Source organism: Pseudomonas sp. PSE1(2024), assembly GCF_050990555.1.
Classification (GTDB): Bacteria; Pseudomonadota; Gammaproteobacteria; order Pseudomonadales; family Pseudomonadaceae; genus Aquipseudomonas; species Aquipseudomonas aphyarum.
Genome location: NZ_CP158967.1, coordinates 4,089,260 through 4,145,630, shown reverse-complemented (window position 1 = coordinate 4,145,630; position 56,371 = coordinate 4,089,260). Strand labels below are relative to the sequence as shown.

Genomic DNA, 56,371 nt, shown 5'->3' with positions numbered 1-56,371 from the left:
CCCGAGCATGTAATGCACTTCGCGGATCAGCGTGCGACCGCCGCTGCCCTTGGGAAACAGCCCGCGCAATTCCATGCTGGCGTACACCAGCACCAACAGCACCAGCATCAGCCAGTGCAACAGGATCGACACGGTGCTGTAACGGGATTCGGAATTTGTCCACGGCATACGGCGTTCCTCACGGTTCAGGGCTCAAGCGTGCCGTTCTGCGACGGCATGCCTTAACTGTAATCCCCTTTGGCGCGTTTGCCCGAGGCTAAAAAAGCTTTCACTGAGCTGAGTCAGCGATTTAGCTGAAAACACTCATGAAAAAACGCCAGTGTCGGGCAGACACTGGCGTTTTTGTTTGCCGCGATGGATGCAATCAGCTGCTTTGCGGCATCTCGCCGTTGGCCAGGCGCTTGTTGATGTCGGCGATCACTTCCGGCAGGTCGCTGATGGTGTCGATCATGTAGTGCGGGCGTGAGCCTTCGAACAGCGCGTGAATGCGCTTGCGTTCGCTGGCCAGCGCGTCGCTGCCCAGTGCGCGATAGCCTTCGTAATCCAGGCCCAGCGCGTTGCCGGAGCAGATCAGCGCCACGGTCCACATGCCGGCACGACGACCTTCGAGAATCCCTGGCACGGTGTCGTCGATTTTCACGCAGGCGGCGACATCGTCGATGCCCAGCGCAATCACGTTGGCCAAGGCCTGGGCCGGCCATGGGCGGCCGTTGGGCACTTCGTCGGTGGCGACGACGTGGTCGGCGATGTAGCCGTTGGTGGCGGCCAGTGCCACGACCTTGTCCATCACTTGCTTCGGATAACCCGAGCAGGAACCGATCTTGATGCCTTGCTGACGCAGGTTGGCGATGGTCTCCAGCGCGCCGGGAATCAGCGCCGAGTGCTCGGCGATTTTCTCGATCTGCAGCGGCATGAAACGGTTGTAGATCGCGGTCACGTCATCGTCGGTCGGGGTGCGGCCGAACGCCTTGCGATAGCGCTCGGCAACCTGCGGCTGATCGCACAGGGTGCGGATGTGATCCCACTTGCCCATGCCCATCGGGCCACGGGCTTCTTCGATGGAAACCTGGACGTCGAACTCGGCGAAGGCTTCAACGAAGATCTGGGTCGGTGCGAAAGAACCGAAGTCGACCACGGTGCCGGCCCAGTCGAGGATGGCGGCTTGCAGCTGGATTGGGTTGTTGTAGTTCATCGCAAAGATTCCTGTGATAACACGCAATTCGAAAGTTTGGTGATCTTGTGGGAGCGAGCTTGCTCGCGAAGGCGTCGTGCCAGTTGGCATCTAGGTTGAATGTGTGACCGCATTCGCGAGCAAGCTCGCTCCCACAGTGGGTGGCTTAAATATCGAGCACTTCCATCTCGCGCAGCACTTCACCCACCGCCGCGACGGCTTCGCGCATTTGCGCCGGGGTGACGTGGCCGATGCAGCCGACGCGGAAGGTTTCGACCTGGGTCAGCTTGCCGGGGTAGAGGATGTAACCCTTGGCCTTGACCCGTTCGTAGAAGTCCTTGAACTGGTAGCGCGGATCTTTCGGTGCGTGGAAGGTCGCGATGATCGGCGCCTGAATCGCGGCGGGCAGGAAACTGCGCAAACCGAGCTTGCCCATCTCTTCCATCAACGCCTGGCAGTTGGCGGCGTAACGCGCATGCCGCGCCGGCAGGCCGCCTTCTTCGTTGTATTGCAGCAGGGCTTCGTGCAGCGCGGCGACCACGTGGGTCGGCGGGGTGAAGCGCCATTGGCCGGTCTTCTGCATGTAGCTGTGCTGGTCGAACAGGTCCATCGCCAGCGAATGCGAATTGCCGGCGGCTGCGGCCAAAGATTCCTTGCGGGCAAACACGAAGCCCATGCCCGGCACGCCTTCCAGGCATTTGCCAGAGGCGGCAATCAGCGCGTCGAACGGGACTTTTTGCGCATCCACCGGCAAGGCGCCGAAGGAACTCATGGCATCGATGATCAGGCGTTTGCCATGTTGCTCGACGACCTGGGCGATCTCCGGCAGCGGGTTGAGGATGCCGGTGCTGGTTTCGCAGTGGATCAGCGCGACGTGGGTAATGTCGCTGTCGGCACGCAGCAGGCGGTCGACGTCGGCGGCGGTGGTCGGTTCGTCTTCAGCGGTTTCAAAGGTGCTGAACGAGCGGCCCAGCACTTCGCAGATTTTCGCCAGACGCTTGCCGTAGGCGCCGTTGATCAGCACCAGCACCTTGCCGTCACGAGGGACGAGGGTGCCGATCGCGGCTTCGACGGCGAACGTGCCGCTGCCCTGCAAAGGTACGCAGTGATGGCTGTCGGCGCCGTTGAGGATCGCCAGCAGTTGTTCGCACAGGCTGGCGGTCAGTTGGTTGAAGCGGTCATCCCATGAACCCCAGTCGACCATCATCGCCTGGCGGGTGCGGGCCGAGGTGGTCAACGGGCCGGGAGTGAGCAGGATGGGTGCGGCAGTACTCATTCGTGTGTCCTCGCGATAGCGCTGTGGGATGAAGCTACGGGGCATACGTTGCAATTCGGCGGATCATCAATCAAATTGTTTGTTGTTATGCCAGCCATCAGTGAGGGTTATCCATGAACCTGTTCCAGCTCCGCGCCTTCGACGCCGTGGCCCGGGAAGGCAGCTTCACCCGTGCCGCCGCGCGGTTGTTCATCAGCCAGCCGGCGGTCACCGGGCACATCAAGGCGCTGGAGGAGCATTACCAGATCACCCTGTTGCGACGGACGGCGCGCCGGGTCGAGCTGACGGAAGAGGGCATCAAACTGGCGGCGATCACCCGGGCGATGTTCGGTATGGCGGAAGAGGCGCAGGCGTTGCTCGAAGCCAATCGGCAGTTGCTGACCGGACGACTTGAGGTGGCGGCGGATGGCCCGCACATGGTCATGCCGATGCTTGCCAGCCTGCGGGCGCGGTATCCGGGGATCACGGTGAATCTGCGATTGGGCAATGCTCAGGAAACGTTGGCGGCGTTGTTGTCCGAGCACGCTGATGTGGCGGTGCTGACCGAAGTCGAACCGCGAAAGGGCCTGCATCTGCAAGCGCTGAGCGAATCGCGGATCTGCGCGCTGGTGCCGGAGGGGCATCCGTGGGCGACACGTTCCGGCGAGGTCAGGCTCAAGGAGCTGGATCAGGTGATCATGGTGTTGCGCGAGCCGAGTTCGATTACCCGGCGCACGTTTGATCAGGCCTGTGCGCAAGCCTCGGTCAGTCCACGGGTGTTGCTGGAACTGGACAGTCGCGAGGCGGTGACGGAAGCGGTGGCGGCTGAACTGGGGGTTGGGGTGGTGTCGTCGGTGGAGGTCAGCCACGATCCTCGTGTCGTCGCGATTCCCATTGCGGGAGAGGGGCTGGTCAATCGGCACATGATCGGCTGCGTGGAGCGGCGGCGGGAGTTGCGGTTGATTCATGCGTTTTTCGGTTTGGCTCCCAACTGATAACCGCCAGATCGTTCCCACGCTCTGCGTGGGAATGCAGCCCGGGACGCTCCGCGTCCCATTCGAGAGCTGGAACGCGGAGCGTCCCTTGAGGCATTCCCACGCGGAGCGTGGGAACGATCTACGAGAGGCTTTCGCGCACCATCTCGAGAAACGTCGCCACCACCCGCCGCGAACTCTGCTCGCGCAAGCACACCAGTGTCTCGGTCAACCGCCGGGTGCAATCGGTGATCGGCAGCGCGCAGACCCGTGAGTCCGCACCAAACTCCGCCGCCGACACCACACCCACGCCAATCCCCACCACCACCGCCTCCCGCGCCGCTTCCCGGCCTTCGACCTGGATCGCCGGGCGGATGCGGAAACCCGCGCGGGCCATTTCTTCTTCCAGGGTCTGGCGGGTCACCGAGCCGTGTTCGCGCAGCACCAGCGGCGTGTCGTCCAGATCCTCCAGGCAGATCGATTCACGCTCGGCCCACGGATGATGGCGCGAGACGAACGCCACCATCGGATCGTTACGCAGTGGCACGCACAACAAACGTTCATCGCTCACATCACGCCCGAGCAGCGCCAGATCAGCCTGATAGTTGAACAGTCGAAACAGCGATTCATCGGTGTTACCGGTCTCGATCTTCACGCTGATCCCCGGATAGCGCTCACAAAACCGGGCGATCTGCGGCAGCACATGCACCGGGGCATCCACCGCCAGAATCAGGCTGCCGGTCTGCAAGGCCTGGGATTCCTGCAACAACTCCTGGGCTTCGGCCTCGACCACAAACAGACGCTGGGTGATTGCCAGCAAGCGTTCGCCGAGATCCGTCAGGCGCACTGAGCGCTTGTTGCGGTGGAACAGCAACACACCGAAGCGTTCTTCAAGCTTGCGCACCTGGTCGGAAATCGCCGGTTGCGTCAGATAAAGCCGCTCGGCGGCCTTGGTGAAGCTTCCGTGCACGGCCACGGCGTGAAAGGCTTTGAGCTGGGCGTGGGAAACCGACATGGCTGATTCCTCGTTTACAGGTGCAGTTCAGTAACAAGCTGAGCTTATGTGTGAAATACGATAAATCGATTTTATTTATTAAACAGTAATTGCTTTGATCGGCTCACGCCAACGCTGACTGCCCGGTCGGGCAGCGACGCTGACCATGAGCCTGTGCGTGCAACACCAGGACTCATCTGACCGGTATCGCCGAAGGGACGGGGTGATATCGCAGTGCTCAACAATAAAAAAACACAGGCGTTTACTCATCGATTCTGCCGGCACACTCACACCCTGAGGTCAGAACCACAATGAACAAGCACATCGGCACCATTGCGCGTTGGCGCATGCAGATCTTCGCTGTCACCTGGCTCGCTTACGCCGCGTTCTATTTCACCCGCAAAGCCTTTTCGGTGGCCAAACTGGGCATCGCCGAAGACCCAAGCTTCACCCTCGACAAAATGGCCATGGCCAACCTCGACGCGATTTACCTGGCGGCCTACGCCATCGGCCAGTTCACCTGGGGCATGCTCGCCGACCGCTTCGGCCCACGTGTCGTGGTGCTTGGCGGTTTACTGATTTCCGCCGCCGCAGCGTTGGTGATGGGCAGTTTTGCAACCTTGCCGATCTTCGCTACCTGCATGCTGATTCAGGGGCTGGCGCAGTCCACGGGATGGTCGGGGCTGTGCAAGAACCTCGGCAGTTTCTTCCCCTCCGAACAGCGCGGGCGAGTGCTCGGGTTGTGGAGTTCCTGTTATGCATTCGGCGGTCTGGTGGCGTCGCCGTTCGCCGGCTGGTGGGCTTACACGCTGATCGGTTCGTGGCACGCGGCGTTCATTTCCAGCGCGGCGGTGGTCGCGGTGGTGGCGGTTTTGTTCTTCATCTTCCAGCGCGACAAGCCGGAAGACGTTGGCCTGCCCGCCGTGGAGCCGGAGCCGGTCATCAGCGCCGAAGAGGCCGAAGCCAACAGCAAACTCAGCGTCTGGGAGCCACTCAAGGAAATCCTTCGCAACCGTACGGTGTTGGTGTTGGGTCTCGCGTATTTCCTGCTGAAACCGGCGCGTTACGCGATTCTGCTGTGGGGCCCGGTGATCGTGTTCGAACAGATGCCCTCGGTCGGCAAGGTCGGCGCGGCGATCATTCCCACCGCGTTTGAACTGGCCGGGCTGCTGGGCCCGATCATGATTGGCCTGGCCTCGGACAAACTGTTCGGCGCCCGACGCATGCCAGCCTGTGTGTTGAGCCTGCTGGCGCTGACCGTGACCCTTGCGCTGTTCATGGGCGCCCTGCACACCGGCAGCGTGATGCTGGTGGTCGCACTGTTGTTCGTGATGGGCCTGACCCTGTACGGCCCGGACTCGATGATCAGCGGCGCGGCTGCGATCGATTTCGGCAAGGCCAAGGCTGGCGCCACGGCGGCGGGATTCGTCAATGGCTGCGGCTCGGTCGGTGCGGTGCTCGGTGGTTTGCTGCCGGGTTACTTCGACTCGGTGACGGTGTTCATCGTGTTCGCCGGTTGTGCGCTGTTCTCGGCGCTGGTGCTGATTCCGCACTGGAACAGCCGCCCGGTCGGCGTCATGGAGCCACGTGCCTACGTGCCCAATCGTGCCCTGACCATCAAACCCCTGCGTAACTGAATAAACCCTGCCTCGCGGCCTGCTGCGGCACTCGCGGCAGGCTGTGCCGTGGCCGACTGACTGGAGAAACTTCATGAGACCGTTTTGGCTGGAGCAGGCTTTGCAGCTCGACACGTCCGAACCTTGCCCGCCGCTGCAAGGCGATGTGCGCACCGACGTGTGCATCGTCGGCGGCGGTTACACCGGGTTGTGGACGGCGATCATGCTCAAGCAGCAGAACCCCGAAATCGATGTGTTGCTGATCGAAGCCGACATCTGCGGCGCCGGCGCCAGTGGGCGCAATGGCGGCTGTGCGCTGTCGTGGTCGGCGAAGTATTTCACCCTCGAGCGGCTGTTCGGCGTCGAAGAGGCGGTGCGACTGGTCAAGGAATCGGAGCGCAGCATCCACGCCATCGGCGAGTTCTGCGAGCAGTACGGCGTGGATGCCGATTACCGACTCGATGGCACGCTTTACACCGCCACCAACCGCGCGCAATGCGGCTCGACCGATGCGGTGATTGCGGCGCTCGAGCGCAATGGCATCAACTCGTTTACCCAACGGCCGGTCGCCGATGTACAGCGCATGGCCGGTTCGGAAAAACATCTGGAAGGCTGGTTCTCGCCGGCCGCCGCCAGTGTGCAGCCGGGCAAACTGGTGCGCGGGTTGCGCCGGGTGGCGTTGCAACTGGGCGTGCGGATTCATGAAGGCACGGCGATGACCGGGTTGGAAGAGGGCCGTCCGGTGCGCCTTCACACGGCGAACGGCTGCGTGACCGCCGACCGCGTGGTGCTGGCGATGAACGCGTGGATGGCCCGTGCTTTCCCGCAGTTCGAGCGCAGCGTGGCGATCGTTTCCAGCGACATGCTGATCACCGAACCGCGTCCGGATCTGTTGCAGGAAATCGGTTTGACCAGCGGCGTCACCGTGCTCGACTCGCGCATTTTCGTGCACTACTACCACAACACCCCGGACGGCCGGATCATGCTCGGCAAGGGCGGCAATACCTTCGCTTACGGCGGGCGGATGCTGCCGGTGTTCGACCAGCCCTCGCCCTATACCGGATTGCTCAAGCGCAGCCTCGACGACTTCTTCCCGGCGTTCGCCGATGTGAAGGTCGACGCAACCTGGAACGGTCCGTCGGATCGCTCGGTCACCGGCCTGCCGTTCTTCGGCCAAATGAGTGCCGGCGGTAACGTTTTCTACGGCTTCGGTTATTCCGGCAGTGGCGTCGGGCCGTGCCACATGGGCGGGCAGATTCTCGCTTCGCTGGTGCAGGGCCTCGACAACCTGTGGACGCGTTCGCCACTGGTCAACGGGCCGCTGGGTTACTTTCCGCCGGAGCCGATCCGCTATCTCGGCTCGCTGATGGTGCGCAACGCCATTCGCCGCAAGGAGCGCGCCGAGGATCACGGTCGGCGGCCCCGGCACCTCGATGTGCGTCTGGCGAAATTCGCGGCAGCGGCGGGCAAGGCCGACAAAGGTTGATCGTCAGCGCGGTGGGGCGGAACGGTTGAGCAGCCAGTCGAGCAAGAGGTCGTCGTCGGGCTCGGTTTCTTTTGGCTGTGCCGGTCGGGGACGGCAGGCGTCGAGGCAGAGGATCGGCCGGTCGGGATCGCTGTCGAGAAAACTCACCCAGACCTCGCTGCCGGCGCAGGGCAGATTTTCCCGAGGCAGGCCGCCGCCGACGTGGGGCATGACCACCGGCAACCACAGCCCTTCACTTGCGTCGGCACGAGTCTGATCGGGCCATAACCGGACGGCGATCCGCCCCTGATCGTCCACCTGCGCCGGTTGCCCCGGCGCGCCGAGCACTTGCGCCGGCTGATACCCTGGGATGCCCGGACGCGGTTGTTTCGGCGGCGGGCGAAACGGGGTCGACCAGGGCAACGCCGTGAAGTCGTTGTGATAGCGGCGAATCGTCGGCACTGGATCGAGAATCGAAGGTTGCTGGCCTTGATGACGCAGGTCGGTGATCAGCCACTGCTCGTTGAACGCGTTTACCGGGTGCTCCATGACTTGCAACAGACGCCCGCTGAGCAGTCGCGGACAATCGCTGCGGCCCTGAATCGAGCGCGACCGGCAGCGTTGGCGTTCCAGCAGGCGACGACTGCGCTGGGCCGCGTGACGTTGCGCAGTCGGCAAAAAAACCGGTGGGGCGACGGCACTGCCCAGCGTGTGATTGGCGGCCTGCTGGCCCGTAATCGATTGCCCTCGCTCACGCACGCCGGCAGGAATCTGAGGCAGCACCGCCTCATGGCGCTGGAACAGGCTGCTGAGGCCGGTTGCCGGCGCATCGATCTGCGTGTTGAAAGCAATCGCCGTCGGTTGCTGCGGCAGGCTCAGGCTGTCATCGGCGAACACCACCACATGGCCGTCCGGCGTATGTTCGAAGTGATAGTGGATGCCTTCCTCTTCGCAAAGCCGTTGCAAAAAGGCCAGGTCGGTTTCTTCGTACTGAATGCAGAACGGGCGCGGCGGGTAGTGGCCGACGGTCATATCGATCCGGTAGCTGTGTGGAAGCAGGTGATGTTCACTGAGCAGTTGCTCAAGGATGGCCGGCACGTTCAGTTGCGTGAAGACCCGGCGTACGGGATGTTGCTCCAGCGCTTGCAGGTGCGGCATCAGCACCAGTTGGTAGGCGATACGGTGCGTCGCGCGGTGTTCGCAACTGGCGCTTTGAATGATGCCGTGAATCCCGTGGTCGTCATCCAGGTGCAGAAACGCCGCTTGATGCAGCAGCGTGCCGGGTGACCAGGCGGGTGCCAGGCCCATGACTTCGATTTCGAACCGAAAGGGCTGATTCAGCGCTTCGTGGCCACTGAAGCGCAGGACCGGCAGGCTGATTCCGCCCTCGGCCAGGGTCAGCGAAAACGGACTTTCCTTGTCATTGAGCATTCGGGCGGGCTCTGTTCAGGCAATACGGGCCACAGAGGGTACGAAAACGCGACGTCGAATGGACGTGGCAAACCGGTTTTTCAGAATCGCCCTACAAGGCGCGTAGAAGATGTCGATGCGCATCGGAATTTTTGGTCGATTGCCGACTTTAGGCCGTATAAACTTGGCGCCATGCGTCGGCCAATAGATGTCTCGGCGCCACAGATCAAGAGAGTGAGTAATGGGCGCACAGTGGAAGGTTAAACACAAAGAAGCGGCAGCCAACGCCAAGGGCAAGATCTTCGGCAAACTGGTGAAGGAAATCACCATTGCTGCGCGTAACGGTGCCGATACCGCCACCAACGCACACCTGCGTCTGGTGGTCGAACAGGCCAAGAAAGCCTCAATGCCCAAGGAAACCCTGGACCGTGCCATCAAGAAGGGTGCTGGCCTGCTGGGCGAAACCGTTCAGTACCATCGCGTAACCTACGAAGGCTTCGCGCCGCATCAGGTGCCGCTGATCGTCGAGTGCGTCACTGACAACATCAACCGCACCGTGGCGGAAATCCGCGTGGCGTTCCGCAAGGGCCAACTGGGTGCATCCGGTTCCGTTGCCTGGGACTTCAACCATGTCGGCATGATCGAAGCGTCGCCGGACACCCCGGACGCCGATCCGGAAATGGCCGCGATCGAAGCCGGTGCCCAGGATTTCGAGCCGGGCGAAGAGGGCGCGACCCTGTTCCTGACCGACCCGACTGACCTGGACTCGGTGCAGAAAGCCCTGCCGGAGCAAGGCTTCACCGTGCTGTCGGCCAAACTGGGCTACCAGCCGAAGAACCCGGTCAGCGGCCTGAGCGACGAGCAGATGGCTGAAGTCGAGGCGTTCCTCGAAGGCCTGGACAACCATGACGACGTGCAGGACATGTTCGTCGGTCTGGCCGGCTGACACACCAGAAAATCGCAGCCCTCGGGCTGCGATTTTTTTTCAGGCGTGTTGCAACGTCTGGCTGATCTCACCAAACCCCGGCCGCGCCAGCACATCCGGCTGACAGCAGCGCTGCTCCAGGGTTTCCAGCACCTGACGCTGTTCATCGCTCAACCCCGAGTCGATGCGCGCCAGCAGTTCCCCCAGCAAAATCCCGAACGCACGCACTTCGAGGCGTTGCAGCGCGCGGGTTTCAGGCGTATCCGCCATGGCATGGAACGACGCCGCACCAAAATCCCCCAGCAGACAATCGCCCTGATCGTTCAACAGAATGTTGTGTCCGTAGAGATCGCCATGGGTGATGCCATGACGGTGCAGATGCCCGGCGACCGAGGCGATGCCCCGGGCAATGCGCAGGGCAACGTCGGCACTGAAGCGGCAATCGTCGGCATACACATCCCGTGAACAGGACGCCAGGCTCGGCAGCCCGGCCAGGTTGCGGTAACTCGGATCGATCAACTGCATCACCAGGCCTTGCTGGTCATTCGGATGCTGGTCGATGCGGCCTTCGACACGGATCAGGTTCGGATGCAGACCGGCGGTGATGCACGCGTTCATTTCATGCAGCGGCGAGCCGTCGCTGGTCATCTCGCCCTTGTACAACTTGACTGCCACGGGCGTGGCGGGCTGATTCGCGGGTTGCCACTGCGCCCGATAAATGACCCCGGAGGCGCCTTCGCCCAGCCGTTGCTCCAGCTGCAGCGCCGACCAGTCGATCAGGGGCGCTTTGTCGAGGGCGGCAGCATCGGCTTCGGTTTCCAGCGGATTGCCGGCGTAGGCCAGCCAGGTCAGGCTCGGCAGGGTCAGCAACCATTGTGGTAATTCGGTCAACTGGTTGGCGGCGATGCGGATCAGCTCCAGCCGATGGCACTGGCTCAGTGACGGCGGCAGGGCGCGCAGGCGATTGCCGGCAAGCATGAGTTTTTGCAGCAGCGGACGTTCGCCCAGTTCGGTGGGCAGGGTTTCGATGGCGTTGTCGGTCAGGATCAGCCAGCGCAGATTTGGCGGCAGCGCCGCGCCGGGCACCTGAGTGATGCGGTTGGCCTTGAAACCGATCATCGTCAGGGCCTGGCATTGGCCCAGGCACGCCGGCAATTGGGTGAACTGATTGTCGGAGCAGAACAGCACGCGCAGGCGCGTCAGACGATGCAGGTCATCCGGCAGGCTGCTCAGGGTGTTGCCGCTGAGGTTGAGCACTTCCAGCGTGTCGGCCAGGTTGAAAATCTCCGGCGGAAATTCGCTCAAGCCTTCGGCCAGATCCAGCCGGGTGATGCCCGACAGTTCGCCGGCGCGCAGTTGTGCAAGGGTGTGCATGAAAAGGATCGCTATCGAGAAGGCGCAGCGCGCCGGAAATGGGCCGCATGATAACGGCAAATCAGCCCGGTTCGTGCACTTCGCGCAATTGCCCGAGCCGGCTGCGGGTGCGGGCCAGATCGATCGCCTGGCCGCCGAGGCTTTCGTGCAACGGGAGTTGGCCGAGCAGGGTCAGGTGTTTGTCCTGATCGTAGAGCACGTCGATCAGGTTGATGAACCGCTGCTGGGCAGCGATCGAACATTCGCCCAGTTCCGGCAGTTCGTCGATGATCCAGTGGTCGAAGCGCCGGCACAGTTCCAGATAATCCATCACCGCCGTGGGCTGTTCGCAGAGGTCGCTGAAGGTGAAACCGACGCGCCGGTCCTCGCACAGCCGCGCCTGCAAATGCCGGCTGCCGACTTGCAAAGGCAACGGCGAGGCATCGAGGGGCGGCAGGTTCAAGGCCAGGCGCTGCGCCGGGCTGGCCGGCCAGACGTAATGGCCCTGGGTGAACACCTGATGCGCATGCCGGCGCGCCTGGCTGCGGTAATCGTGCGGGCCGCCGACTTCCATGACCTGCATGCGCGCATTGATCAGGTCGATCACCGGTTTGAAGCGCGCGTGGTACAGCGGGTTGGGCAGCAAGCCTTCGGGCGGGTAGTTGGAGGTCACCAGCAACAGGATCCCGCGCTTGAACAGCGCCTTGAACAGGCGGGTGATGAGCATCGCATCGCCGATGTCATGCACATGAAATTCATCGAAACACAGCACCCGACAGTCCGTCAGCAACGCGTCGAGGGTGACGGCGAGGGCATCGTCGCGGTCGCGGTGCTCGAATATGCCTTGATGCAACTGGGCGAAGAACCCGTGGAAATGCAGACGGCGCTTTTGCTGGATCGGCAGCGCCTGGAAAAATCCATCCAGCAGCCAGCTCTTTCCGCGCCCGACCGCTCCGTGCAGATACAGGCTGGGCGGAGTCTGCGCAGGGGTGCCGAACAACAGGCCGGCCTGATGGGCCATGCAATCGATGACCCGCTGCTGGCTGTGGCTGAGGGTGTAGCCCTGGCCGTGGGCCTTTTGCCGGAAATAGTCACGCACCGATTGCGCGCTGGCGGCGCACTGGCCCGCGTTTGTAACGGAGCGTTTGCCGAAGAAATGGCGCAAGGCTGACCAGCGCTGGGTCAGACGCGAACGGTCGGGCGGTCGGGCGGGCACAGCAATCACTCCGTCATCATCGGGCCGGCTCCCCCCGAGCGCGGCGGGGTAGTTTAACCAGACGGGTAGTTTTGCTTCCACTGCGCTTTATCGTTTTTCCGGAGAGCAATCTGCGGCGTGTACAGGATTTTTCAACACTTTAAATCGACGTGTTGCCAACCTTTCGAAACAAATCCCGGCGAGTGACTGGATCCAATCGACTGGCGCAATCGGCGTCCGTTGCTAACCTGAAACACTGTAACGACAGAGACGCTGTCGCCATCAAGGAACGGGCGGTGAATGCAGGGATGGTCTGGGCATTGCTGGGCGGGCTCGCGGTACCGGTCCACGCCGCCGACCTTCAGGTCGAGGTGCGGGTCGATGTGCAGCGCGGTTGCCAGTTGATCGGCCAGCAACGCGAGGCCGGTATCGAACAACTGGGCGTGCTCGACTTCGGCACCACGGCGCGGCTCGGCGACCGGGACGGGCCACTCGGTGCGGCGCTCACGAATTCGCGCCTGCCGCGTCTGGAATGCAACCCGGACACCCCGTACCAGTTGCGCGTCGATGGCGGCCTGCACGGTGGCCTCGGCGAGGTGCGCTACATGGCGGGGGAGGCCGGCAGCAAGCCGATTCCTTATCGCCTGTATCAGGACGCCGCGCGACGGGTGCCGCTGGTGGTGGATGTGCCGGTCAGCGGCCGGGTGCCGGACAGCGGCACAGTGGACTTGCCGTTATACGGGCGGATCGAGCGGATGGCCGAAGTGCCACGGGTCAGCCGGTATTCGGATCTGGTGAAGGTGACGGTCACCTGGTGATCGCGGAGTTTTTTCAGCCATTCGGTGGAGCCGGGTGGCGCAGGGAAGGGCGTTCAATGACGAGCGCAGTGGTCGAGTGATCCTGAAGGAGTAGGGGCTCAATGATGGGCAGACACGGGCGGATAATCGCCACAGCCACATTGCTGTTGTTCACCGAGGTCGCGTCGGCGGCGGTCAGTGGGCAGATCCTTGCGCGGCTGACGCTGATCGCCGGCTGCGAGGTGACCAACGCCACCAGTCCCGCCAGCCCGGTGGACGGGCTGGGCTCTCTCGATTTCGGCCAGCAGGGCCCGACCTGGAACGCACCGATCAAGGCCAGCCTCAGCGAAGCGGGCAGTGGCCAGCTGAATGTCGCCTGCAACCCTTCGGTCACCGGGTTCACCGTGACCATCGACGGCGGCACTCATGGCGATGGCACGACACGCCGGCTGAGCAACGGTCGCCAGACACTCCCTTATCAGCTGTTTCTCGATGCCTCCGGCAGCCAGAGCTACAGCATCGGTCAACAACACAATTTCGCTGTCACCAGCGGCGCACAGATACCCATCCCGGTATTTGGCTCGGTGGTGGCGAACACCCGTGCGGTACCGGCTGGTGTCTATACCGACACCCTGACGGTGACGCTCGACTGGTAACCCCGTAGAGGACGGACACCATGCGTACGATTGCATCAAGGATAGGTTTGTCGTTGCTCGGCCTGACGCTCGCTTCCAGCGTCAATGCCGCCACCACCGTCACCGGCCAGATCACCTCCAGCCTGATCCTGATCAGCAGTTGCCAGGTCAACGGTTCCGGCGGTTCTACCGGGTTGAACTTCGGTGCGTTGAACTTCGGCACCGCCAACAGCCTGTTCACTACGGCCACCGGGCAAGTGCTGGGCGGCGGGGGCGGGGCGCTGTCGATCCTGTGCTCGGCCGGCACCACGCCGACGGTCAAGGTCCGGGCCGGCGCCCATGACGGGCTCTCGCCGGGCGGTACTCGCGCGCTCTACGACGGCGTTGCCAACTACGTGCCGTATGACCTGTACACCGACGCCGGGCACTCGCAATTGCTGGCCATCGACGGGGTGATCAACCTCGCCGCCAGCACCGGTGTGGCGCAGACCGTGAACATCTACGGTCAGGCGGTGGGCAAGGCCGGGCTGCCGGCGGGCACCTACACTGACACGATTTCCGTTGAACTGACGTTCTAGTGCCATGGGCCGGCATGGCTGTGCGGTGCTGCTCCTGCTGTGTGCGGGCAGTTTGCCGCTGCCGTTGGCGGCGGTCACCAGTCAGAGTTTTCAGGTCAGTGCCACGGTGACGCCGGGTTGTCTGGTGGTGGGGGGCGTATCGAACTATGGCGGGCTGAATTTCGGTTCGCGGTCGGCGCTGGCCACCGGCACGGTCCAGGTCGCGTTGACCGGTGGCGTCACGCTGCAATGCACGCCGGGGGTGGCGCTGAACATGACGGTCGATGGCGGCCAGTACAACAGCGGCGGGCGACGCATGCAGATCAGCGGAGGCAGCGCGAAGGTGGCGTACACGCTGTTTCGCGATGCGGCATACAGCCAGAGTCTGGGCATCGGCCAGAGTGTGGCGGTGGCCTACAGCGATGCGAACAACATCAGTCTGCCGATCTACGGTCAGGTGCAATTGCCGGGCAATCAGCCCGGGGGGACATACAGCGATGTGTTGCAGGTGCAACTTTCGTGGTGATGTGAAATGACAAGGAGCAGATTTATGGGGTTTTTCACGTCACGCTATTCGTCCGTGTGTTGCGCCGTGCTGGCGCTGGTCATGTTCGGGACGCTCAAGGCCCAAGCCGCCAGTTCGGTGCTGATCTGGCCGATCGACCCGGTGCTGGAGGGCGATCAGCAGGCCAGTGCGCTGTGGCTGGAAAATCGCGGCACGGAAACCGCCAACCTGCAGATCCGCGTGTTCGGCTGGAGCCAGAGCGGTTTTGAAGAGCAATACCGCAATCAGCGCGAGGTGATCGGCAGTCCGCCGGTGGCGAAGATCGAGCCGGGCCAGAAGCAACTGGTGCGCCTGACTCGCACCAAGGATGTGCCGCCAGGCCAGGAACTGGCGTACCGGATCATCATCGATGAAATCCCCTCGGCCCAGCCCCCCGTTGCCGAAGATGGCAAGACGGCTGCGGCGATCCGCTTCCAGATGCGCTACTCGGTGCCGTTGTTCGCCTATGGCGCTGGGCTGTGGAGCAAGGAAGACAGCGCCCGCCAGCGTGACCCCAAAGGCATCGGCCTGCCGCAATTGAGCTGGCGCACGGTGGCGGTGGAGGGCCGTCCTTATGTGGAAGTGCGCAATCAGGGCGCGGTCCATGCGCGACTGACCGATGTGGCCGTCACACAGGGCGGTCAAAGCAAACCGCTGGCCGAGGGATTGCTCGGCTACGTATTGCCCGGCGCGGTGATGCGCTGGCCGGCACCGGGACCGGTGGCGGGAGAATTGGCTGGGCGGATCAATGGCGCGGCAAAGGTGCAGAGCATTCCGCCGGCGCGATAGCCGTAGCGAGTCATGTCGAAGCTTTCGGGTTTCGGCGCCAGCGGTTTCAGGAGGAATCAGTCCATTGACGGACGTAACACGCTAATGAGTCCGGGATGGGCTCGCCGTATTCAGCGTCCGTTGTGGCTCATGACCGGCGCGTGGTGCCTGATGTTCATTCATCCATCCGGGGCCGGCGAACTGCCGCCGCCTCCCAGCGGCATGGAGGCCGTCAGCGATGCACAGTTGTTTCTGGAACTGGTGGTCAACCAGATGAATACCGGCCGGGTGGTGGCGGTGGAGCAGCGCGGCGGACGTCTGTTCCTGCCGGCCAGCGTATTGCACGACACGGGCATGAAGCTGCCGGAAAATGCTGGTGCCGAAGTCGATCTTGACGGTCTGCCGGGCCTGCACAGCGATTACGACAGCGTCAGCCAGCGCTTGCTGCTCGACGTACCGCCGGACTGGCTGCCGGAGCAGTTCATCGGCAACCGTGAAGTCTATCCGCGCACCCCGGCGCTGAGCAGTTTCGGCGCCTTGTTCAACTATGACCTGTACCTCAATGACACCGACGACGCCGGCACCTATCTGGCGGCGTGGAACGAGGTGCGGGTGTTCGACAGTTGGGGCACGTTGTCCAACACCGGGCAATATCGCCGCACGTTGTCCGGGGATGCGGTCAGCACGCTGGACAACGGCTATCTGCGTTACGACACCACCTGGCGCTACTCCGATGACGAGCGGATGCTGACCTACGAGGCCGGGGACGTGGTCAGTGGCGCCTTGCCCTGGAGCAGTTCGGTGCGGTTGGGCGGCGTGCAATTCTCGAGGGATTTTGCGGTGCGCCCGGATCTGGTGACCTATCCGTTGCCGCAGTTCGCCGGGGAAGCGGCGGTGCCGTCCTCGGTGGATCTGTTCATCAACGGCTACAAATCCAGCAGCACCGACCTGCAACCGGGGCCTTACACCCTGACCAACATTCCGTTTATCAACGGCGCGGGTGAGGCGGTTGTAGTCACGACCGATGCGCTGGGCCGGCAGGTGTCGACCACGGTGCCGTTCTATGTCACCAGCAGCCTGTTGCAAAAAGGCCTGAGCGATTTTTCTGTGGCTGCCGGTACGTTGCGCCGGGATTACGGCCTGAAGGATTTCAGCTATGGGCCGGGCGTGACCTCGGGCAGTCTGCGCTATGGCGTCAGCGACACGTTTACTCTGGAAAGCCACGCAGAAGCGGCGGATTCCCTGAGCCTCGGCGGGCTGGGCGGCAACTTGCGGCTGGGCAATTTCGGGGTGCTCAACAGCGCGATCAGCCAGAGCCGTTTCGATGGCGACGGCGGTCAGCAACTGAGCCTCGGTTATCAATACAGCGGGCAGCGCTACAGTTTTTCCTATCAGCGTCTGCAACGCCGCGATCTCTATGCCGACCTGACCGTGGTCGACAGCCCTTACACCACACTCAGCAAGCGCAGTGAACAGGCGACCCTGAGCCTCAACCTTGAACGCTGGGGTAGTCTCGGCGTCGGTTATTTCGATATTCGCGCGGCGGACGAAACCCGTACGCGGCTGCTCAACCTGAGCTGGAGCAAACCGCTGTGGCGCAACAGCAGTTTCTACCTGTCGGCCAACCGCGAAATCGGCGACAGCAACTGGGCGGTGCAGGCGCAACTGGTGATTCCGTTCGACCTGCGCGGCAGCCTGGCCATCAGCAGCGAACGCAGCAAGACCGGGCAGACGCAGCAACGGGTTAACTACAGCCGCGCCGTGCCGTCCGAGGGCGGGGTGGGCTTCAATCTCGGCTACGCCAAGGGGGACGGCGCCGATTACCGCCAGGCGGACGTGACCTGGCGCCTGCAATCGGTGCAGTTGCAGGCCGGCGTCTACGGGACGTCCGACGCCGAAACCCGTTGGGCCGATGCCAGCGGTTCGCTGGTGTGGATGGATGATCAAGTGTTTGCCGCCAACCGCATCGACGATGCGTTCGTGGTGGTCAGCACCGATGGCTACGCGGACATTCCGGTGCGCTACGAGAACCAGCAGGTCGGCCAGACCGACCGTAACGGCCACTTGCTGGTGCCGTGGAGCAGCGCCTATTACCGCGGCAAATACGAAATCGATCCGCTGAACCTGCCGGCCAACGTGCGTAGCCCCAACGTCGAACAGCGTGTCGCCGTACGCCGGGGCAGCGGCTATCTGCTGGAGTTTCCGCTGAGTCGGGTGATCGCCGCGAGCATCGTGCTGGTGGATGCGCAGCAAAAGGAATTGCCGCTGGGCAGTGGCCTGCTGCACGAACAGAGCGGCACGCGGACGGTGGTCGGTTGGGACGGGCTGGTCTATCTGGAAAACCTCCAGGCCCAGAACTCGCTGCGGGTGACTCTCGCGGACGGCAAGACCTGCCAGGCGCAATTCAGCGTCGATCTGCAGCAGGATGAAGTGCCGCTGATCGGCCCGTTGGTGTGCCAATGATTCGGGCGCGGCTTGTTCTGTGGCTGTTATTGCTGCTGCCGGGGCTGGCGCAGGCGCTGTGTTCGGTCGTCACCACCACGCCGGCCGGGTTCGGGAACATCAGCTCGATCGCCGTGCGCACCACCTCGCAACCCAGTTCCACTTTGAATGGAGGCTTGAGTTGCACCGGTTCGTTGCTGTCGCTGTTGACCAACAATGACCATTTCTGGGCCACCGTCACTTCGACCCAGAGCGGTTTGCTCGGGCCCACTGGCGACGTGATCGGTTACACGATCTACGCCAACAACAGCACCAGTTACCCGCTGACGCGGGGCACCGCCTATGACTTCGCCCGCAACGGCATCATCGACGCCCTCGGTTTGCTCGGCGGTACTGTGCCGAAAACCGTTCCGCTCTATTTCGGTACCACCATCGGCAGCAACGTGGCGGCCGGCGTGTATACCGAGACCCTGAGCATTTTCTGGAACTGGAATTATTGTTCGGGCATCGGCATCGGCGGGCTTTGCCTGGGCCGCGACATCAACAGCGGTACCACGACGTTGACGGTCAACCTGACGGTGTCCAACGACTGCACCATCACTGCGCCGAACATCGCATTCGGCAGCGCGCCGGTGGTCAGCGCGTTTACCCCGGTGACCGGGCAGACCATCAATCTCGCCTGCACCAAGGGCAGTGCCTACACCGTGGGGCTGAACGACGGGCAGAATGCGCTGAGCGTCGGCGGACGGCGACGGATGATTTCCGGCAGCAACTATCTGGCCTACGACATTTTCAAGAGTGTCGGTACCACCCGTTGGGGCAGTGTCGGCGCGGCCCGTCGGGCCAGCAGCGATGCCGAGGTCAACCCCGGCAACGGGCTGGGCACCGGTAGCCAGATCTTCAATTACAACGCGAAAATCTACACCGACCAGACCACACCGCCCGCTGGAACCTACCTGGACAATGTGGTGCTGGATGTGGGGTTCTGAACCGGCTAGAAACTCACGGATTGCTTGAGCATTTTCGCCGCCGGGGTATCGGTCGGACTGACCATCGCGTAGTTGTAGCCCTTGCCAGACCAATACTCGGCCTGCAGATCCCCGTCCTGGCGGCTGCCCCGGGGCAGGAAGGTATTTTTCGGTCCCGGTGGACGCACATAGAAACTGACCTTGTGCCCGCTCTGGTCTTCATACATCACCATCGCCGCCGGCCCTTCATCGGTGCTCAGCAGGCGGCCGCTGACCGGTGCAAACCCGGCTGCCGTCAGGTCCGGCAGGCGATTGGCCTGAGTGAAATAGCGGTCGAGCCAGCGCTGGATGTCACCGTCGCCGTCGACCTTGTAGTCCGCCGGCAGAAGCCCTTGCTGGGCGATCAAACGGTACGCCTGCAAGGCATCCGTCATCGGTGCCGGGGGATGAAACACGGTCATGTCCCGGGCTTTCCAGCCACCGACACCGCCGAGGCTGACGGCAATCAGCAGCACCGCCGCGCTGGCCCACTGGCGGCGCGATTGGCGTTTGAGGCGCTGGCGAATCAGCGACGGATCGAGGTCCGGATTGGCCGGTTGTTGCAAGGCACCGCCGAGGGCGGCGCGCAGGTGCTGGGCGTCCTGTTGCCAGGCGCGAACCTGCGCCGCTTCGTCCGGATGGCTGGCGAGCCAGGTTTCCAGCACATGCCGGTCGGCCTCGCTAAGCTGGTGGTCGACGTAGGCGTGCAGGTCACGTTCGTTGGGAGGCAGACTGATCATTTGAGTATCCGCAAGGAAGGGCTGCTGATTTCCCCGTCGCTGAGCTGGCGCAGGGCCTGGCGAGCACGGGACAGGCGCGACATCACGGTGCCGGTGGGGACGTCGAGAATCTCGGCGACCTCCTTATAAGTCAGGCCTTCCACCGACACCATCAGCAGCAGCGCGCGCTGTTCGGTGGGCAGTCGGTCAAAGGCCTGCAAGGTCGATTGGGCAATGACGGTGCGTTCCACCGAGGGCTCGGCGTCATCGCGGCCGGTGAAGAATTCGAGCATCCGCGCATACCGCCGCGAACGCCGATGCGCATCGAGAAACTGCCGGTACAGGATCGAAAACAGCCAGGCGCGCAGATCGCCGTCGGCGCGTTTGTCGCCCCAACCCGACAGCGCCTTCTCCAGGCTGGCCTGTACCAGGTCGTCGGCGCTGCTGCTGTTGCGTGTCAACGACACGGCAAAGCGCCGCAATCTGGGAATGATTTCTCTCAGTTGTTCGTCGAATTCGCTCATGAAGTTCTGCTAGTCACTACGCTGTGGACTAGGAAGACGCCCGGCATTGGAGGTTATTCCACGTTCTGAAAAATAAATACCGGGCCGTGGAATAAATCCCGATGGTGTGCGTCTTGCTGACTCTTCCTACTTGTGGCCGATGGCCCTGGAGTGCTTCATGGTTGATCGCAGCTCATCGCCCGGCGGGCCACAACGCCCGCCACTGAGTGCCGCGAGCCTGGTATTGCGGCTTGGCGGAATCGCCGTGGTGGTCGCAGCCCTGGCCGGGGCGTTTGCCTACGTTCATGGTTCATTTGACCCACAACGCCTGACGCCGAAAGCGTTGGTCGATGTGCTGGAGAAGAACAACGGCGTGCATCCCGGCTTTCGCCGCAATCACGCCAAGGGTGTTTGCGTGATCGGACATTTCGAGAGCAGTGGCGAGGCTCGCCCGTATTCTGTCGCGCAAGTGTTCAATGAGCCGCGCACCCCGGTGGTCGGGCGCTTTGCGTTGCCGGCCGGCAGTCCGTATGCGCCGGACAGCGCCGTACCGATCCGCAGTCTGGCGCTGCGTTTCACTCAGGCCAACGGCCAGCAGTGGCGCACCGGGATGAACAGCATGCCGGTGTTCCCGGTCGGCACGCCTGAGGCGTTCTATCAATTGCAGCAGGCGCAATCGCCGGATCCCGCCACCGGTAAACCGGATCCGACCAAGGTGCCGGCATTTTTTGCCGCACACCCGGAAGCCGTGCCGTTTCTGACCTGGATTAAAACCGCCAAACCTTCGGCCAGTTACGCGACGGAAACCTACAACAGCGTCAACGCGTTCTATCTGGTGGATGCCAGCGGCAAGAAGCAAGCCGTGCGCTGGAGCATGACGCCTCTGGCCCAGGACGCTGCCGGTGCGACTGCGCCTGAAGGTAGCGACTTCCTTGAAAAAGACCTGGTGCAACGCCTGGCCGAAGGGCCGCTGCGCTTTCAGTTGAACATCACGTTGGCCAACGCCGACGATCCGGTGAACGATGCGAGCAAGACCTGGCCCGCCGGCCGCAAGATGTTGAACGCCGGCACCCTGGTGCTGGAAAAGACCCAGCCGCAGCTCAGCGGCGAATGCCGTGACATCAACTACGATCCGCTGGTGCTGCCGGCCGGCATTCAGGGTTCCGACGATCCGTTACTGGCCGCGCGCTCGGCTGGTTACGCCGATTCCTACCTGCGTCGCACCAGCGAAGTCAGCCAACTGCCAACCGGCAAAAAGGAGGCTCGCCCATGAGCACGCAACCGACTCATTTCAATCCGCTGGCGCGGTTGCTGCACTGGTTGATGGCGTTGATGATCATCGCAATGTTGTTCATCGGCGCCGGCATGGTGACCTCGGTGTCGGCGCGGCATGAATGGTTGATCAATCTGCACAAGCCGCTGGGCATCGCGATTCTGTTGCTGGTGATCGTGCGCATTCTGGTGCGACTGGGCACGCGTCAGCCGCCGCTGCCGGCGGATCTGCCGGGCTGGCAGGTGATGGCGGCCAAGGCTTCTCATCTGTTGTTGTATGCGCTGATGCTGGTGTTGCCGCTGCTGGGCTGGGCGATGATCAGCGCGGCGGGGGATCCGGTGATGCTCGGCACCTCCCTGCAATTGCCGTCGATCGTGCCGGCGGATGCGCAGGTATTTGCGTTGCTGCGCAAGGCTCACGGGTATCTGGCGTATCTGTTGTTCCTGACCGTGCTGCTGCATTTGGCGGCGGCGCTGTTCCATGGCTGGGTGCGCCGCGACGAGGTGCTCGACAGCATGCTGCGGGGACGCAATCGCGGTTGATCGTGTGTCAGTCCGACGTGGCGAGGGCGCAAGCAGCCTCGCCACGTTTCGGTGTGGCCAGCGTTCGCCACCAGTACAGCAACGCGACCATGTTGATTGCTGCACCCAGCCAGCACACGCCCGGCCATCCTGCCCAGGCGTACATGGCCGTCGAGGCGATTGAGCCCAAGGCGCTGCCAATCGAGTAAAACAGCATGTAGCCGGCGGTCAGTCGGCTCTGCGCCTCCGGGCGGACGCTGTAGATCATGCTCTGGCTGGTAACGTGCACGGCCTGCAAGCCCAGATCCAGGGTGATGACGCCAAGCAGCAGTGCCCATAACGAAGTTTGGGTAAGTGCGATTGGCAGCCACGAGCCCAGCATCAGCAGCAGCGACAGGCCGCTGACCCATTGTCCCCATCCTCGATCCGCCAGATGCCCGGCTCTGGCAGCGGCCAGTGCGCCTGCCGCGCCAGCGAGTCCGAACAATCCGATTTCACTGTGGGAAAGCGACAGCGGCGGGGCGGCCAGCGGCAACACCATCGGCGTCCACAGCACCATGGCGCTGGCGAAGGTCAGCAGGGCGAGGATTGCTCGTTGGCGCAGCACCGGTTCCTCACGAAACAGACTGAACACTGAGGCGATCAGTGCCACGTAACGCGTGCTCGGTCGTGCGTCTTCATCTTTGGGCAACACCCGAAACAGCAGCGCGGCCATCACCAGCGTCAACCCCGCCGACAGCAGATAGATCGAGCGCCAGCCGGCCAGATCGGCCATGCCGCCCGCCACCGTGCGTGCGAGCAGAATGCCGACGACGATGCCGCTTGTGATCACGCCCACAACCTTTCCGCGTTGCGCCGGGACGGCCAGAGTCGCGGCGTAGGCGACCAGCACCTGGGTGACCACGGCGAGCAGACCGGTCAGGGTGACGCCGATCAGCAGCCAGGCACTGTTCGAGGCCAAGGCGATCATCAGCAAGGCTGCGGCGGACAACAGCGTTTGCGTGACGATCAACCGTCGGCGGTTGAGCAAGTCGCCGAGGGGCACGAGCAATAACAGCCCGAGGCCGTAGCCGACTTGGGTCAAGGTCATGACGATGCCGATGCTGCCCGGCGACAGGCCGAAAGCGTCGGCCATCGCATCCAGCAGCGGCTGGGCGTAATACACGTTGCCCACCGCGAGGCCGCAAGCGATGGCGAAAAGCAGCACGACACCTTTATCGAGTGTTGCAGTTTTCATGTCCCGGATCCTTTCAGGTTTCAAGTTGAAACGTGATTGATGGTAAGTAATCTAGTTTTGATTTGCAACCTGATTGGATAAAAGTCGGCGCAAAAAAAAAGATCGCAGACAGGCTGCGATCTTTCGTGAAGCGAAAATCAGGGGCGATCAGCGCAGGGTGTCGACCATGTCCGCGATGGTGGTCAGCACGTCTTTGCCCAGTTGCTTGGAGCGTTTGCCCGACCAGCCGGTGAGCGGGTTCGGCGCGTCATCGTGATCCTTGAACGGCATTTCCAGGGTCAGCGACAGGCAATCGAACTTCTGGCCGACGCTGTTGCAGGCTAGGGTCATGTTGGCCTGGCCCGGTTCGTCACGGGTGTAGCCGTACTTGGTCTGGAAGTCTTTGGTGGTGTGCTTCAGGTGGCTGCGGAAGTGCTCTTCGAGCTTCTCCAGGCGCGGGGTGTAACCCGGATTGCCTTCGCAACCGGCGGTGAACACGTGGGGAATTTCTTCGTCGCCGTGTACGTCGAGGAACAGATCGACGCCGTACTTTTCCATCTGCTGCTGTACGAAAAGCACTTCCGGGCTGACTTCCTGACTGGCGTTCTGCCAGGCGCGGTTCAGATCCTGGCCCATGGCGTTGGTGCGCAGATGACCGTGGAAGGCGCCGTCCGGGTTCATGTTCGGCACCAGGTACAGATCGGCGCTGGCCAGCAGTTTGTTCAACACCGGATCGTCATGATGTTCCAGGCGTTCGATCACGCCTTCCATGAACCATTCGGCCATGTGCTCGCCGGGATGTTGCTGGGCGATGATCCAGATCTTGCGGCGACCTTGGGCGCCGGTGCCTTTGCGCAGCAGCTGGATGTCGCGGCCTTCGACGCTTTTGCCGGTGGCCAGCAGTTCGGTGCCGGCCTTGGTCAGCGCTTGCTCGATCAGCCAGTCATGACGGCCACGGCTGTAGGGTTCGAAGTAGGCGAACCAGGCGTGGGTCTGCTCGGCTTCGAGGCAGAAGCGCAGGCTGTCGCCTTCGAATTGGGTTGGAATGCGGAACCAGTTGACGTGGTCGTAGGAAGCGACCGCCTGATAGCCGGTCCAGGCCTTGTTGTAGGAGGATTGGCTGGCGTTGACCAAACGGAACCAGTGTTCCTGATGAACATGCAGGCCGCTGGCCTTGAAGTGGAACCACTGGAAATGAGCGCTGCGGGTATCTGGCCGAATTGCCAGAACCGGGTTGAGCGGATTGCTGATGTCGATGACTTGGATGTTGCCGCTGTCGAAGTTGGCGCTGATGTCGAACGAAGATTTGGCCACGGTCATAATCGGTTCCTGAATATGATTTTTATGGCGGCTACTTTACACGCAAGACAGGGGTGAAACCGAGGGAAATTGCGGGTTGCGGCGGGGGGCGTCCTCCATGACGCGGATGCAGCTTAGTGGCTGTGCGATTGATTCTCAAGTGCTAATTGGCATTACTTTGCCCCAATGTGGCCGGGGTCTGCTTGCCAAGCAATATTCTTTTGATATTATCCGCGCCATCGAATTTGCGGCATCCAAAGACTTCATTAGCCTGAAGCCACAAGCCAGAAAACTGGCAAAAAAAAGACCCGGCAAAAAGCCGGGTCAAAAACCGTGATTAGCCTGATGAGGAGATAGTCCAGAAGACCGACCTAAGGTCTCTGGTCCATCGACTGATCTCGCGACCAGCTGCTTGCAATAATAATCATTATCATTTGCAAGTCAAATGTTTTTATCTGCGCGATTGGAAAATTCTTTCCCGTCCGTCCGAACTCCCGTCTTCAGCGAACCGCGCCATCGAGCGAGTGATCGACCATCGCACGCGCCATGTCCACCATGTGCACGACCGAAAACGCCAGATCCCGACTCACGCCCTGCAAGCCGTCCGCCGCCTTGAACGCCGTAGCCGCTGCACATCGCAGCAGATCGGAGGCGTGGACCAGGGATTCTTCGCCACTCAGGTTGCTGTTCACACCGAAAAAGCGCTCATCCACTTCCGGTTCTGACACAGCTGGTTTCAAGTAATAGTCCAACGCCCGTTGCGCAGCGGCGCACCCTTGCGGGGACGTGAAGGTGGTGTCCATTTGCAGGTCGGGCAAGTCTTTGCTGGTGATATTCATGGTGAAAGGTCACTCCTTGGTCGATTCAAATCCGTGACTCAAGCATAGTACTATCAGTATTTGTGACCAGAATTTAAATACTACAATATGTGTTTTGCCGGCCGCAGGCGTCCACGTATGGTGCCGCACATGGATAAATGGATTGAGTTGGTCAAGGCCAAAATGAGTGAACTCAACGTCACTCAAGTCGAGCTCGGCGAGCGCGTCGGCATGTCTCAGGGCGGTATCGGCCATTGGCTGAACAAGCGTCGCGAGCCCGGCATCACGCAGATGAACCGCGTGCTGAAAGCGCTGGGCATGGAGTATCTCGAGGTCGCGGTGGTGATTCGTGAACCGCAGATCGATGCGGATGACGAAATGCCTCTCGCGCAGAAGTACAACCCTTACTTTCGCTATCCGGTCAGCGAGTGGAATGCGCCGGTCGAGGCCCGTGAGAGTCAGCCAGCGTATTCGAGTGCCAAGGACAAGCGACGTTTCGAACTGACGGACTACCACGCCCGTGGCCCCGCGTTCTGGCTCACCGTGATGGGGAATGCGATGACCGCGCCCACGGGGCAGAGCATCGGTGAGGGAATGATGATTCTGGTGGACCCGGCGCTGGAAGCCGAGCCCGGAAAACTGGTGATCGCCCAGTGGCCGGACAGCGACGAGGCGATTTTCCGCAAACTGATCGAAGAGGGCGGCCAGCGTTACCTGGTGCCGCTCAATCCGACCTGGCCGAAAGCCTTGTTGACCGACGAGTGCCGAATTATCGGTGTCGTGGTTCAGGCCACGGCCAAATACTAGTCAGATCGATCCTCGCCAGGCGTAGGATCGATCCACCTTTCACGCTTCTTCCAGTTCGACCAGTGCGCTGCCTTCGCTGACCATTTCGCCTTCCTGGCAATACAGCGCCTTGATCACCCCGGCGTGGGGCGCGCGGATGCTGTGCTCCATCTTCATCGCTTCCAGCACCACCAATTGAGCGCCGGCCTCAACCGATTGCCCGGCCTCCACCAACACTCGAACGATGCTGCCGTTCATCGGCGCCGTCAGACCGCCCTGATGGATGTGACTGGCTTCGACAGCGCTGATCGGGTCGTACGTTTCAACGCGTCGCAACTCGCCGTCCCATTGCAGAAACAGAACCTCTCCACGACGAATTGCTCGCAGCTGTCGGCGCAGCCCATCGTGCTCGACCACCAGTTGTTCGCCGATCAGTTTTGCATCGCCGCCAGCACCGAGTGTCAACGCCCGGTCTTGTCCCTCGCAGCTCAGATGCAGAGTGATCTCACGTGGCAACCCAGCGCGCAAACCGCTGTGCAGCGCCCAAGGCGAAGCCGGATCATCCGCCCGAGTCATCCCCGGCAGACTCTGCGCAAAAGCCTGCGCCGCCGCCTCCCAGAACTCATCACTTAGCGCAGCAGGCGCTGGCAACAGTTGCTCCTGATAGCGCGGAATAAACCCGGTATCCAGCTCGGCTGCCGCAAACGCCGGATGACCGATGATCCGTCGCAGGAAGTTGATGTTGGTCTTCAACCCGCCAATCGCAAACTCATCGAGCATGCTCAACAACCGCAAACGCGCCTGCTCACGATCCTCGCCCCAGGCAATCAGCTTGCCGAGCATCGGGTCATAGAACGGCGAGATCTCATCGCCTTCCTCAACGCCGCTGTCCACACGGCGCCCCGGCCCTGCGGCGGATTCGCGGTACAGATCGAGGCGCCCGGTCGCCGGCAGGAAATCATTCGACGGATCTTCTGCATACAACCGCACCTCAATTGCATGCCCGTTCAGCGGCACTTGATCCTGTGTGATCGGCAGCGCTTCGCCACGGGCGACTCGAATCTGCCAGGCCACTAGATCAAGCCCGGTGATGGCTTCGGTGACCGGGTGTTCGACCTGCAACCGCGTGTTCATCTCCATGAAGAAAAACTCGCCACGCGCATCCAGCAGAAACTCCACCGTGCCGGCGCCGACGTAACCGATGGCCTGCGCCGAACGCACCGCCGCTTCACCCATCGCACGACGCAATTCCGGACTCAAGCCCGGAGCCGGAGCTTCTTCAACGACCTTCTGGTGCCGGCGCTGAATCGAGCAGTCGCGCTCGTTCAGGTACAGGCAATTGCCATGCTGATCGGCAAACACCTGGATTTCCACGTGGCGCGGCTTCAGCAGGTATTTCTCCACCAGCATCCGCGAATCGCCGAACGACGACTGCGCTTCACGCTGGGCGGATGCCAACGCTTCAGCTAATTGGCTGACATCTTCAACCACCTTCATGCCTTTACCGCCACCGCCGGCCGTGGCCTTGAGCAGCACCGGATAACCGATTCGCTCGCACGCGTCACGGAAGGTGTCCAGATCCTGGGCTTCGCCGTGATAACCCGGCACCAGCGGTACGCCGGCAGTTTCCATCAATGCTTTGGCGGCGGATTTGCTGCCCATCGCATCGATGGCCGAGGCGGGCGGGCCGAGGAAAATCAAGCCCGCCGCTTCGATGGCGCGGGCAAACCCGGCGTTCTCCGACAGAAAACCATAACCCGGGTGAATCGCCTGAGCGCCACTGGCCTTGGCCGCTGCGATCAGTTTGTCGATTTGCAGATAACTGTCGGCCGCTTTGCTGCCGCCCAGATCGACGCGGATATCCGCTTCACGGCTGTGCCGCGCCTCGCGGTCGGTGGCGCTGTGCACAGCAACGGTGGTCAGGCCCAAGGCTTTGGCGGTACGCATGACCCGGCAAGCGATTTCGCCACGGTTGGCCACCAGCAGGGTGGTGAGAACAGGTGCGCTCATCAACGCGGCTCCTTGGTGGTGGTTGCGGCTTGCCAGCTCGGCGGGCGTTTCTGCAGGAAGGCCCGCAAGCCTTCCTGGCCTTCCGGGCTGACACGGATGCGGGCGATGGCGTTTTCGGTGTAACGGCGCAGGGCCGGCGTCAGCGCGCCGTTGCCGACTTCACGCAGCAGATCCTTGCTGGCGCGCATGGCGGCGGGGCTGTTGAGCAGCAGGTTGTCGATCCATTGCTCGACTTTCTGCTCCAGTTCAGTCGCCGGATAGCTTTCGGACAACAAACCGATTTCCCGCGCCCGCTGCCCGCCGAAACGTTCGGCCGTCAGCGCATAACGCCGTGCCGCGCGCTCGCCGATGGCTTGCACCACGAACGGGCTGATCACCGCCGGCGCAAGACCGATGCGCACTTCCGACAGGCAGAACTGCGCGTCATCGGCGCCAATCGCCATGTCGCAGCAACTGATCAGGCCCAGCGCGCCGCCGAACGCCGCGCCTTGCACCACGGCCACGGTCGGGATCTTCAGCTTGGCGAGGTTGTACATCAGCTCCGCCAGTTCCCGGGCGTCGTCGAGGTTGGTGTGGTAATCGAGTTCGGCCGATTGCTGCATCCAGGCCAAATCCGCGCCGGCGCTGAAGTGTTTGCCACGTCCGCGCACCAGCAGGAAACGCAGGCTGGCGTCGCTGGCGACCTTGTCCAGCGCCAGGATCAGTTCGCGGATCATCTCGGCGTTGAACGCGTTGTTCTTTTCTTCGCGGCTCAGCCACAGGGTTGCGAAACCCCGTGGATCGCTCTGCAGTTCGAGGGTGTTGAAGTCGCTCATGAGGTTCTCCCGATCACATCCGGAACACGCCGAAGCGGCTCGGTTCGATAGGCGCGTTCAACGACGCGGACAAGGCCAGGGCCAGCACATCGCGGGTCTGCGCCGGGTCGATGACGCCGTCGTCCCACAGCCGTGCGCTGGAATAGTAGGGGTGACCCTGCTCTTCGTACTGGTCGAGAATCGGTTGCTTGATCTCGCTTTCCTGCTCGGCGCTGAACGCCTGGCCGCTGCGTTCGGCCTGCTCGCGCTTGACCTGAACCAGCACGCCGGCCGCCTGTTCGGCGCCCATCACGCCGATCCGCGCGTTCGGCCACATCCACAGGAAGCGCGGATCGTAGGCCCGCCCGCACATGCCGTAGTTACCGGCGCCGAAGCTGCCGCCGATGATGACGGTGAATTTCGGCACCTTGGCGCAGGCAACGGCGGTCACGAGTTTCGCGCCGTGCTTGGCGATGCCGCCGGCCTCGTATTTCTGGCCGACCATGAAGCCGGTGATGTTCTGCAGGAACAGCAGCGGAATCCCGCGCTGGCAGGCCAGTTCGATGAAGTGCGCGCCTTTTTGCGCGGCTTCGGCGAACAGGATACCGTTGTTGGCGAGGATCGCGATCGGGTAGCCGTGCAGGTGGGCGAATCCGCACACCAGCGTGGTGCCGAACAAGGCTTTGAATTCATCGAACACCGAACCGTCGACCAGCCGAGCAATTACTTCGCGCACATCGAACGGCTGCTTGGCGTCCGCCGACACCACGCCGTACAACTCATCGCTGGCGTACAGCGGCGCAATCGGCGCGCGCTGCTGCACTTCGCCGAGCTTTCGCCAGTTGAGGTTGGCGACACTGCGGCGGGCGAGGGCCAGGGCGTGCTCGTCGCTTTCGGCGTAATGGTCGGCAACCCCGGAAGTCTTGCAATGCACATCGGCCCCGCCGAGGTCTTCGGCGCTGACCACTTCACCGGTCGCGGCTTTCACCAGCGGCGGGCCGGCGAGGAAAATCGTCGCCTGATTGCGCACCATGATCGCTTCGTCAGCCATCGCCGGCACGTAGGCGCCGCCGGCAGTGCAGGAGCCCATGACCACGGCAATCTGCGGAATGCCCATGGCGCTCATGTTTGCCTGATTGAAGAAGATTCGCCCGAAGTGCTCGCGATCCGGGAACACTTCATCCTGACGCGGCAGGTTGGCGCCGCCCGAGTCCACCAGATAAATGCATGGCAGACGGTTTTGCTGGGCAATGGTCTGGGCGCGCAGGTGTTTCTTCACGGTCAGCGGGTAGTACGAGCCGCCTTTCACGGTCGCGTCGTTGGCGACGATCATGCACTCGACGCCTTCCACCCGACCGATCCCGGCAATCACGCCAGCGGCCGGCACGTCTTCGCTGTACACGGCGTGGGCGGCCAACTGACTGATTTCCAGAAACGGCGAGCCCGGATCGAGCAAGCGGTTGATCCGCTCACGTGGCAGCAGTTTGCCGCGCGAGGTGTGACGTTCCTGAGCTTTCGCGCCGCCGCCCTGGGCCACTTGGGCGAGCAGAGTGTGCAGGGCGTCGACCTGTGTGAGCATCGCCGCGCTGTTGGCAGCAAACTCCGCTGAACGGGGGTTGAGCTGGGTATGCAGGATAGCCATGGACAGCTCCGTTTAGCGGGTTTCGTTGAACAGTTCGCGACCGATCAGCATGCGACGGATCTCACTGGTGCCGGCGCCGATTTCGTACAGCTTGGCGTCACGCAGCAGACGGCCAGCCGGGAATTCGTTGATGTAGCCGTTGCCGCCGAGAATCTGGATCGCGTCCAGGGCCATTTGCGTGGCGCGTTCGGCGGTGTAGAGGATCACGCCGGCGGCGTCCTTGCGCGTGGTCTCGTTGCGCTCGCAGGCCTGGGCCACGGCGTAGAGGTAGGCGCGGCTGGCGTTGAGTTGGGTGTACATGTCGGCGACTTTGCCTTGGATCAGCTGGAATTCGCCGATGCTCTGGCCGAACTGCTTGCGGTCGTGGATGTACGGCACGATCAGGTCCATGCACGACTGCATGATTCCGGTCGGGCCACCGGACAGCACGACGCGCTCGTAATCGAGGCCGCTCATCAGCACTTTCACACCGCCGTTGAGCACGCCGAGGATGTTTTCTTCTGGTACTTCGACGTCATCGAAGAACAGCTCGCAGGTGTTGGAGCCGCGCATGCCGAGCTTGTCGAACTTGTTGCTGCGGCTGAAGCCTTTCCAGTCACGTTCGACGATGAACGCGGTGATGCCGTGAGGACCTTTTTCCAGGTCGGTCTTGGCGTAGATCACGTAGGTGTTGGCGTCGGGGCCGTTGGTGATCCAGGTCTTGCTGCCGTTGAGAACGTAGCGATCGCCGCGCTTATCGGCGCGCAGTTTCATCGAGACCACGTCGGAACCGGCGTTCGGCTCGCTCATCGCCAGAGCGCCAACGTGCTCGCCGCTGATCAGCTTCGGCAGGTATTTGGTTTTCTGTTCGTGGTTGCCGTTGCGGTTGATCTGGTTGACGCAGAGATTGGAGTGAGCGCCGTAGGACAACGCCACGGAAGCCGAGCCGCGGCTGATTTCTTCCATCGCCACGACGTGCGCCAGGTAACCCAGGCCGGCACCGCCGTACTCTTCCGGCACGGTGATCCCGAGCAGGCCCATGTCACCGAACTTGCGCCACAGATCGGCCGGGAACAGGTTGTCGCTGTCGATCTGCGCGGCACGCGGGGCGATCTCCTTGGCGACGAAGGACTGAACCTGATCGCGCAGCATGTCGATGGTTTCGCCGAGGGCAAAGTTCAGGGATGGGTAGCTCATGGGGCACCTTTTGGCTTTTTTGTAGGGTGGGGAGAAGGGCGTTTCAGTTCTCACCTTTACGTTAACGTAAGCCTGTGACGAATGGCTGTCAATCACCCTTTACGTTAACGTCAACTTGAGCGAGAGTAGAGCCAGTTCTGAATGGTCGGAGCTCATATGGCTCCGTTCCAACACCCACTAATAAAGACAATAGGGGTCGTCATGGATCAACCCAGTGCAAACCCGCAGCGCAGCTACACCCGCGGTTCCCAGGACAAAGCCTTGCTGGCGATGACCATCGGGCAGAAGTTCGACGAGACCGTCGCGCAGTACCCGGACGGCGAGGCGCTGGTGGTGCGCCATCAGCAGCTGCGTTACACCTGGCGGCAACTGGCCGACGCAGTGGATGTTCACGCCAGGGCCCTGCTGGCGTTGGGTTTGCAGGCCGGTGACCGGCTCGGCATCTGGGCGCCGAACTGCGCGCAGTGGTGCATCACTCAATTCGCCACCGCGAAGCTCGGCGTGATCCTGGTCAACATCAACCCGGCCTACCGCAGCTCCGAGCTCGAATACGTACTCAAGCAATCCGGTTGCCAATGGCTGGTCTGTGCGGGAGCGTTCAAGAGCTCCAACTATCACGGCATGTTGCAAGGCTTGCTGCCGGAACTGGCCGAGCAATCCATCGGCGAACTGCGCAGTGAGCGCCTGCCGGAGTTGCGTGGCCTGATCAGCCTCGATTCACAGCCGCCTTCGGGTTTTCTCCCGTGGTCGCAACTGGCAGATCTGGCCGCCAGTGTCTCTCCAGAACAATTGCGTGAGCGCAGCGACAGCCTGCACTTCGATCAACCGGTCAACATCCAGTACACCTCCGGCACCACCGGTTTCCCCAAGGGCGCAACCCTCAGTCACTACAACATCCTCAACAACGGTTACATGGTCGGCGAAAGCCTCGGCCTGACCGCTGCTGATCGGCTGGTGATCCCGGTGCCGCTGTATCACTGCTTCGGCATGGTCATGGGCAACCTCGGCTGCATCACCCACGGCAGCACCATGATTTATCCCAACGATGCCTTCGATCCGCTGCTGACTCTGAGCACCGTCGCCGAAGAAAAGGCCACCGCGCTGTACGGCGTGCCGACCATGTTCATCGCCATGCTCGATCAGCCGCAGCGTGCCGAGTTCGACCTGTCGACCCTGCGCACCGGGATCATGGCCGGGGCGACTTGCCCGATCGAAGTGATGCGCCGGGTCATCAACGAAATGCACATGAGCGAAGTGCAGATCGCCTACGGCATGACCGAAACCAGCCCTGTGTCCCTGCAGACCGGCCCATCTGACGAACTGGAACTGCGCGTCACCACCGTCGGACGTACCCAGCCGCAACTCGAAAGCAAAATCATCGACGAGGCCGGCAACCCGGTGCCACGCGGTACCATCGGCGAACTGTGCACCCGTGGCTACAGCGTGATGCTCGGTTACTGGAACAACCCGAATGCCACCGCCGAAGCTATCGACGCGGCAGGCTGGATGCACACCGGCGACCTGGCGAGCATGAACGACGAGGGTTACGTGTGCATCGCCGGCCGCAACAAGGACATGATCATCCGTGGCGGCGAGAACATTTACCCGCGTGAACTGGAAGAGTTCTTCTTCACTCATCCAGCGGTGGCGGACGTGCAGGTGATCGGCATTCCCTGCTCGCGTTACGGCGAGGAAATCGTCGCCTGGATCAAATTCCATCCCGGCCACAGCGCCACCGAACAAGAACTGCAAGCGTGGTGCAAGGAGCGTATCGCCCACTTCAAGACGCCGCGTTACTTCAAGTTCGTCGAGGAGTTTCCGATGACGGTAACGGGCAAGATCCAGAAATTCCGCATGCGCGAGATCAGTATTGAGGAGTTGCGCAGTAACGAGGGTTGAGGAGCAGATCTGTGGGGGCTTGGCTCCCACAGTGTCCTGCGGGATTTCGGAAAGCCAGACAGCACAAAGGGGAGCCGAAGCTCCCCTTTAATTTTGTCGTCGCGTGCTCTTTTTTATTATTGAGGGGCGGTCTGTTGTTGTTTTTGGCAACCGTGGCCCTTTACCGCTGTTTTTGGCGACCCCCATCCGGGGTCAAGAGCAAACGTATTTTTTTGAGCGCTGATCTGCTTTCTCATCTAGCGATCCAACCGATTCGGGAGCTACCTGAAGGTAGTTTTATTGTTCTCTGCCCGGTTGCGGGTCATTCCGAGGAATACCCTGAAAAGCACACCTTCTCCAAAAAAATCTGTTAGCTGCGTCTCTGCCGTGTTGTTTTTGTTATGTCAGAGTCGGTACGTCTTATTTTTATTGGTTTGCTGCTTTTTATTCTTGTTATGCCATAGAGATAGCAGAAGCCGTGCCAACTTTTCAAAACCCTTGTAAATCAAGGGTTTGAGATTTTTGAAGGATTTTTCCTTCAGGCAAAACCAGACAATTTGTTTCCGTGTTACTCGCTTGTGCCCACGTTTCGCGCTCGGCGGTAACACCATCCCCTCACTGTGCGCTGCGAGCCTTGGCCACGCGCGAACCGGTCGGGCGACCCAGCACCGCACTGATCTGCTGGCCGGCGGCAATCAAGGCGTCGAGGTCTATGCCGGTCTCGATGCCCAGGCCGTTGAGCAGGTACACCACGTCTTCGGTCGCGACGTTACCGCTGGCGCCCTTGGCGTACGGGCAGCCGCCGAGGCCGGCGATCGAGCTGTCGAACACCGCGATGCCTTCCAGCAGGCTGGCGTAGATATTGGCCATGGCCTGGCCGTAGGTGTCGTGAAAGTGGCCGGCGAGTTTCTCTCGCGGCACCTGCTTCGACACCACTTCGAACAGCCGGCGTGTGGCGCCCGCGGTGCCGGTGCCGATGGTGTCACCCAGCGACACTTCATAGCAGCCCATCGCGTACAGCTCGCGGGCCACCATCGCCACCTGTTCCGGGGCGACCTCGCCTTCATAAGGGCAACCCAGTACGCAGGAAACGTAACCGCGCACGGTAACGCCGTGCTGTTTCGCCGATTCCATGATCGGCGCGAACCGCGCGAGGCTTTCGCTGATCGAGCAATTGATGTTGCGCTGTGAGAACGCTTCGGACGCGGCGGCAAACACCGCGACTTCCTTAACCCCGGCGGCCAGCGCATCTTCAAAGCCGCGCAGGTTCGGCGCCAGTGCGCCGTAGGTCACGCCGGGCTTGCGCTGGATTTGCGCGAATACGTCGGCGGAACCGGCCATCTGCGGCACCCACTTGGGCGAAACGAAACTGCCGACTTCTATATAGCCGAGGCCGGCGGCACTCAGCGCGTCGACCAGTTGCACCTTGTCGGCGACGCTGATGGGCTGGGCTTCGTTCTGCAGGCCGTCACGCGGGCCGACTTCGATCAGGCGTACTTGGGAGGGGAGGGACATGGCGTTGACCTGCTCTTTGAATTCCTGCGGAACCTTTGTGGGAGCGGGCTTGCTCGCGAAAGCGGAGTGTCAGCCGACAAATCTGTTTCTGAAACACCGCTTTCGCGAGCAAGCCCGCTCCCACATTGGGATTTATTTAGGTTACTGAACTGATTGCTGACTCTTGAGCGTCTGCTCCAGCGCCTGCACGCAGCGTTCTTCGGCGGTGTCGAGCTCCAGCTTCATCTGTTCGATGTCCAGCAATTGCTGCTCGAGCTGTTCCCGGCGTTCGCTGATTTTCGCCAGCATGCTGTTGAGTTGTTTGGTGTTACCGCTGGAAGGGTCGTAGAGCTCGATCAGTTCACGGCACTCGGCCAGGGAAAAACCGATGCGCTTGCCCCGCAGGATCAGCTTCAGGCTGACCTTGTCGCGCGGCGAATAGATGCGTTCCTGGCCTCGGCGCTCAGGGCTGAGCAGGCCTTGTTCTTCATAAAAGCGGATCGCCCGGGTGGTGATGTCCAGCTCGCGGGCGAGGTCGGAAATGCTGTAGGTCTGGCTGCTCATGAAAGCGCTCGAAGAAGGGTCTTGGCGCTAAGCTAATGGCAGGTTGACGTTTACGTCAAGTAGCGGGCGCCTGCAGCTTGTCGAGCTTCTTCTCGTGCGCTGTCACTTGCTGGCACAACTCGATCATCTGCTCGCGCATCCAGCGGTTGGCCGGGTCCTGATCGGTGCTTTCGTGCCAGTACAAATGGGTTTCCACCGGCGGTACATCGTTGACCGGCAGATTGAACGCATGCAGGTCATGGCGGCGGGCGAAACGCTCCGGCACGGTCATCACCATGTCGGTCTGCTGCAACACCTGGGACGCCATCAAGTAGTGCTGCGAGCGCAGGGCGATCTTGCGCTGGATGCCCATTTTGCCCAGCGCCAGATCGACATGGCCCAGGCCACTGCGACGGCTGGAAATATGAATGTGGGTCAGCGACAGGTAATCGTCGAGGGTGAATTTTTCCTTGGTCGCCAGCGGATGACCCTTGCGCATGGCGCAGACGTAACGGTCTTCCATCAGCTTGACGTGGCGCACCTGTGGGTCGGTGTTGAGCGGCGCGTCCACGGCGAAATCGAGGCGCCCGGCGGCCAGTTCCTTGGTGGTTTCCCGGCGTTTGGACAGGAAGCTTTCGATGATCACCGTCGGCGCCAGGCGACGCAGACGCTGGAACAGTGGCGGCAGAATCACCGCTTCGGTCAGGTCGGTCATGCTGATGCGGTAAGTCTTGACCGCTTGCGCGGGGTTGAAAATGCGGCTTTCCTGAACCGATACCCGCAGCAGCGACAGTGCGTTGCGCACCGGGCCGATGATGTTCTGCGCCATGGGCGTCGGCACCATGCCCTGGGCGGTGCGGACGAAGAGCGGGTCGTTGAAGGTCTCGCGCAACCGCGCCAAGGCGTTGGACACCGCAGGCTGGGTAATGCCGACAATCTGCCCGGCGCGGGTCAGGTTGGCTTCGGTGTAGATCGCGTCGAAGACGATGAAAAGGTTGAGGTCGACCTTGCTCAGATTCATTACGCGGCTCTCTTGTTATAGGTGGAGGGTACAGGTCAGGGCTGCCCGGAAAATCAACCAATCATATATCGGTGATGAATGTTTATACACGCCGAGAATAGGCTAGGTAAATTATCAACGCTGTTCTAGCATCGATTGCATGACTTAAACAACCTGCCGAAAAAAGGTAATTGCTCATGGATTTCGCTTATTCGCCCAAGGTGCAAGAACTGCGTGAGCGCGTGACCGCGTTCATGGACACTTACGTTTACCCGGCCGAAGCCGTGTTCGAACGGCAGGTTGCCGAGGGCGATCGCTGGCAGCCGACGGCTATCATGGAAGAGCTCAAGGCCAAGGCAAAAGCCGAAGGGCTGTGGAATTTGTTTCTGCCTGAGTCAGAGCTCGGCGCCGGCCTGACCAACCTCGAATACGCACCTTTGGCAGAAATCATGGGCCGTTCGCTGCTCGGTCCCGAGCCGTTCAACTGCTCGGCACCGGACACCGGCAACATGGAAGTGCTGGTGCGTTACGCCAACGAAGAACAGAAACAGCGCTGGCTCGAACCGCTGCTGCGCGGCGAGATTCGCTCGGCGTTTGCCATGACCGAGCCGGACGTCGCGTCCTCCGACGCCACCAACATGGCCGCCCGTGCCGTGCGCGATGGCGACGAGTGGGTCATCAACGGCAAGAAATGGTGGACCTCCGGCGCCTGCGATCCACGCTGCAAGATCCTGATCTTCATGGGCTTGAGCAACCCCGACGCGCCGCGCCACGCCCAGCACTCGATGATCCTGGTGCCGGTCGACACCCCCGGTGTGAAGATCGTCCGTCCGCTGCCGGTGTTCGGTTACGACGACGCACCCCACGGTCACGCCGAAGTGCTGTTCGACAACGTACGAGTGCCGTACGAAAACGTTCTGCTCGGTGAAGGACGCGGCTTCGAAATCGCTCAAGGTCGTCTCGGCCCGGGCCGGATTCACCACTGCATGCGTTCGATCGGCATGGCCGAGCGCGCACTGGAACTGATGTGCAAACGTTCAGTGAGCCGTACTGCATTCGGCAAACCGCTGGCGCGTCTGGGCGGTAACGTCGACAAGATCGCCGACTCGCGGATGGAAATCGACATGGCACGCCTGTTGACCCTGAAAGCGGCGTACATGATGGACACCGTGGGTAACAAAGTCGCCAAGAGCGAGATCGCGCAGATCAAGGTCGTCGCACCGAACGTCGCGTTGCGGGTGATCGACCGGGCGATCCAGATCCATGGCGGGGCAGGGGTGTCGAACGATTTCCCGCTGGCCTACATGTACGCCATGCAACGCACCCTGCGCCTGGCCGACGGCCCGGACGAAGTGCACCGCGCGGCGATCGGCAAGTTCGAGATCGGCAAATATGTGCCGAAGGAAATGCTGCGTAGCGAGCGCTGATCCAGCACTTCACTCCTGATCCTTCCCACGCAAGGCGCTGATCGCGGTGATCGTTCCCACGCTCTGCGTGGGAATGCATACCGTGACGCTCCGCGTCACAGTGGACGCTCCGCGTCCATGGCTGCGTTACCACGCAGAGCGTGGGAACGATCAGTGGTTCGAACTCAGTAAACCCAAACCTCAACCCGCCGATTCTTGATCCTGCCTTCATCCCCGCTGTTGGTCGCCACCGGCATCAGCGCGCCAAACCCGCGCACTTCGCGCAATACCACGCCGTTCTTCACCAGTTCCCGCCGTACCGCCATCGCCCGCAGCTTCGACAGCAAATCCGCCCGCGCCGGGTCGTCCTTGGCGTCGCCGAATCCCACCAGTGTTACCGCGCGGTCGGTCTTGTCGTGGTGCTTTATATAGTCGAACACCCGAGCCAGATCCTGGCGGGCCTTGTTGTCGAGGCTGGCGCTGCCTTCTTCGAAACGGAAGTTCACCGTCAGACGCTGGGCGTGGCGGCTGAGGGATTGATAACCCTCGGGCATCAGCGCATTCGGCGTGACGGCGATGGCCTGCACGGTCTGGGCGATAAAACCGTTGGCCGCGACAATTACCTGACCCCGACGGCTCTGCGCAAACTCCACCAAGGCCTTGGCCCACGGATTGTTGCTGTCGGGCGGCAGATAGAAGAACAGCCGCCGCGACAGCGGATAGTCTTCGGTGGCGATCAGGCTGGCGAGTGGCAGCATCGCCTGGGATTGCCCGTCGACAATCGCCACGGCCTTGGCCTGACGCACATACGGCAGGCCGATGAAACCGATGGCCTGCGGATCGGCACTGACGGCGTCGGACAACTGCTCGCTGGATTCAAACCGTTTCGCGGCATTGCTCAGGGATTTCCCACGACGGCTGAGGACAAGTTCCTTGAAGGTGTCGTAGGTGCCGGACTGATCATCCCGCGCATATAAATGAATCGTCCCACCCTTGCCGCCGATGTCTTCCCACGTCTTCGCCTCGCCGCTGAAGATTCGCGCCAGTTGTTCGGTGTTCAGTTGATTCAGCGGATTGTCGGGATGGAGGATGATTGCAAGGCCATCGATGGCGATGATTTGCTCGGCGTCGGGGCTTTTCAGATCGCCCCGGCCTTGCAGGTTCAGCAGTTCGCTGTCCTTGATCGGTCGCGACGAGGCGGCCAGATCGGCGCTGGCGTTCTTGAGTGCAGTGAAACCGGTGCTCGAACCGTGGGCGGCGATCTCCACGACGACTCTTTGGCCTTGGGCCGTCAGACCGACGACCCGTTGTTCGTTGGCGGTGTCCGGGGTTTCGCTGTGGACTTTCAACAGTCCCTGATCTTGAAGCAGGCCTTCAACCAGCGCCGGGCCGAGCGCCGCGCCGATGGTGTTGGAACCCTGGATGCGCAATACCGGGCCGTTCTCGGGAATGGGCAACGCCGCAAACCCAACCTGCAGCCAGGCGCTCAGGAGAAAGACGAACAGAACACGCAGGGTCATGCCGGCACCGATTGCAGCCAAGGGGATTGCCGGGGAGATTAAGTCAAAGACGTTTCTGAAAAATGACAGCGCTCAAACTGTGGGAGCGAACTCCCACAGCGATTTGAGGTGATTGCGGTATCAGCTCAATTCCAGCCAGATCGGCGCATGATCCGAAGGCTTTTCCATCCCGCGCAGTTCATAGTCGACGCCGGCAGCCTTCACCCGTGGCAGCAAACCGTGGGATGCCAGAATCACATCGATGCGCAGACCGCGCTTCGGCTCGTCTTCAAACCCGCGGCTGCGGTAGTCGAACCAGCTGAACATGTCGGTCACATCCGGGTTCAGGTGACGGTAGCTGTCGGTCAGGCCCCAGTTTTTCAGGCGGGCCATCCACTCGCGCTCTTCCGGCAGGAAGCTGCATTTACCGGTTTTCAGCCAGCGCTTCATGTTGTCCGGGCCGATGCCGATGTCGCAGTCTTCCGGGGAGATGTTGACGTCGCCCATCACCACCAGCGGTTGTTCATTGTGGAACTGGCTTTCCAGCAGCGCTTGCAGATCGCTGTAGAAACGCTGCTTGGCCGGGAATTTGGTCGGGTGGTCGCGGCTTTCGCCCTGTGGGAAATAGCCGTTCATGATCGTCACCGGAACGCCGTTGGCGTCGGCGAAAGTGCCCCAGATAAAGCGCCGCTGCGCGTCTTCTTCATCGGTGGCAAAACCTTTATGAATGGCAATCGGCTCCTGGCGCGAGAGCAGGGCGACACCGTAATGGCCTTTCTGGCCGTGGAAATACACGTGATAACCCAGGGCCCGCACTTCTTCCAGCGGGAACTGGTCGTCGTGGACCTTGGTTTCCTGCAGGCCGATGACGTCCGGCTGATGCTTTTCGATCAGCGCCGCCAGCTGATGCGGACGGGCCCGCAGTCCGTTGATGTTGAAGGAAACGATCTTCATGGTCGGCAGTCCTGGCAAAAGGGCGATGCTAGCTGACATGTAGGATCTGGGCCAGCGTGGCGGTAGTCCATATGCGCTGCTAATGTCTTTCGGGTGTGGGAACGATCCCTTCAGCCCAAGGCTCGTATAACAAGAACGGGGCCTGTTGAGTCCCGTCCAGGGAGAATCACCGTCATGCCTGAAACCTCGACCGCCATCGCCGACATCCACATGCTCGACCGCGGCTATTCCCGTGAAGCGCGATCCTTGCTGTATCAGGCTTACCGTCACGAGCCGACCTTCGCTTATCTGTTCGAGGCTGAGCGCCCGGGTTACGAACAACGGGTGCGTGCCACGGTGCGGGAACTGGTCAAACAGCATTTCCTGCAGGATCTGCCGGCCATCGGCCTGTTGGTCAACGACCGCCTGATCGGCATCGCCCTGATCGCGCCACCGCAACGGCGCCTGGGTGTTACCGAGAGCTGGGCCTGGCGTTTGCGCATGGTGCTGAGCACCGGTTTTCGTTGTACCCGGCGCTATCTGGAATACCACGCCGCCGTCGAGGCCTGCGTGCCGACCGACTCGGTTCACATGCTGCCGCTGCTCGGCGTGCATCCGCAATTTCAGGGCAAGCATTTCGGCGAACAGCTGCTGCAAGCGGTGCACAACTGGTGCGCAGTGGACGAAAGCTCCCAAGGCGTGATCCTCGACACCGGCAATCCGCGTTACCTGGAGTTCTACAAGCGTCAGGGTTACGAGGAGATCGGCGAAGTGGCCGTCGGCCCGGTGCGCGAGCACGTGTTTTTCCACGCCAACCCGCAGGTGTTACAAACTGCAACGGGATAACCGTCGAACTTTTTGGGAAATTTCCTGTTCTATCACGCTCCCAAGCCCGTGATAGCATCCGCGCCTATGAAGTTTCCAGGAAGATTTACCAGTGGCGTGCTCATGCTGTTAACCAGCTGCGCGGCGCTGGCGCAAAGTGAATTGGATGTGCGGATCAAACCGTCCAACGATGAACTGAAAGCCAATATAGAAGGCTATATCGGCAGCCTCGGCGATCGTGACGAAGAAGCCTTGCAGCGCTTCAGTCGCGGCGCCGAAGAACAGGCGCGCAAAGCCGCCCAGGCCTTGGGTTATTACCAGCCGCAGATCGAAAGTGACGTCAAGGGCGGCGAAAAACCGCGTCTGGTGCTGAACATCGATCCCGGCGAGCCGATTCGCCTGCGCAACGTGACCGTGCGTGTTGACGGCCCGGCGGCCTCTCTCAAATCCTTTCGAGTCCCGAAAAGTGACGTGCTCAAACCCGGCGCGGTGCTCAACCATGGGCGTTACGAAGACGCCAAGCGCCTGATTCAGAACCAGGCGTCGCGCTATGGCTTCTTCAGTGGACGTTTCACCAGTCAGAAATTGATGGTCGATCCCCGCGCCGGGGTCGCCGATGTCGAATTGATCTACGAAAGCGGCCCGCGTTATGCGCTGGGCAAAGTCAGTTTTGAAGGCGACACACCGTTCGACGAAGACCTGCTGCAACGCATGGTGCCGTTCAAGGCCGGCGAGCCGTATGACTCCGAGCTGATCGCCGAACTCAACCGAGACCTGCAATCGAGCGGCTATTTCGAAGGCGTGCGGGTCGACGCCGCACCGACCGCCGCAAAAAACGACGTGATCCCGGTGGACGTCAAGCTCGACACCCGCAAGCCACGCACCATGGGCCTGGGCCTCGGTTACTCCACCGACGTCGGCCCGCGAATCAAGGCCAACTGGACTCGCCATTGGGTCAACCCGCAAGGCGACAGTTATGGCTGGGAGGCCGAACTCTCGGCGCCACGGCAAAACGTCGGCCTGTTCTATGACATCCCGCTGGACCCGCCGCTGACCGACAAACTGCGCTGGGCCGGCGGTTATCAATACGAGGACATTGACGGTTCCGACACCCTGAGCAAGCTACTGACCTTCGGCCCTGAATGGCACAGCAAATTGCCGAGCGGCTGGCAGCGGGTGATCTCGCTGAAATGGCAGCGCGAGGAATACCAGCTCGGCGACGACTCCGGTCTGAGCACCTTGCTGATGCCCGGCGTCAGCTATTCCTACCTCAAGAGCGACAACCGCATCGACCCGCACAACGGCTATCGCCTGACCTTCGAAAGCAAGGTGGCGAAAGAAGGCCTCGGCTCGGACAACAACCTGGTTTACGGCACAGCGCTGGTCAAAGGCCTGACCACCGTATTCGACAAGCACCGTCTGCTCGGTCGCGTGCAGGTCGGCGGCAGCGCCACCAACGGCTACAAATCGGTGCCGCCGTCGCTGCGCTTCTTCGCCGGTGGCGATCAGAGCGTGCGTGGTTACGACTATCAGAGCCTGTCCCCGGAAAACTCCGAGGGCGACCGCATCGGCGGGCGCTACATGGTGGCCGGCAGCGTCGAATATCAATATTCGATTGCCGAGAAGTGGCGCGTCGCGACCTTCGTCGATCAGGGCAACTCCTTCAATAAACTCGAACTGCCGAACCTCAAGACCGGGGTCGGTATCGGTGTGCGCTGGGTCTCGCCGGTGGGGCCGATCCGCCTCGACCTGGCCCACGCGCTGGACGACGATGGCGGCATCCGCCTGCACTTTTCCATGGGGCCTGAGCTGTGAAGCGTGGTTTGAAAATTTCGGCGCTGGTGCTGTTGTCGCTGGTGCTGCTGATTGTATTGAGCATCACCGCTGTGCTCGGAACGCAGGCCGGCAGCCGTTGGGTGCTGGGTCTGGTGCCGGGCCTGAGCGTCGACAATTTCCAGGGTCGCCTCGGCGGGCAGTGGAGCGCCGATCATCTGCTGTGGCAGCAGGACAGCAGTCGCGTCGAACTGAGCAAACCGATCTTCGAATGGTCGCCGCTGTGCCTGACGCGAATGACCCTGTGCATCGAACAGCTCAAGGCCGATACCGTCAGCCTGCAATTCCCGCCGAGCGAAGAAGTCACCGAAAGCGGCCCGATCAAACTTCCTGATCTGCAATTGCCCGTGGCCATCGAGCTGGGCGACGTGCAGGTCGGCAGCCTGTTGTTCAACGGCAGTGAAGAGTTGAAAGGCCTGCAACTGGCGGCGCACTGGACCGCCAAGGGCATGCAGATCGACAGTGTGAAACTGCAACGCGACGACCTGAGCCTGAATCTGTCCGGCCTGCTGCAACCGACCGGCAACTGGCCGCTGAACATCGCCGGCGATCTGACCCTGCCATCTCCGGGCACCGGCCCATGGACGCTGGCACTCAAAGTCGACGGCGATCTGCTCAAGACCCTAAACCTGCACGCCGACAGCCGTGGTTACCTCGACGGCCAGTTGAGCGGCGATCTGCAACCGTTGGCGGAAAACCTGCCGGCCAAAGTGCGGATCACCTCGGAGGCGTTCAAGCCGAGTGCGGATCTGCCGGACACGCTGCAATTCAATCAACTGGTATTGACCGGCGAAGGCGACCTGAAAAACGGTTACCAACTCCTCGGCAATGCGACACTGCCTGCCGAAAAAGGCCCGGTGGCGTTGCTGCTCAAAGGCAAGGTCGACGCCAAGGGTGCGCAGATTGCCGGCCTCGACCTGACAGCCAACGACAAGCAAAGCCTCAAGCTGACCGGCAATGTTGACTGGAGCAAAGGCCTCAGCGCCCAGGCCAATATCAACTGGCTGGATTTTCCGTGGCACCGGCTCTATCCGGAGATCGACGAGCCGCAGGTCACGTTGCGTACCTTCACGGGCGAAGTCTCCTACACCGACGGTCAGTACCTCGGTAACTTCGCCGCCGCCGCAGATGGGCCAGCGGGGGCGTTCAGCCTGAGCAGTCCGTTCAGCGGCAATCTCAAGCAGATTTTCCTGCCGCAACTGAAACTCGAAGCCGGGCAGGGCAAGGCCGAAGGCCATGTGAACGTGCAGTTCGCCGATGGCATTGCCTGGGACACCGCGCTGGAACTGTCGGCGCTCAACCCGGCGTACTGGGTTGCGGAGTTGCCGGGCACCCTGGCCGGTCCGTTGAAAAGCAAAGGCGAAATGAAGAACGAACGCCTGAGCCTGAATGCCGATCTCGATCTGAAAGGCAAACTGCGCGGCCAACCGGCGATCCTGCAAGCCAAGGCTGACGGCGCCGGCGAGCAGTGGAATCTGAATGCCCTGCAAATCCGCCTCGGCGACAACAGCATCAACGGCAAGGGTAGCCTGCAACAGAAGCTCACCGGGCAGATCGACATCAAACTGGCGCGTCTGGCCCAGCTCTGGCCGCAACTGCGCGGGCAGATCAACGGTCGGGTCGATGTCGCCGGCACGCTCAAGGCGCCGCAGGGCAAGCTCGGCCTGCAAGGTTCGCAACTGGCGTTCCAGGACAATCGCCTGCAAAGCCTCAACCTCGACGCCACCCTCGACAGCGCGCAACGGGCGAAAATCGACCTCAAGGGCAGCGGCATCCAGGCCGGCGATACGTCGCTGGGCACCCTGACCGCCAGCGCCCAGGGCGATATCAAAAATCAGAAACTCAACCTCGACCTGCTCGGGCCGAAGCTGAAACTGGCGTTGGGCCTGGACGGCAATCTGGACAAAGGCAACTGGCGCGGGCGTCTGGCCAGCGGCGACATTCAGGCCGGCGGTCAGGACTGGAAGCTGCAAAATCCGGCGAAACTCGAGCGTCTGGCCGACGGCAAGATCAACTTCGGCGCCCATTGCTGGATGTCCGGCAATGCCAGCCTGTGCGGTGAAGACCAGCGCCTGATGCCGGAGCCGAAGCTGCGTTATCACCTCAAGCAGTTCCCGATCGAAAGCCTGGCGCAGTGGCTGCCGAAGGATTTCACCTGGCAGGGCAAGCTCAACGCCGACCTGCAACTGGACCTGCCGGCCAGCGGCCCGAACGGCCAGATCAGCGTGGATGCCAGCGGCGGCACCTTGCGCATGAAGGAAAAGGATCAGTGGCTGGACTTCCCGTACCAGACCCTCAAGCTCACCAGCAAACTCACGCCCAAGCGCATCGACACTGATCTCAACTTCGTCGGCGGCAAGCTCGGCGAGTTGATGGTGCAGGCGCAGATCAATCCGCTGCCGAAGAACAAGCCGCTCAGCGGTTCATTCCGCCTCAGCGGACTGGACTTGTCGGTGGCGCGGCCGTTTGTGCCGATGGTCGAGAAACTCACCGGGCGCCTGAACGGCAGCGGCACGATTTCCGGCGGGCTGCTCGCGCCGCTGGTCAACGGCACGGTGCAGCTCAGCGACGGCGAAGTGTCCGGCCCGGGATTGCCGCTGGAGTTGCAGGCGCTGCAACTGCAAGCGGTGATCGCCGGCGAAGCCGTGCAATTGAACGGCGGCTGGAAAAGCGGCAAGAGCGGGCAGGGCAGTCTGAACGGCAACATCGCCTGGGGTCAGGCGCTGGTGGTGGATCTGGCGCTCAAGGGCACGCAATTGCCGGTCACGGTCGAACCCTACGCCAAGCTTGAAGTGGCGCCGGACCTGAAGATTTCCATGGCCGGCGATGAGCTGGCGATTGCCGGCAAGGTGCTGGTGCCCAAAGGCGAAATCACCGTGCGCGAACTGCCGCCATCGACGGTGAAAGTCTCCGATGACACGATCATCGTCGGCGCGCAGACCGAAGAGGGCAAACCGCCGATGGCCATGAAGATGGACATCGACGTTGTGGTTGGTGAGGACAAGCTGAGCTTCGCCGGATTCGGCCTGACCGCCAACCTGCAAGGCCACGTGCACATCGGCGACAACATGGACACCCGTGGCGAGCTGTGGCTCAACGACGGCAAATACCGCGCCTACGGTCAGCGCCTGACGGTACGTCGCGCGCGTCTGCTGTTCGCCGGGCCGATCGATCAGCCGTATCTGGACATCGAAGCGATTCGCCAGACCGATGATGTGATCGCCGGTATTCGCCTGAGCGGCAGCGCCGAGCAGCCGACTACGCAGATCTTCTCGGAACCGGCGATGAGCCAGGAACAGGCGCTGTCCTATCTGGTGCTGGGGCGTCCGCTGAGCACCACCGGCGAAGACAACAACATGCTCGCGCAGGCGGCGCTCGGTCTGGGCCTGATGGGCAGTTCCGGGGTCACCAGCAGTCTGGCCAGTGATTTGGGCATTCAGGACTTCCAGCTCGACACCCAAGGCAGTGGCAACACCACCAGCGTGGTGGCCAGCGGCAATATTTCCGAGAAACTCAGTCTGCGTTACGGCGTCGGCGTGTTCGAACCGGCCAACACCATCGCCTTGCGCTACAAGCTGAGCAAAAAGGTCTACCTCGAAGCCGCCAGCGGCGTGGCCAGTTCGCTGGACATCTTCTACAAGCGGGATTTCTAGCCCGCGTTCCCCTGGCCGGATCGTGTCAGCACGATCCGGCTTTTTCTGGATGTATTAGACTGACCGCAGCTTGAAGGGCGCCGTTTGCGGCTGCCCGAAACGCCCCGGGGGCGCCAATGGTTCGTTTGAGTATGGTCTTGCTCGGTCACGATTTTGTCCGGCGGCGCTGGTCAGCACTGGCATTGACCGGCGTTGTCTGGGGCGCGGCCGGCGTGGCCATTTTCATCGATGCGCTGGACGGCGTTCTGTATTTCCCGCTGCATGTGTTCGGCTATCTGTTGTTACTCGAAGCCCTGATCATTCTGCTGGTGCCGGCCCCGAAAACCGGCACAGCGGCGGCGTTGCGCAAGGCGCGCGGTCTGGCGTTTCTGCTGCTGGGGCTGCTGATCGTCGACCGACAGCACGCTGCCGGCGTGATTCTCGCGGTGCTGTTCGGTGCGGCTTTTCTGCTCGACGGCGGTTTTCGACTGGCGGCTGCGGTGGTGGTGCGCTTTGTCGGTTGGCGAATGTCACTGCTGGTGGCGCTGTTCGAGATCGGTTTTGGCGTGTTCATCCTCGAACCGTATCCGAGCCTCTACAAGGGGACGGTGCCGTTCTGCATCGGCATGAGCATCTTTCTTTCGGGCTGTGCCTTGTTGCAGCAGGCATTGCGATTCAAGAACAGACCGTCGCCGGTGACGCCTCCTCCGGTTCATGCCCCTGCAGATAATGGCGCAATGGTGATCCATGTCTGGACACCCAGCGGCACCGTTGAAGACACCCTGGTGCGCAATCGGTTGCTCAATCGTTACATCGCGGCGGTCGATATCAACGGCGTCATTTCCGCCGGCCATGCAGCACTGGAATGTGGGCCGGACATTTACATCAGCCATTACCCGCTGGACGATATCGATCGCTCGGCGGGGGATTTCGTACGCTTGCTGCGGGCCACGCCGAACAACGATGTGGCGGGGCGGTTTCTGCCGGACTACGCGAGCGAAGTGGCCGACTGGTGCCCGTCGTCGGTTCAGGTCAGCTTCGCGCACTACGACGCCGCGCGGCTTCATGCGTTCTGGGCGGATTATCGGCAGAACACCACCTACAACCTCACCAGTCGCAACTGTTCGAGTGCCGTTGCGCACAGCCTTGAGGCAGCCCTTGAGGGCGCGATGAACCGGGGGCATTCGAGCATGCTGGATTTTGCCCGGGTCATCATCAGCCCCGAATTCTGGGTCGCGGCTCAGGTGCGCAAACGCGCCGAGGCCATGGCCTGGACGCCCGGCCTGGTGCTCGATTATGCGCGGGCGTTGCATGCCGCCATCGAGCCGGCACCGCCGGGCTGGCACGGTATTTACGCAGGAGCCAGGCGTGCCTGCGGTTATGTGGCAACTGCGTTGCGCGGGCGTGAAGTCCATCCCCTTCAGCCACCACCGATGAATCACCCCTCCGACAAATCTTGAACGGCTCTACACCGAGTCGCTGCCTTCGCGAGCTGGCTCGCTCCCACATTGATTCGTGTATGCGTGAGATGCCCTGTGGGAGCGAGCCAGCTCGCGATGGAGTCTGCACGGACGACAGAGAAACCCAGCCCACTGGTCAACTAATTACAAAGCAACCTAACTATTACGTTGACATTCGCTGCCTAGGCAGTAACATCTCGACATACATTCACTGCCTAGGCAGTTATTAGGTGAGCACATGAAGCATTTCACCCCCGACGAATTCAAGCATTGCCATCTCGGCCTGTTGCTCGGCCGTGCCGCCTTGCTCAAGGACAAGATCATCGACACCCACATGGAACCCCACGGCATTACCGCCGCGCAGTTCAAGGTGTTGATCATCATGGCCCAGTTCGGCGTCGACACCCCGGCCGAGCTGTGCCGGCACCTGTCGCTGGACAGCGGTTCGATGACTCGCATGCTCGATCGTCTGGAGCAGAAAGGTTTTCTGGTTCGCCAACGCAGCGAAGGCGATCGCCGTCAGGTGCAGCTGAAACTCACCGAGCAGGGCCAGCAACTGGCCGATCGCCTGCCGCACATCGGCGCGGACGCCATGAATGAACTGGCCGGCGCCGTGACCCCGGACGAGTTGAAAACCCTGGAATACATCCTCAAGAAAATTTTGCTGGCAGCCGGTGACCCGATCACCATCCAGCGGTTAGGTGAACACAATGAGCGGTAAAACCTTGCGCAGCAGCCTGACACTGGTGCTGTCGGCGATGATCCTCGCCGGTTGCGCCAACTACAGTGGCCTCGATACCCAGGGCGCCAGCCTCGACGCGAAAACCCTGCAGACCGGGCAATCGCTCAACGGCGTCACCCTGTCCCAGGCCGCCTGGCCGAAGAGCGACTGGTGGACCAGCCTCGGCGATCCGCAACTCGACGGTCTGATCCGCGAAGCCCTGAAAGACAGCCCGGACATGCAGATCGCCGACGCCCGCGCCCATCAGGCCAGCGCCGCCGCGTACGCCGCCGATGCCGAGCGTTATCCGACCCTCGACGCCAGCGCCGGCATCAGCCGTTCGCGTCTGGCCCGGGATCAGGATCCGTTGGGGCAGGGTGGGGCTTACTCCACCGTGCGCAACATCCGCGCCGGCTTCAATTACAACTTCGACCTGTGGGGCGGCCAGCGTGACGCCTGGGAAGCCGCACTCGGTCAGGCCCGCGCCGCCGAAGTCGACCGTCAGGCCGCGCAACTGACCCTGGCCGCCGACGTGGCTCGGGCCTACAGCGATCTGGGTCAGGCGCACATCGTTTATGACCTGGCCAACGAAGACCTCAAGCGCACCAAACAGATGCTCGACCTGAGCCAGCGCCGCCTGAGCTCCGGGATCGACAGCCAGTATCAGTTCCAGCAGACCCAAAGTCTGGAAGCCAGCTCCGAAGCCAGCCTGATCGACGCTGAAAAACGCCTGAACAGCGCAAAAATCGCCCTGGCGGTATTGCTCGGCAAAGGCCCGGATCGCGGCAACGAAATCGCTCGACCGAAAGTCCTGCAAGCCAGCGCTGTCGCACTGCCCTCGGTGCTGCCGGCCGAACTGCTGGGCCGTCGCCCGGATCTGGTCGCGGCGCGCTGGCGTGTCGAGGCGGCGAGCAAGGACATCGATTCGGCCAAGACCCGCTTCTATCCCAACTTGAACCTGTCGGCTTCGGCCGGTGCCGAATCCTTGTTGGGGGACGCGATGTTCGGTTCCGCCAGTCGCTTCTTCAACATTGCCCCGACGATTTCGGTGCCGATCTTCGATGGCGGACGCCTGCGCGCCAACCTCGATGCCCGCGACGCCGATTACGACCTCGCCGTGGCGCAGTACAACAAAAGCCTGGTGAAAGCCCTGGGCGATGTCAGCGACACGATCAACCAGTTGCGTGACATCGGCCGGCAGATCGGCGCCCAGCAGCACGCGACCGAGATTGCCCAGGATTCTTACAATACCGTCGTCCAGCGTTACGGTTCCGGCATCGGCAACTACCTGGACGTGCTCAGCATCGAGCAGCAATTGCTGCAGGCCCAGCGTCAGCTGGCCAACCTGAATGCCGAGCAGATCGACCTGTCGATTCAACTGATGCAAGCGCTGGGCGGCGGCTTCCAGGGGCAAACCCTGACCGCAGCCAACGCCACCCCAGCCACGCCGCACAACTAATTCAAGGTATTTGTCATGGCCACTGCCGAAAACACACAAGCTCAAGACAACGCTCAGGACACTGGCAACCCGCGCAAACGCAAGGTGATGCTGCTGGTACTGGCCGTTGTGGTTGCCCTCGCCGGTGCCGGCGTCTGGGCGTATCACGAATTCATCGGGCGCTGGAGCGAAAGCACCGACGACGCCTACGTTAACGGCAACGTGGTGGAAATCACCCCGCTGGTGACCGGCACCGTGGTCAGCATCGGCGCTGACGATGGCGATCTGGTTCACGAAGGTCAGGTGCTGATCAACTTCGACCCGAACGACGCCGAAGTCGGCCTGCAAAGTGCCAAGGCCAATCTGGCCCGCACCGTGCGTCAGGTTCGCGGCTTGTACAGCAACGTCGACGGCATGAAGGCCCAGGTCAATGCGCAACAGGCCGAAGTGCAGAAAGCCCAGGACAACTTCAACCGCCGGAAAAACCTCGCGGCCGGCGGGGCGATTTCCCAGGAAGAACTGTCCCACGCCCGCGATGACCTGACCTCGGCGCAAAACGCCCTGGCCAACGCCAAGCAACAGCTGAAAACCACCAGCGCGCTGGTCGATGACACCGTGGTCTCGTCGCATCCCGACGTGATGGCCGCCGCTGCGCAACTGCGCCAGGCCTACCTGACCAATGCTCGCAGCACTTTGATCGCACCGGTCACCGGTTATGTCGCCAAACGCACCGTGCAACTCGGCCAGCGTGTGCAGCCGGGCACTGCGCTGATGGCGGTGATTCCGCTGGATCAGTTGTGGATCGACGCCAACTTCAAGGAAACCCAGCTGCGTGACATGCGCATCGGCCAACCGGTGGAGATCGAATCGGACATCTACGGCAGCGACGTGAAGTTCAGCGGCACCATCGACAGCCTCGGCGCGGGCACCGGCAGCGCGTTCGCCCTGTTGCCGGCGCAGAACGCCACCGGTAACTGGATCAAGATCGTACAGCGTGTGCCGGTACGGATTCACGTCAACGCCGAAGAGCTGGCCAAACACCCGCTGCGCGTCGGTCTGTCGACCAATGTCGAGGTCAACCTGCACGACCAGAGCGGCCCGGTACTGGCCCAGCAACCGCCGCAAAAGGCCTCGTTCAGCACCAACGTCTACGACCGCCAACTGGCCGAAGCCGACGCGATGATCACCCAGTTGATCCACGACAACAGCGCGGCGGTCAGCAAGACCGCGCAACGCTGATCCCATCCTGTGGGAGCGAGCTTGCTCCGGGCGGCGTTCCGACGATTGCGATTTTCAATTCAACAGTTTTGTTGGCTGAACCGCCGTCTTCGCGAGCAGGCTCGCTCCCACAAGGGCGGCTGCGTCATTAACGGACGCAGCGTCAATCAGGTTCCAAAGGATTCGCGATGAGCAATAACGCCTCTTTTACGCCGCCCAGCCTGTTGCTCAGCACCATCGGCCTGTCGCTGGCGACCTTCATGCAGGTGCTCGACACCACCATCGCCAACGTGGCGTTGCCGACCATTTCCGGCAACCTCGGCGTGAGTTCGGAGCAGGGCACCTGGGTCATCACCTCGTTCGCCGTGAGCAACGCCATCGCGCTGCCGCTCACCGGCTGGCTGAGCCGTCGCTTCGGCGAGGTGAAGCTGTTTCTGTGGGCGACCATCCTGTTCGTGCTGGCTTCGTTCCTCTGCGGTATCTCCACGTCGATGCCGGAACTGATCGGCTTCCGCGTGCTGCAAGGCCTGGTGGCCGGGCCGTTGTACCCGATGACCCAGACGCTGCTGATTGCGGTGTATCCGCCGGCGAGGCGGGGCATGGCCCTGGCGTTGCTGGCGATGGTCACGGTGGTGGCGCCGATTGCCGGGCCGATCCTCGGCGGCTGGATCACCGACAGTTACAGCTGGCCGTGGATCTTCTTCATCAACGTGCCGATCGGGATTTTCGCGGTGATGGTGGTGCGCCAGCAACTGGCCAAACGTCCGGTGGTCACCAGCCATCAGCCGATGGATTACGTTGGTTTGATCACGCTGATCATCGGCGTGGGCGCGTTGCAGGTGATCCTCGACAAGGGCAATGACCTGGACTGGTTCGAGTCGAACTTCATCATCATCGGCGCGGCGATTTCGGTGATCGCGCTGGCGGTGTTCGTGATCTGGGAAATGACCGACCAGCATCCGGTGGTCAACCTCCGGCTGTTCGCCCACCGCAACTTCCGCATCGGCACGCTGGTGCTGGTGTTGGGGTACGCCGGATTCTTCGGCATCAACCTGATCCTGCCGCAGTGGTTGCAGACCCAGATGGGCTACACCGCGACCTGGGCCGGGCTGGCGGTGGCGCCGATCGGCATTCTGCCGGTGCTGCTGTCACCGTTTGTCGGCAAGTACGCGCACAAGTTCGACCTGCGCCTACTGGCCGGGCTGGCGTTCCTGGCGATCGGCCTGAGCTGCTTCATGCGTGCCGAGTTCACCAACGAGGTGGACTTCCAGCATATCGCTCTGGTGCAGCTGTTCATGGGGATTGGCGTGGCGCTGTTCTTCATGCCGACTCTGAGCATTCTGATGTCGGACTTGCCGCCGAGCCAGATTGCCGATGGCGCGGGTCTGGCGACGTTCCTGCGGACATTGGGCGGCAGCTTTGCGGCGTCGTTGACTACGTGGATCTGGATTCGCCGGGCGGATCAGCATCATGCCTATATGAGCGAGAGCATCAGCACCTATGAGCCGGCGACCCGTGAGGCGTTGAATCAGTTGGGCGGGGCGAGCAATCCGGCGTATGCGCAGCTCGATCACGTGCTGACGAGTCAGGCGTACATGCTTTCCACCGTGGATTACTTCACGCTGTTGGGGTGGGGGTTTATGGGGTTGATATTGATTGTGTGGCTGGCCAAGCCGCCGTTTGCTGCCAAGGCAGGCCCAGCGGCCAGCGGTCACTGATCCGAAGCACGGTCAAATGTGGGAGCGGGCTTGCTCGCGAATGCGATGTGTCATTCAGCATTAATTTGTCTGATACACCGCTTTCGCGAGCAAGCCCGCTCCCACATTTGTTTTTGGGTTTGGCTTTAGATTGCGGGGGCGGGTAGTGCTGGCGGTGGCGTAAAATCAAACGGCGCCAACGCAAACCCGTTCTCATCCACCTGCAACGCCCAGCCCTGACGATCCCAATCCCCCAGCACAATCCGCTTCGCCGCCTGATCGCCGATCTGCAACTTGTGGATCGCCGGGCGATGGGTATGCCCGTGAACCAGGGTTCTCACCCCGTACTCCTGCATGATCCGCGGAATTTCCTCCGGCGTGACATCGACGATGTCATTGGCCTTCATCCGCGTCTGCGCCCGGCTTTCGCTGCGCAGCTTGCGCGCCAGTTTGTGGCGGGTGCGCAAGGGGAGATTACGCAGGATGAACAGACTGATCGGGTTGCGCAGGTAACGGCGCAGCTTCATATAGGCTTCGTCACGGGTGCACAGGCTGTCGCCGTGCATCAGCAGCACCGGTTCGCCGTAAAACTGCACGACACTCGGGTCCTTCAACAGCGTGCAGCCGGCCTCTTTGCAAAAGGCCTTGCCGAGCATGAAGTCACGATTGCCGTGCATCAGAAAAATGGCCGTGCCGCTGTCGCTGAGTTCGCGCAGGGCCTGGCAGATGGAACGCTGGAAGGGGGTCATGGCGTCGTCGCCAATCCACGCTTCGAAGAAGTCGCCCAGAATGTACAACGCACTCGCCGAGCGGGCGCGTCCGGCGAGCAAATCCAGAAACGCCCGGGTAATGTCCGGGCGCTCCTCTTCCAGATGCAAGTCTGAAATCAGCAATATCACGCTTCGATGATCTCGGCTTTCTCGATGATCACGTCGTCTGCTGGTACGTCCTGGTGGCCTGCCTTGGACGTGGTGGAAACGCCTTCGATCTTGTCGACAACGTCGGTTCCCGCAACCACTTTACCGAACACGGCATAACCCCAGCCCTGAGCGGTCTTGGAGGTGTGGTTGAGGAAGCTGTTGTCGGTGGCGTTGATGAAGAACTGTGCCGAGGCCGAATGCGGATCCATGGTGCGAGCCATGGCCAGGGTGTACTTCTCGTTCTTCAGGCCGTTGTCGGCTTCGTTCTGGATGCTCGGGCTCTTGTCTTTCTTTTCTTTCATGCCTGGCTCGAAACCGCCGCCCTGGATCATGAAACCTTTGATGACGCGGTGGAACACGACGTTCTCGTAGTGACCCTTTTTAACGTACTCGATGAAGTTGGCCACGGTGATCGGGGCTTTTTCAGCGTTCAGTTCGATGACGATGTCACCGAAGTTGGTGGTCAGTTTTACTTGAGTCATGATCGCTACTCTTTATAAGGAATTCGTGGGTATTGGGGCATTTGCGCCCTTTACCGGTTCAGCCCGTGAGGGCCAAGGTGCGCAGTTTAGCGTGACAGGCGCGAATTTCGAGGCTGTTTTTCAAAACCCGGCGATTAAATGCATTCCTTTTAAGCCCTGCTCTGTCAGGGGCTTGACAGCATCGGCTATGATAGCGGCTTTGTTTTGTCAGGCCCGTGTCCCGGCCGCGCACTGTACGTTCAAGGATCCTATGAGCAAGCCCACTGTCGACCCTACCTCGAATTCCAAGACCGGCCCCGTTACGCCGGTCAATTTCCTGCGCCCGATCATCCAGGCGGACCTGGACTCGGGTAAGCACACGCAGATCGTCACCCGTTTCCCGCCTGAGCCCAACGGCTACCTGCACATCGGCCACGCCAAGTCGATCTGTGTGAACTTCGGCCTGGCCCAGGAGTTCGGCGGCGTTACCCACCTGCGTTTCGACGACACCAACCCGGCCAAGGAAGACCAGGAATACATCGACGCGATCGAAAGCGACGTCAAATGGCTGGGCTTCGAATGGTCCGGCGAAGTGCGCTACGCCTCGCAATACTTCGACCAGTTGCACGACTGGGCCGTCGAGCTGATCAAGGCCGGCAAGGCCTACGTCGACGACCTGACGCCCGAGCAAGCCAAGGAATACCGCGGCAGCCTGACCGAGCCGGGCAAGAACAGCCCGTTCCGCGACCGTTCGGTGGAAGAGAACCTGGACTGGTTCGCCCGCATGCGCGCCGGTGAGTTCCCGGACGGCGCCCGCGTGCTGCGTGCCAAGATCGACATGGCCTCGCCGAACATGAACCTGCGCGACCCGATCATGTACCGCATCCGCCACGCCCATCACCATCAGACCGGTGACAAGTGGTGCATCTACCCGAACTACGACTTCACCCATGGTCAGTCGGACGCCATCGAAGGCATCACCCACTCGATCTGCACCCTGGAGTTCGAAAGCCATCGTCCGCTGTACGAGTGGTTCCTCGACGCACTGCCAGTGCCGGCGCACCCGCGTCAGTACGAGTTCAGCCGTCTGAACCTCAACTACACCATCACCAGCAAGCGCAAGCTCAAGCAACTGGTTGACGAGAAGCACGTCAACGGCTGGGACGATCCGCGCATGTCGACGCTGTCGGGCTTCCGCCGCCGTGGCTACACCCCGGCGTCGATCCGCAACTTCTGCGACATGATCGGCACCAACCGTTCCGACGGCGTGGTCGACTTCGGCATGCTCGAGTTCAGCATCCGTCAGGATCTGGACGCGAACGCACCGCGCGCCATGTGCGTGCTGCGTCCGTTGAAAGTCGTGATCACCAACTACCCGGAAGATCAGGTCGACAACCTCGAACTGCCGCGTCATCCGCAGAAAGAAGAACTCGGCGTGCGCAAGTTGCCGTTCGCCCGTGAAATCTACATCGACCGCGATGACTTCATGGAAGAGCCGCCGAAGGGCTACAAGCGTCTGGAGCCGAACGGCGAAGTGCGTCTGCGCGG

The 56,371-nt window shown here is 61.8% G+C and carries 49 protein-coding genes (2 of these 49 cut by a window edge); 26 read left to right on the top strand and 23 right to left on the bottom strand.

All coding sequences use genetic code 11. The features are described 5' to 3' along the window. From ABTV87_RS18745 to ABTV87_RS18735, 3 genes are all read right to left on the bottom strand, one after another. A protein-coding gene (locus ABTV87_RS18745; RefSeq protein ID WP_064597845.1) for a cytochrome b crosses the window boundary here: on the bottom strand, positions 1-168 show its 5' portion. 387 nt of this gene lie to the left of the window's left edge; 168 of the gene's 555 nt are visible here — the first part of the coding sequence; its start codon is at positions 166-168; its stop codon lies off the left edge, out of view. A 196-nt stretch (positions 169-364) separates the two neighbouring features. After that, entirely contained in the window at positions 365-1,192 is an 828-nt protein-coding gene (gene phnX, locus ABTV87_RS18740) for a phosphonoacetaldehyde hydrolase (protein ID WP_433898110.1), read from the bottom strand. Between the two features lie 145 nt (positions 1,193-1,337). Beyond that, positions 1,338-2,447: a 2-aminoethylphosphonate--pyruvate transaminase gene (locus ABTV87_RS18735; protein WP_433898109.1), complete on the bottom strand. Its 1,110-nt coding sequence runs from the start codon at positions 2,445-2,447 to the stop codon at positions 1,338-1,340. 113 nt (positions 2,448-2,560) lie between these two features. Here ABTV87_RS18735 and ABTV87_RS18730 point away from each other — a divergent pair, with 113 nt between their 5' ends. Continuing rightward, positions 2,561-3,421 carry a LysR substrate-binding domain-containing protein gene (locus ABTV87_RS18730; RefSeq protein WP_433898108.1) on the top strand — a complete coding sequence of 287 codons (861 nt, stop codon included), beginning with the start codon at positions 2,561-2,563 and terminating at the stop codon, positions 3,419-3,421. 121 nt (positions 3,422-3,542) lie between these two features. Here ABTV87_RS18730 and ABTV87_RS18725 read toward each other — a convergent pair whose 3' ends face one another. After that, on the bottom strand, positions 3,543-4,415 hold the full coding sequence (locus ABTV87_RS18725; RefSeq protein ID WP_085608338.1) for a LysR family transcriptional regulator: 873 nt from the start codon (positions 4,413-4,415) through the stop codon (positions 3,543-3,545). A gap of 290 nt (positions 4,416-4,705) precedes the next feature. On the opposite strand from ABTV87_RS18725, the gene ABTV87_RS18720 reads away from it, so the two are divergent. Both ABTV87_RS18720 and ABTV87_RS18715 read left to right on the top strand, forming a co-directional pair. Then, complete coding sequence (locus ABTV87_RS18720) at positions 4,706-6,031, top strand: MFS transporter (RefSeq protein ID WP_007951542.1); 1,326 nt, start codon at positions 4,706-4,708, stop codon at positions 6,029-6,031. 73 nt (positions 6,032-6,104) lie between these two features. After that, complete coding sequence (locus tag ABTV87_RS18715; RefSeq protein WP_433898107.1) at positions 6,105-7,496, top strand: FAD-dependent oxidoreductase; 1,392 nt, start codon at positions 6,105-6,107, stop codon at positions 7,494-7,496. Between the two features lie 3 nt (positions 7,497-7,499). Here ABTV87_RS18715 and ABTV87_RS18710 read toward each other — a convergent pair whose 3' ends face one another. Then, on the bottom strand, positions 7,500-8,906 hold the full coding sequence (locus ABTV87_RS18710; protein WP_433898106.1) for a type VI secretion system Vgr family protein: 1,407 nt from the start codon (positions 8,904-8,906) through the stop codon (positions 7,500-7,502). Between the two features lie 220 nt (positions 8,907-9,126). On the opposite strand from ABTV87_RS18710, the gene ABTV87_RS18705 reads away from it, so the two are divergent. Continuing rightward, positions 9,127-9,831 (top strand): YebC/PmpR family DNA-binding transcriptional regulator, encoded by a 705-nt coding sequence (locus ABTV87_RS18705; protein WP_007951538.1) that lies wholly within the window; start codon positions 9,127-9,129, stop codon positions 9,829-9,831. A 39-nt stretch (positions 9,832-9,870) separates the two neighbouring features. Here ABTV87_RS18705 and ABTV87_RS18700 read toward each other — a convergent pair whose 3' ends face one another. Next, the gene (locus ABTV87_RS18700) at positions 9,871-11,184 is read right to left on the bottom strand and encodes a leucine-rich repeat-containing protein kinase family protein (protein ID WP_433898105.1); all 1,314 of its coding nucleotides are present in this window, start codon (positions 11,182-11,184) and stop codon (positions 9,871-9,873) included. A gap of 61 nt (positions 11,185-11,245) precedes the next feature. Continuing rightward, on the bottom strand, positions 11,246-12,379 hold the full coding sequence (gene zapE, locus ABTV87_RS18695) for a cell division protein ZapE (RefSeq protein WP_433898104.1): 1,134 nt from the start codon (positions 12,377-12,379) through the stop codon (positions 11,246-11,248). Positions 12,380-12,666: 287 nt separating this feature from the next. Between zapE and ABTV87_RS18690 the strand changes: the two genes are divergently transcribed. The 7 genes from ABTV87_RS18690 to ABTV87_RS18660 all read left to right on the top strand — a co-directional run bounded on the left by ABTV87_RS18690 (position 12,667) and on the right by ABTV87_RS18660 (position 19,090). After that, positions 12,667-13,176 carry a Csu type fimbrial protein gene (locus ABTV87_RS18690; RefSeq protein ID WP_258713620.1) on the top strand — a complete coding sequence of 170 codons (510 nt, stop codon included), beginning with the start codon at positions 12,667-12,669 and terminating at the stop codon, positions 13,174-13,176. Positions 13,177-13,277: 101 nt separating this feature from the next. Then, on the top strand, positions 13,278-13,811 hold the full coding sequence (locus tag ABTV87_RS18685; RefSeq protein ID WP_258712016.1) for a Csu type fimbrial protein: 534 nt from the start codon (positions 13,278-13,280) through the stop codon (positions 13,809-13,811). Positions 13,812-13,831: 20 nt separating this feature from the next. Continuing rightward, entirely contained in the window at positions 13,832-14,368 is a 537-nt protein-coding gene (locus ABTV87_RS18680; protein ID WP_007951533.1) for a Csu type fimbrial protein, read from the top strand. A gap of 4 nt (positions 14,369-14,372) precedes the next feature. Beyond that, positions 14,373-14,873, top strand: coding sequence for a Csu type fimbrial protein (locus ABTV87_RS18675; protein WP_433898103.1), 501 nt, complete (start codon positions 14,373-14,375; stop codon positions 14,871-14,873). A 24-nt stretch (positions 14,874-14,897) separates the two neighbouring features. Continuing rightward, a complete protein-coding gene (locus ABTV87_RS18670) occupies positions 14,898-15,680 on the top strand; it encodes a fimbrial biogenesis chaperone (protein WP_433898102.1) in 783 nt (260 codons plus the stop codon). Between the two features lie 84 nt (positions 15,681-15,764). Then, positions 15,765-18,122, top strand: a complete 2,358-nt coding sequence (locus ABTV87_RS18665; RefSeq protein ID WP_433898101.1) for a fimbria/pilus outer membrane usher protein — start codon at positions 15,765-15,767, stop codon at positions 18,120-18,122. Continuing rightward, the gene (locus ABTV87_RS18660) at positions 18,119-19,090 is read left to right on the top strand and encodes a Csu type fimbrial protein (protein ID WP_433898100.1); all 972 of its coding nucleotides are present in this window, start codon (positions 18,119-18,121) and stop codon (positions 19,088-19,090) included. Before ABTV87_RS18665 ends, ABTV87_RS18660 begins: the two co-directional genes overlap by 4 nt. Before the next feature lie 5 nt (positions 19,091-19,095). Here ABTV87_RS18660 and ABTV87_RS18655 read toward each other — a convergent pair whose 3' ends face one another. Both ABTV87_RS18655 and ABTV87_RS18650 read right to left on the bottom strand, forming a co-directional pair. Continuing rightward, the gene (locus ABTV87_RS18655) at positions 19,096-19,848 is read right to left on the bottom strand and encodes an anti-sigma factor family protein (RefSeq protein ID WP_085608349.1); all 753 of its coding nucleotides are present in this window, start codon (positions 19,846-19,848) and stop codon (positions 19,096-19,098) included. After that, positions 19,845-20,351, bottom strand: coding sequence for an RNA polymerase sigma factor (locus tag ABTV87_RS18650; protein WP_433898099.1), 507 nt, complete (start codon positions 20,349-20,351; stop codon positions 19,845-19,847). The genes ABTV87_RS18655 and ABTV87_RS18650 overlap by 4 nt, the downstream gene beginning before the upstream one ends. A gap of 157 nt (positions 20,352-20,508) precedes the next feature. Between ABTV87_RS18650 and ABTV87_RS18645 the strand changes: the two genes are divergently transcribed. Together ABTV87_RS18645 and ABTV87_RS18640 are read left to right on the top strand one after the other, a co-directional pair. After that, on the top strand, positions 20,509-21,603 hold the full coding sequence (locus ABTV87_RS18645) for a catalase family peroxidase (RefSeq protein ID WP_433898098.1): 1,095 nt from the start codon (positions 20,509-20,511) through the stop codon (positions 21,601-21,603). Next, entirely contained in the window at positions 21,600-22,145 is a 546-nt protein-coding gene (locus tag ABTV87_RS18640) for a cytochrome b (protein ID WP_108562741.1), read from the top strand. Before ABTV87_RS18645 ends, ABTV87_RS18640 begins: the two co-directional genes overlap by 4 nt. Before the next feature lie 7 nt (positions 22,146-22,152). Here the strand turns inward: ABTV87_RS18640 and ABTV87_RS18635 are convergent, their stop codons facing one another. Both ABTV87_RS18635 and ABTV87_RS18630 read right to left on the bottom strand, forming a co-directional pair. Beyond that, the gene (locus ABTV87_RS18635; protein WP_433898097.1) at positions 22,153-23,361 is read right to left on the bottom strand and encodes an MFS transporter; all 1,209 of its coding nucleotides are present in this window, start codon (positions 23,359-23,361) and stop codon (positions 22,153-22,155) included. 147 nt (positions 23,362-23,508) lie between these two features. Then, positions 23,509-24,660, bottom strand: a complete 1,152-nt coding sequence (locus tag ABTV87_RS18630) for a M14 family metallopeptidase (protein ID WP_433898096.1) — start codon at positions 24,658-24,660, stop codon at positions 23,509-23,511. A gap of 97 nt (positions 24,661-24,757) precedes the next feature. On the opposite strand from ABTV87_RS18630, the gene ABTV87_RS18625 reads away from it, so the two are divergent. Next, positions 24,758-24,976 (top strand): hypothetical protein, encoded by a 219-nt coding sequence (locus ABTV87_RS18625; protein WP_139834507.1) that lies wholly within the window; start codon positions 24,758-24,760, stop codon positions 24,974-24,976. Between the two features lie 163 nt (positions 24,977-25,139). Here ABTV87_RS18625 and ABTV87_RS18620 read toward each other — a convergent pair whose 3' ends face one another. Further along, positions 25,140-25,478, bottom strand: coding sequence for a DUF6124 family protein (locus ABTV87_RS18620; protein ID WP_007951520.1), 339 nt, complete (start codon positions 25,476-25,478; stop codon positions 25,140-25,142). Between the two features lie 129 nt (positions 25,479-25,607). Between ABTV87_RS18620 and ABTV87_RS18615 the strand changes: the two genes are divergently transcribed. Then, entirely contained in the window at positions 25,608-26,264 is a 657-nt protein-coding gene (locus ABTV87_RS18615; RefSeq protein WP_085746264.1) for a LexA family protein, read from the top strand. 39 nt (positions 26,265-26,303) lie between these two features. On the opposite strand, the gene ABTV87_RS18610 is transcribed toward ABTV87_RS18615, so the two are convergent. From ABTV87_RS18610 to ABTV87_RS18595, 4 genes are read right to left on the bottom strand one after another with little or no spacing between them, the layout of a single operon-like run. Next, entirely contained in the window at positions 26,304-28,253 is a 1,950-nt protein-coding gene (locus tag ABTV87_RS18610; protein WP_433898095.1) for an acetyl/propionyl/methylcrotonyl-CoA carboxylase subunit alpha, read from the bottom strand. After that, positions 28,253-29,068 (bottom strand): gamma-carboxygeranoyl-CoA hydratase, encoded by an 816-nt coding sequence (locus ABTV87_RS18605; RefSeq protein ID WP_085712437.1) that lies wholly within the window; start codon positions 29,066-29,068, stop codon positions 28,253-28,255. The genes ABTV87_RS18610 and ABTV87_RS18605 overlap by 1 nt, the downstream gene beginning before the upstream one ends. Positions 29,069-29,081: 13 nt before the next feature. Next, complete coding sequence (locus ABTV87_RS18600; protein WP_085608354.1) at positions 29,082-30,689, bottom strand: carboxyl transferase domain-containing protein; 1,608 nt, start codon at positions 30,687-30,689, stop codon at positions 29,082-29,084. Positions 30,690-30,701: 12 nt separating this feature from the next. Further along, positions 30,702-31,865, bottom strand: a complete 1,164-nt coding sequence (locus tag ABTV87_RS18595) for an isovaleryl-CoA dehydrogenase (RefSeq protein WP_007951514.1) — start codon at positions 31,863-31,865, stop codon at positions 30,702-30,704. Positions 31,866-32,066: 201 nt separating this feature from the next. Here ABTV87_RS18595 and ABTV87_RS18590 point away from each other — a divergent pair, with 201 nt between their 5' ends. Continuing rightward, positions 32,067-33,764 carry an AMP-binding protein gene (locus ABTV87_RS18590; RefSeq protein WP_085608355.1) on the top strand — a complete coding sequence of 566 codons (1,698 nt, stop codon included), beginning with the start codon at positions 32,067-32,069 and terminating at the stop codon, positions 33,762-33,764. A 594-nt stretch (positions 33,765-34,358) separates the two neighbouring features. Here the strand turns inward: ABTV87_RS18590 and ABTV87_RS18585 are convergent. The 3 genes from ABTV87_RS18585 to ABTV87_RS18575 all read right to left on the bottom strand — a co-directional run bounded on the left by ABTV87_RS18585 (position 34,359) and on the right by ABTV87_RS18575 (position 36,801). Continuing rightward, on the bottom strand, positions 34,359-35,258 hold the full coding sequence (locus tag ABTV87_RS18585; protein WP_007951509.1) for a hydroxymethylglutaryl-CoA lyase: 900 nt from the start codon (positions 35,256-35,258) through the stop codon (positions 34,359-34,361). Between the two features lie 141 nt (positions 35,259-35,399). Next, positions 35,400-35,801, bottom strand: a complete 402-nt coding sequence (locus tag ABTV87_RS18580; protein ID WP_085690041.1) for a MerR family transcriptional regulator — start codon at positions 35,799-35,801, stop codon at positions 35,400-35,402. A gap of 55 nt (positions 35,802-35,856) precedes the next feature. Continuing rightward, a complete protein-coding gene (locus ABTV87_RS18575) occupies positions 35,857-36,801 on the bottom strand; it encodes a LysR family transcriptional regulator (protein ID WP_433898094.1) in 945 nt (314 codons plus the stop codon). 176 nt (positions 36,802-36,977) lie between these two features. Between ABTV87_RS18575 and ABTV87_RS18570 the strand changes: the two genes are divergently transcribed. After that, a complete protein-coding gene (locus tag ABTV87_RS18570) occupies positions 36,978-38,207 on the top strand; it encodes an acyl-CoA dehydrogenase (RefSeq protein WP_041075051.1) in 1,230 nt (409 codons plus the stop codon). 164 nt (positions 38,208-38,371) lie between these two features. Here ABTV87_RS18570 and ABTV87_RS18565 read toward each other — a convergent pair whose 3' ends face one another. Then, a complete protein-coding gene (locus ABTV87_RS18565) occupies positions 38,372-39,706 on the bottom strand; it encodes a substrate-binding domain-containing protein (protein ID WP_433899870.1) in 1,335 nt (444 codons plus the stop codon). 120 nt (positions 39,707-39,826) lie between these two features. After that, complete coding sequence (gene xthA, locus ABTV87_RS18560) at positions 39,827-40,639, bottom strand: exodeoxyribonuclease III (protein WP_127798769.1); 813 nt, start codon at positions 40,637-40,639, stop codon at positions 39,827-39,829. Between the two features lie 174 nt (positions 40,640-40,813). Between xthA and ABTV87_RS18555 the strand changes: the two genes are divergently transcribed. The 8 genes from ABTV87_RS18555 (at position 40,814) to ABTV87_RS18520 (ending at position 53,463) form a co-directional block, all read left to right on the top strand. After that, entirely contained in the window at positions 40,814-41,464 is a 651-nt protein-coding gene (locus ABTV87_RS18555; protein ID WP_085732178.1) for a GNAT family N-acetyltransferase, read from the top strand. Positions 41,465-41,530: 66 nt separating this feature from the next. After that, the gene (locus ABTV87_RS18550) at positions 41,531-43,258 is read left to right on the top strand and encodes an autotransporter assembly complex protein TamA (protein WP_039767489.1); all 1,728 of its coding nucleotides are present in this window, start codon (positions 41,531-41,533) and stop codon (positions 43,256-43,258) included. After that, a complete protein-coding gene (locus ABTV87_RS18545) occupies positions 43,255-46,929 on the top strand; it encodes a translocation/assembly module TamB domain-containing protein (RefSeq protein WP_433898093.1) in 3,675 nt (1,224 codons plus the stop codon). The genes ABTV87_RS18550 and ABTV87_RS18545 overlap by 4 nt, the downstream gene beginning before the upstream one ends. 116 nt (positions 46,930-47,045) lie before the next feature. Further along, positions 47,046-48,368 (top strand): hypothetical protein, encoded by a 1,323-nt coding sequence (locus ABTV87_RS18540; RefSeq protein ID WP_433898092.1) that lies wholly within the window; start codon positions 47,046-47,048, stop codon positions 48,366-48,368. A gap of 238 nt (positions 48,369-48,606) precedes the next feature. Continuing rightward, on the top strand, positions 48,607-49,089 hold the full coding sequence (locus ABTV87_RS18535; protein WP_085608360.1) for a MarR family winged helix-turn-helix transcriptional regulator: 483 nt from the start codon (positions 48,607-48,609) through the stop codon (positions 49,087-49,089). Next, positions 49,079-50,548, top strand: a complete 1,470-nt coding sequence (locus tag ABTV87_RS18530) for an efflux transporter outer membrane subunit (protein ID WP_433898091.1) — start codon at positions 49,079-49,081, stop codon at positions 50,546-50,548. The genes ABTV87_RS18535 and ABTV87_RS18530 overlap by 11 nt, the downstream gene beginning before the upstream one ends. Positions 50,549-50,563: 15 nt before the next feature. After that, positions 50,564-51,766 carry an efflux RND transporter periplasmic adaptor subunit gene (locus ABTV87_RS18525; RefSeq protein WP_007951497.1) on the top strand — a complete coding sequence of 401 codons (1,203 nt, stop codon included), beginning with the start codon at positions 50,564-50,566 and terminating at the stop codon, positions 51,764-51,766. 167 nt (positions 51,767-51,933) lie between these two features. Then, positions 51,934-53,463, top strand: a complete 1,530-nt coding sequence (locus ABTV87_RS18520; protein ID WP_192561624.1) for a DHA2 family efflux MFS transporter permease subunit — start codon at positions 51,934-51,936, stop codon at positions 53,461-53,463. Positions 53,464-53,588: 125 nt separating this feature from the next. On the opposite strand, the gene lpxH is transcribed toward ABTV87_RS18520, so the two are convergent. Continuing rightward, positions 53,589-54,341 (bottom strand): UDP-2,3-diacylglucosamine diphosphatase, encoded by a 753-nt coding sequence (gene lpxH / locus ABTV87_RS18515; protein ID WP_433898090.1) that lies wholly within the window; start codon positions 54,339-54,341, stop codon positions 53,589-53,591. Further along, positions 54,338-54,844 carry a peptidylprolyl isomerase gene (locus tag ABTV87_RS18510; RefSeq protein ID WP_007951494.1) on the bottom strand — a complete coding sequence of 169 codons (507 nt, stop codon included), beginning with the start codon at positions 54,842-54,844 and terminating at the stop codon, positions 54,338-54,340. The genes lpxH and ABTV87_RS18510 overlap by 4 nt, the downstream gene beginning before the upstream one ends. A 250-nt stretch (positions 54,845-55,094) precedes the next feature. On the opposite strand from ABTV87_RS18510, the gene ABTV87_RS18505 reads away from it, so the two are divergent. Continuing rightward, positions 55,095-56,371 carry the 5' portion of a glutamine--tRNA ligase/YqeY domain fusion protein gene (locus ABTV87_RS18505; protein ID WP_262196245.1) on the top strand. 424 nt of this gene lie beyond the right edge of the window, so only the first 1,277 of its 1,701 coding nucleotides appear in the window; it begins with the start codon at positions 55,095-55,097; its stop codon lies beyond the right edge, outside the window.

What these genes read in the sequence shown, in the direction of transcription:
- phnX (WP_433898110.1), bottom strand. Translation starts at nt 1,192, where the DNA reads ATGAACTACAACAACCCAATCCAGCTGCAAGCCGCCATCCTCGACTGG.
- ABTV87_RS18735 (WP_433898109.1), bottom strand. Translation starts at nt 2,447, where the DNA reads ATGAGTACTGCCGCACCCATCCTGCTCACTCCCGGCCCGTTGACCACC.
- ABTV87_RS18730 (WP_433898108.1), top strand. Translation starts at nt 2,561, where the DNA reads ATGAACCTGTTCCAGCTCCGCGCCTTCGACGCCGTGGCCCGGGAAGGC.
- ABTV87_RS18725 (WP_085608338.1), bottom strand. Translation starts at nt 4,415, where the DNA reads ATGTCGGTTTCCCACGCCCAGCTCAAAGCCTTTCACGCCGTGGCCGTG.
- ABTV87_RS18720 (WP_007951542.1), top strand. Translation starts at nt 4,706, where the DNA reads ATGAACAAGCACATCGGCACCATTGCGCGTTGGCGCATGCAGATCTTC.
- ABTV87_RS18715 (WP_433898107.1), top strand. Translation starts at nt 6,105, where the DNA reads ATGAGACCGTTTTGGCTGGAGCAGGCTTTGCAGCTCGACACGTCCGAA.
- ABTV87_RS18710 (WP_433898106.1), bottom strand. Translation starts at nt 8,906, where the DNA reads ATGCTCAATGACAAGGAAAGTCCGTTTTCGCTGACCCTGGCCGAGGGC.
- ABTV87_RS18705 (WP_007951538.1), top strand. Translation starts at nt 9,127, where the DNA reads ATGGGCGCACAGTGGAAGGTTAAACACAAAGAAGCGGCAGCCAACGCC.
- ABTV87_RS18700 (WP_433898105.1), bottom strand. Translation starts at nt 11,184, where the DNA reads ATGCACACCCTTGCACAACTGCGCGCCGGCGAACTGTCGGGCATCACC.
- ABTV87_RS18690 (WP_258713620.1), top strand. Translation starts at nt 12,667, where the DNA reads ATGGTCTGGGCATTGCTGGGCGGGCTCGCGGTACCGGTCCACGCCGCC.
- ABTV87_RS18685 (WP_258712016.1), top strand. Translation starts at nt 13,278, where the DNA reads ATGATGGGCAGACACGGGCGGATAATCGCCACAGCCACATTGCTGTTG.
- ABTV87_RS18680 (WP_007951533.1), top strand. Translation starts at nt 13,832, where the DNA reads ATGCGTACGATTGCATCAAGGATAGGTTTGTCGTTGCTCGGCCTGACG.
- ABTV87_RS18675 (WP_433898103.1), top strand. Translation starts at nt 14,373, where the DNA reads ATGGGCCGGCATGGCTGTGCGGTGCTGCTCCTGCTGTGTGCGGGCAGT.
- ABTV87_RS18670 (WP_433898102.1), top strand. Translation starts at nt 14,898, where the DNA reads ATGGGGTTTTTCACGTCACGCTATTCGTCCGTGTGTTGCGCCGTGCTG.
- ABTV87_RS18665 (WP_433898101.1), top strand. Translation starts at nt 15,765, where the DNA reads ATGAGTCCGGGATGGGCTCGCCGTATTCAGCGTCCGTTGTGGCTCATG.
- ABTV87_RS18660 (WP_433898100.1), top strand. Translation starts at nt 18,119, where the DNA reads ATGATTCGGGCGCGGCTTGTTCTGTGGCTGTTATTGCTGCTGCCGGGG.
- ABTV87_RS18655 (WP_085608349.1), bottom strand. Translation starts at nt 19,848, where the DNA reads ATGATCAGTCTGCCTCCCAACGAACGTGACCTGCACGCCTACGTCGAC.
- ABTV87_RS18650 (WP_433898099.1), bottom strand. Translation starts at nt 20,351, where the DNA reads ATGAGCGAATTCGACGAACAACTGAGAGAAATCATTCCCAGATTGCGG.
- ABTV87_RS18645 (WP_433898098.1), top strand. Translation starts at nt 20,509, where the DNA reads ATGGTTGATCGCAGCTCATCGCCCGGCGGGCCACAACGCCCGCCACTG.
- ABTV87_RS18640 (WP_108562741.1), top strand. Translation starts at nt 21,600, where the DNA reads ATGAGCACGCAACCGACTCATTTCAATCCGCTGGCGCGGTTGCTGCAC.
- ABTV87_RS18635 (WP_433898097.1), bottom strand. Translation starts at nt 23,361, where the DNA reads ATGAAAACTGCAACACTCGATAAAGGTGTCGTGCTGCTTTTCGCCATC.
- ABTV87_RS18630 (WP_433898096.1), bottom strand. Translation starts at nt 24,660, where the DNA reads ATGACCGTGGCCAAATCTTCGTTCGACATCAGCGCCAACTTCGACAGC.
- ABTV87_RS18625 (WP_139834507.1), top strand. Translation starts at nt 24,758, where the DNA reads ATGACGCGGATGCAGCTTAGTGGCTGTGCGATTGATTCTCAAGTGCTA.
- ABTV87_RS18620 (WP_007951520.1), bottom strand. Translation starts at nt 25,478, where the DNA reads ATGAATATCACCAGCAAAGACTTGCCCGACCTGCAAATGGACACCACC.
- ABTV87_RS18615 (WP_085746264.1), top strand. Translation starts at nt 25,608, where the DNA reads ATGGATAAATGGATTGAGTTGGTCAAGGCCAAAATGAGTGAACTCAAC.
- ABTV87_RS18610 (WP_433898095.1), bottom strand. Translation starts at nt 28,253, where the DNA reads ATGAGCGCACCTGTTCTCACCACCCTGCTGGTGGCCAACCGTGGCGAA.
- ABTV87_RS18605 (WP_085712437.1), bottom strand. Translation starts at nt 29,068, where the DNA reads ATGAGCGACTTCAACACCCTCGAACTGCAGAGCGATCCACGGGGTTTC.
- ABTV87_RS18600 (WP_085608354.1), bottom strand. Translation starts at nt 30,689, where the DNA reads ATGGCTATCCTGCATACCCAGCTCAACCCCCGTTCAGCGGAGTTTGCT.
- ABTV87_RS18595 (WP_007951514.1), bottom strand. Translation starts at nt 31,865, where the DNA reads ATGAGCTACCCATCCCTGAACTTTGCCCTCGGCGAAACCATCGACATG.
- ABTV87_RS18590 (WP_085608355.1), top strand. Translation starts at nt 32,067, where the DNA reads ATGGATCAACCCAGTGCAAACCCGCAGCGCAGCTACACCCGCGGTTCC.
- ABTV87_RS18585 (WP_007951509.1), bottom strand. Translation starts at nt 35,258, where the DNA reads ATGTCCCTCCCCTCCCAAGTACGCCTGATCGAAGTCGGCCCGCGTGAC.
- ABTV87_RS18580 (WP_085690041.1), bottom strand. Translation starts at nt 35,801, where the DNA reads ATGAGCAGCCAGACCTACAGCATTTCCGACCTCGCCCGCGAGCTGGAC.
- ABTV87_RS18575 (WP_433898094.1), bottom strand. Translation starts at nt 36,801, where the DNA reads ATGAATCTGAGCAAGGTCGACCTCAACCTTTTCATCGTCTTCGACGCG.
- ABTV87_RS18570 (WP_041075051.1), top strand. Translation starts at nt 36,978, where the DNA reads ATGGATTTCGCTTATTCGCCCAAGGTGCAAGAACTGCGTGAGCGCGTG.
- ABTV87_RS18565 (WP_433899870.1), bottom strand. Translation starts at nt 39,706, where the DNA reads ATGACCCTGCGTGTTCTGTTCGTCTTTCTCCTGAGCGCCTGGCTGCAG.
- xthA (WP_127798769.1), bottom strand. Translation starts at nt 40,639, where the DNA reads ATGAAGATCGTTTCCTTCAACATCAACGGACTGCGGGCCCGTCCGCAT.
- ABTV87_RS18555 (WP_085732178.1), top strand. Translation starts at nt 40,814, where the DNA reads ATGCCTGAAACCTCGACCGCCATCGCCGACATCCACATGCTCGACCGC.
- ABTV87_RS18550 (WP_039767489.1), top strand. Translation starts at nt 41,531, where the DNA reads ATGAAGTTTCCAGGAAGATTTACCAGTGGCGTGCTCATGCTGTTAACC.
- ABTV87_RS18540 (WP_433898092.1), top strand. Translation starts at nt 47,046, where the DNA reads ATGGTTCGTTTGAGTATGGTCTTGCTCGGTCACGATTTTGTCCGGCGG.
- ABTV87_RS18535 (WP_085608360.1), top strand. Translation starts at nt 48,607, where the DNA reads ATGAAGCATTTCACCCCCGACGAATTCAAGCATTGCCATCTCGGCCTG.
- ABTV87_RS18530 (WP_433898091.1), top strand. Translation starts at nt 49,079, where the DNA reads ATGAGCGGTAAAACCTTGCGCAGCAGCCTGACACTGGTGCTGTCGGCG.
- ABTV87_RS18525 (WP_007951497.1), top strand. Translation starts at nt 50,564, where the DNA reads ATGGCCACTGCCGAAAACACACAAGCTCAAGACAACGCTCAGGACACT.
- ABTV87_RS18520 (WP_192561624.1), top strand. Translation starts at nt 51,934, where the DNA reads ATGAGCAATAACGCCTCTTTTACGCCGCCCAGCCTGTTGCTCAGCACC.
- ABTV87_RS18510 (WP_007951494.1), bottom strand. Translation starts at nt 54,844, where the DNA reads ATGACTCAAGTAAAACTGACCACCAACTTCGGTGACATCGTCATCGAA.